Raw genomic sequence first — 55,206 nt, forward strand, 5'->3', positions numbered from 1 at the left:
TGTTTGGTGAAGGCGATCATGTCACCGCGCGGGCTCCAGGCCGGCGAGGTGTACAGGCCGCCCCCGCGCGAAATCGGGCGCTGTCCCGAGCCGTCGGACCGCATCACATACAGGCGCGGCGTGCCGGTCCGGTCCGAGTTGAACACGATCTGCGATCCGTCCGGGCTGAACGAGGGCGAGGTGTCGATGCCGGGGTCCGAGGTCAGGCGCGACAGCTGCCGCGTCCGCAGATTGATCACCCAGACGTCGGTATTGCCGCCCTTGATGATCGAGAAGGCGATGCGCGACCCGTCGTTGGAAAAGCGCGGGGCCAGCACCTGACCGTCGAATTCGCCCAGGCTTTCGCGGCGGCCGGTCGACAGGTTGTAGATATAGATGCGGCTGTAATCCCGGCCCAGCGCCACATAGGTGATCTCGTCCGGGTTCGAGGTCGAGAAGCGCGGCGACATGATCACCTCGTCGCCCTGGGTCAGGAACACCGGATTATAGCCGTCCTGGTCGGAGATGGTCAGGCGGCTCAGCTTGTTCAGCTGGGTCCCGCTCTCGGCCACAAAGATGACCCGGCTGTCGAAGAAGCCGGATTCCCCGGTCATCCGCTGATAGACGACGTCGGCGATCTTGTGGGCGATCCGCCGCCACTGCTCGGGCGTGGCCGTGAACTGGTAGCTGACCAGCTGGCATTGGCGGTACGGGTCATACAGGCGGAAGCCGACGTCGTTGCGGCCGTCGGGCCGCGGGGTGACACTGCCGTACAGCACGGCCTGGGCCCCGATCGCCGTCCACTGCGGAAAATTGGGCGCATTGGCCAGGGTCAGGCCGGTCTCGACGAAACCGGCCGGATCCAGCGGTTCGAAATAGCCGGACCGGCGCAGGTCACCGCGCACCACGCCCGCCAGTTCGGGCCCGTTGACGCCGCTGAACGGGGCGATGGCGATCTGCAGCGGTCGCAGGACCCCCTGGTCAATCTCGACCTCGACCGGCTGTCCCGGCTCGGCAGGGGTCTGGGCCTGCGCTGCCAGCGGCATGGCCATGGCCAGGGCGGCAACGGTGGCCAGAAGTCGATTGAGACGCATGAGGAGCTCCCGCAAATTCACGTGACGCCAGTCCTTATCGCCAGACTGCAACACGATGACCAGTCATCCGCCTGAATGGGGCGACTTTGCGGTCGGCAACCCCTGCCGCCCGCGGCATCGCCCGGTCCGGTCGACCTACCGGCCGCGACAGGCGCGTTCAGTGTTGAAGCTGGGCCGGAACGTGCCCCCCTCAAAGCCGGACGGCACATCGAACGGAGCCGTCTGACGCAAGGCGCGGATCGCGCCGTCAGCGGCCGCCCGATAGACGGCGTCCGACCGCGGCGACACCAGGGTCGGCCCCGCGGTGATCCGCCCGTCGGAGGACAGGGTCACATCGATCTGGATGCGCAATTCGTTAGCCCCGGGAATGTCACAGGGCAGGATCCAGTTGGGATATATCTGGTTGAAGAAGGCCGTCGACTGCGGCCCGGTGGCCTGGGAGGCGGTTCCGCGGCCCTGCTGGCCCGTCGCCGGGGTCCGGCCCCGGTTCGGCGTGGTGCGCGGCGCGCCGGCCAGGGCGTCGAGGTCGAGGGTCGGTTCCTCGCGACGCGGGGCCGGGCGCGGCGGGGTCGGCCGGGGCGGGGTCGGGGTCGCCCGCGGCGGCGTCCGCTCGGCCGGACGCGGTGTGGGGGTCGGCGTCGGGGTCGGCACCGGCGGCACCGGTTCAGGCGGCGTGGGCTGCGGCTCGGCCTCGGGCACCGGGGCGGTCGAGGCGTCTTCCTCGCTCGGCGTCTCGGCCGGATTGTCCGGGGCCGCCGCGGCGATGACCCTGTCCGAAACGATCGTCACCGGCACCGCCGTCACCAGCGGCTTCAGCGCATCGCGATGCTCGAAGGTGACGAAGGCGAGCGCAACCACCCCCGCGTGCAGGGCGATGGAACCGAGGATCGCGGGGCTGGGCCGACGCACGGAGTCAGCCCTCCGGATCGGTCGCGGCGCTGGCCTGGGGAGCCGTGTCGGTGATCAGGTTCAGCTTCGTAAAGCCAGAGGCGCTGAGCCGCGCCATCACCCGGGCCACCGCCTGATAGGGAGCCGCCCCGTCAGCGCGGATGAACACCGGGGTCTCGCGTCCGGTCTCGCCCGCCGCTTCCGCGACGCGCAGGATCAGCTGTTCCCAGCGCGTCTCGCTCTCGCCGACGAAGATATTGCCGTTGCGGTCGATCGAAAGACTGACCGGATCGCGGCTCTGTTCGACCGCCCCGGCCTCGGTCTTGGGCAGGTCGACCGGCACCCCGACCGTCAGCAGCGGGGCCGAGATCATGAAGATGATCAGCAGCACCAGCATCACATCGACCAGCGGGGTGACATTGATCTCGCTCAGCGGCCGCTTGCGCGCCCGCCGCCGTCCCCGCCCATGTCCGCCGCCTCCGGTTCCGCCCATCGCCATGAGTCAGAGGCCCCGGCGCGGGCTGGTGTCGACGGCGGGCGTCGCCGCCGGCGCGGTCGGGCCGCCCAGGCGACGCGCCACGGCGGCCTGCAGATCGTCGGCGAAACTCTCCAGCCGGCCGGTGAACTTGCCCGCGTCGATCGAGAATTTATTGTAGGCGATATAGGCCGGAATGGCCGCCGCCAGACCGATGGCCGTAGCGAACAGGGCCTCGGCGATCGCCGGGGCCACGGTGGTCAGATTGGTATTCCCGGCCGAGGCGATCGCGTCGAAGGCGTTCATGATGCCCCAGACCGTGCCGAACAGGCCGATGAAGGGCGAGGCGGTCGCCACCACCGACAGCACCCCCAGACCCTCCTCGATGCGCTGCCCCTCGCGGGCGATGGTCGCGTCCAGGGCCCGGTCGATCCGGGCCATCAGCATATTGCCCTGGCCCTCCGTCAGGGTCCCGCCCTTGCGGGCCTCGCGCCAGTCGGTCACGGCAATGACCAGCATGCGCGGCAGGGCGTGTTCCGGCTCGGGGCCGGCGCGATTGGCGATCTCCTCCAGCGGACGGCCCGAGGCGACCTCATGCTCAAAGGCCGTGGCCTGGCGGTTCAGGGTCGTGAACCGGACCGCCTTGTCGATGATCACCGTCCAAGACCACAGGGAGGCGATGCCGAGGCCGATCATCACGACCTTGACCACCCAGTCCGCGGTCATGAACAGCGCCACGGGATTGATCATCGAGGCGTCGGCGGGCACGGTCATGGTTCAATCCTCGGCGTGGTCTGCGGCCCTATCCTGCGGGCCGGCGTGACCTTTGTGTGGCATTGTTCCCGGGGTCTAGCCGGGACCGGCGATTCCGTCACCTGGTTACACCTGACAGGAACATGAACCGTCAAGCTTGCGCGGCCAGCCAGGGCGCGACCTTGTCGACCAGCGCCCGGGTCGGGCGGCACGGCCGTCCGTCCAGATGGATACAGACCGCCACCACCTCGGCCCGGCACAGGACATCGTCGCCCCGCTCCACCGATTGCGAGATCAGCAGCCGCGGCCCCTTGATCGCCCGATAGGTGGTCCGCACCACCAGGGCGTCGTCGATCCGGGCCGGCTTGAGGAATTTCAGCTCCAGGGTCGAGACCACAAAGGCCATCGGCCGGTCGCCGTCCAGCAGATCGGCATGACCGACCCCCATCAGCCGCAGACAGTCCGACCGCCCCCGCTCCAGATAGCGGACATAGTTGGCGTGATAGACCAGGCCGGTGAAGTCGGTGTCCTCGTAATAGACCCGCACGGGCAGCAGATGATCGCGTCCGTCGAAGCGTCCGGCGGTGGGAGTGTCGGTCATGGTCAGTCGATCACCGAGGCTGCGGACGGGGGTTCGGGAAAGCCGGGACAGTTCGTCGCCAGCAGGGCACGGAACTCGGTGCTCAGCGGATCATGGCTCAGCAGCATCCGGTTGGGGCGGGAGACGAAGCTCACGGCCGCGCCGCGCGGTTTCGACGCGACATAGCCGCAGACGACCCGCCCCGTGCCGGCCTCGATCAACTGCACCTCGGCCTCGGGGCCCAGCTGGTCCCGCGCCTGACGCAGCACCCGCTCCGATACGGGCTCACGGGCGTCGCGCGGGGCCTGGCCCTGCGTGGCCAGCCACAGCAACACCCCGCCCAGCACCAGGACGGCGATGCCCATCACCGCGATCAGCCTGTCGATCCGTATCGCCCGCCGTGCCATGCCGCCTCCGTCCGAAGCGTCAGCATGACCGGCTTTGCCGACGGGGTGAAGGCCCTGTCCGCTGTCACTTGCCGCCGAACAGCGCGGCCTGATCCGGCCCGGCCGGCGGGGCGGTCAGGCCCAGATGCTCATAGGCCCGGGCACAGGCCATCCGGCCGCGCGGCGTGCGCTGGATAAAGCCCTGCTGCAGCAGATAGGGTTCGATCACATCCTCGACCGCGTCCCGCGCCTCGGCGATGGCCGCGGCCAGGGTGTCCATCCCGACCGGCCCGCCGCCGTAGTTCTCGATCAGGGCCCGCAGGAAGCGCCGGTCGTTGGCGTCCAGCCCGGCCTCGTCGATCTCCAGCCGCGCCAGGGCCCGCGCTGCCACCCGCCCGTCGATCACCGTCGCCCCCTCGGCCCCGGCAAAGTCACGCACCCGCCGCAGCAGCCGCCCGGCCACCCGCGGCGTGCCGCGTGACCGGCCGGCGATCTCGCGCGCGCCGTCGTCGGTCATGCCCACGCCCAGCTTGCGCGCCGCCCCGCTGATGACCCGCATCAGCTCCTCGGCTGTGTAGAATTCCAGCCGCAGCGGAATGCCGAACCGGTCGCGCAGCGGCGTGGCCAGCAGCCCGGCCCGCGTCGTCGCCCCGACCAGGGTGAAGGGGGCCAGGTCGATCCGGACCGACCGCGCCGACGGCCCCTCGCCGATAATCAGGTCCAGCACATGGTCCTCCATCGCCGGATAGAGGATCTCCTCGACCGTCGGGGCCAGGCGGTGGATCTCGTCGATGAACAGCACGTCGCGCGGTTCCAGATTGGTCAGGATCGCCGCCAGATCGCCGGCCTTGGCCAGGATCGGCCCCGAGGTGGTGCGAAAGCCCACCCCCAGCTCCCGCGCCACGATCTGGGCCAGGGTGGTCTTGCCCAGCCCCGGCGGGCCGAACAGCAGCACATGGTCCATCGCCTCGCCGCGCCCGCGCGCCGCCTCGATGAACACCTTCAGATTGCCCTTGGCCTGTTCCTGACCGACGAAATCCGCCAGCACCTGCGGCCGCAGGGCCCGGTCATGGGGCTCGCCGGGGGCCGGTTCGGGCGAGATGATGCGCGCGTCAGTCATGCCAATAACCGTTCATCCCCGCGAAGGCGGGGACCCAGTTCTTTGGATGATCGGAGGTGACGATTTCAAATTCATGGCGGTCCACCGCACGGTGCCGCCGCTCAGATCTGGGTCCCCGCCTTCGCGGGGATGCACGGAACAGGAACGTCACCGCCCCAGCTCCTGCAGGGCCGCGCGGATCACCGCCGACAGGTCGGCCCCCTCACCCAGCCGCGTCAGGGCCTGGTCGACCGAACGGCGCGCATTGACCTCGGCCACGCCCAGACCCAGCAGGGCCGAGACCGCCTCGCCGGTAACACTGGGCACCGGGGCCGCGACCTCGGCGTGAACACCCGTTCCGCCGGGCGTGAAACTGACCTCGCCCAGCGACTTGCCCTTCAGCTCCAGCACGATACGCAGCGCCAGTTTCGGCCCGACGCCATTGGCCCGGGCCACCGCCGCCTTGTCATCACGGGCCACCGCCGCCGCCAGCTCGGCCGGCGGCAGGACGTCCAGCACCGACAGGGCCGCCTTGGGCCCCACGCCCTGGATGCCGGTCAAGGTGGTGAAGGCCCGGCGCTCGTCCCGCGTCAGGAAACCGTACAGCCGTGGTCCGTTCTCGGCCGACCAGCTGGATTCGATGTGCAGGATCGCCTCGTCGCCCGGGGCCGGCAGCCGCTGCAGCGTCCGCGCCCCGCAGGCCACGACATAGCCGACCCCGGCGCAATCGATCAGGCAGTGGCCTTCCTCGACCTCGGCCAGCATGCCTCTGAGACGACCGATCATGCCGCCCCCCGGATCGGCAGCAGCTTCATCCGCCTGAACTGGGCATGGGTGATGGCCACGGCCAGGGCGTCCGCCGCATCGGCCTTCACCTCCCCCGCCGCCGGCAGCAGGCGTTTGATCATGAAGGCGATCTGGCTCTTGTCGGCATGTCCGGCCCCGACCACCGTCTTCTTGATCAGGTTCGGCGCATATTCGGCCACACTCAGTCCGGCCCGCGCCGGGGCCAGCATCACCGCCGCCCGCGCATGGCCCAGCTTCAGGGTCGAGGCCGGGTTCATATTGACGAACACCTCCTCGATCGCCGCCTCGTCACACTGATGGGCGGCGCAGACCTCACCGACCGCCTCCAGCAGATACAGCAGCCGCTCGCTGAACGGCGCACCCTCGGGCGGACTGACCACACCGTGTGCGACCCAGCGCAGGCGCGAGCCCTCGGCCACGATCACGCCCCAGCCGGTGCGGCGCAGACCGGGGTCCAGACCCAGGATTCGGGTCGCAGCAGGAATCGGAACGTTCGTCATTCGTTCCATTCATGCCCCAATCGCGGTTACCGAACAATGACCAGCGGTTCCGCCGCCTCAATTGTCGCGCGGAATGACCGAGAACCCGGCCAGGCCGGTGGTGTCCGACAGCCGCCGGACCAGGGCGTCGATGTCCAGCGGCATCTGCCCCCGGGCCTTGATATGCTGCTCGTGCAGCTGGCCGTCCGGGCTCAGCACATGGCCGATCTGCACGCATTTCAGCCCGTTCTCGCGCAACAGGTCGCGCAGGGCGGCCTCGTCCGGGGCGCTGCCACGGGCCCAGCGCAGATGCAGGTCCAGCACCCCGATATGCGGCAGCTGCGCGTCCAGCAGCCGCAGGATGGCCAGCACCGCCAGGGTGGCGACCGAGCCGATCAGGGCCAGCTGCAGCATGCCGACCCCGAACAGAACCCCGATGGCCGAGGTCATCCACAGGGATGCCGCCGTGGTCAGCCCCTTGACCGAAAACCCCTCGCGAAAGATCACCCCGGCGCACAGAAAGCCGATGCCGGTCAGCAGGCCGTGCGCCATCCGCGTCGGATCGATGACCACCGTCTGTCCGGGCAGGGCGGTGAAGGCCCACTGGCTCTGGTGCATGGCGGCCAGCATCAGCAGGCACGAGGCCATACAGACCAGGATATGGGTGCGGAACCCGGCCGGATGGCCGTGATAGGTCCGTTCGACCCCGATCAGCCCGCCGGCCGTCATCGCCGCCAGCACCGGCCAGACCAACGCCCAGTCAATCATGTATTCGCTCCGACAGCTGACGAATGGGCAACCTGGAACGGTTCGACCGATCGGGCAAGACGATGCCCTCCGTGGCGATCGCGCGAAACCGGCGACAGCCGCCCGGGATCGCGCTAGCGTCACCGCGAAACGGAGAGACACCATGGCCCGTGCCAGACCCATCACCGCCGCTGTTGGTCAGGACCGCCACCGGGCCGTGGCCGTCATCCTGTTGGTCGGGCTCACCGCCCTCGCCGTCGCGATGACCGCCGGGCAGGCCCGGGCCCAGACTTCGGTGCGCCCTGACCAGACCGCCTTCCGTGACCTGTATCGCGAACTGGTCGAGACCAATACCACGGCCTCGGAAGGCAGCTGCACCCTGGCCGCCCAACGTATGGCCGCGCGCCTGACCGCCGCCGGCTATCCGGCTGGCGACGTCGAGGTCATCGTGCCCGGGGACCAGCCCCGCTACGGCTCACTCGTCGCCACCCTGCCCGGGACCGACCCCGCCGCGGCCCCCATGCTGCTGATGGCCCATATCGACGTGGTCGAGGCCAGGCGCGAGGACTGGACCCGCGACCCCTTCACCCTGATCGAGGAGGACGGCTATTTCTATGCGCGCGGCGCGTCGGACGACAAGGCCCAGGCCTCGGTCTGGGTCGACACCCTGGTCCGGCTGAAGCAGGAAGGGTTCCAGCCCCGCCGCGCCATCAAACTGGCCCTGGCCTGCGGCGAGGAGACCTCCGACGACTGGAACGGCATCAGCTGGATGCTGGAGCACCGGCCCGAAACCCTCCAGGCCGGTTTCGCCCTCAATGAGGGTGCCGGCGGCCAGCTGGACGAGGCCGGTCGCCGTCTGGCGCTGAACGTCCAGGCCGGCGAGAAGGTCTATCAGGACTTCACCCTGGTCCTGACCAACCCCGGTGGCCACAGCTCGCGCCCGAGGCAGGACAATGCCATCGCCGCCATGGGGGCGGCGCTCGGCCGGCTGGGTGACCACGACTTCGCGCTGGAGCTCAACCCCGTTACCCGGGCCTATTTCGCGGCCATCGCCGCGTCCGCGCCCGACCATGCCGCCGACCTGCGCGCCCTGACCGCGACCGACACCCCCGATACGGCCGCCGCGGCCCGGCTCTCGGCCGCCAATCCGATCTGGAACGCCTCGATGCGGACCACCTGCATCCCGACCCTGATCGACGGCGGCCATGCGCCCAATGCCCAGCCCCAGCGCGTCACCGCCAACGTCAACTGCCGCATCCTGCCCGGTCATACGATTGCCGAAACCCAGGCGGAGATCGCCCGCGTTCTGGACAATGCCGCCATCGGCATCACCACGGTCGGGGAGCCCAGCCCCACGGGCACCGCCCCGCCACTGACGGCCGACATCCTCGAACCGATCACCCAGGTCGCCGCGCGCATGTGGCCCGGCGTGCCGGTGATCCCCACCATGTCGACGGGGGCCACCGACGGCCGCTTCACCAATGCGGCGGGCATCCCGACCTATGGCGTGACGGGCATGTTCACCGACCCGGACGGCAATGGCGTCCACGGCCTGAACGAGCGCCTGCGCGTCCGCTCCCTCTACGAGGGCCGGGACTTCCTGTTCGCCATCGTCAAACTCTATGCGATGCAGGGCGACTGAGCGGCCTCAGCCATGCCGCTCGACATAGGCCTCCGGGTCCTTGTTGACCGGCCTGACCCCGGTGATGTGATCCGCGGTGAAGGCCGCGAATTTCACCGCCAGGGCATGGCGGGTCTCGACAGGGGCGGTGCGACGGAAATCGGTCAGGCCCTGCCGCTCCTCCTCGCCCATATGTTTTGAGTTGACCACATTGGCCCGGCCGACGGCCGCGACCCAGGCCGGGGTTCCGACCCCGTGCTTTTCGACGGCCTTGACCGCGTCACGCAGGCTGTTGTGATCTTCAATGGCGTCGACGGTCTCGGGGCCCGCGTCGTCGCCCTCGGCGTCATTGGCGGCTTCGCCGACCTTCAGCAATTCGGGATAGAAGAACCGCTCCTCGGCCTCGGCATGGGCGTCGAGAAAGGCCGACAACCGGCCCCAGACCGCCGTCAGCGCCGCCGTGTCGGCGGAGTCGATCTGTTCAAGGATCGCGAACAGCCGGCGCTGTTCGGCATGGTCGTCGAGAATCAGCTGGGTGATATCCATCAGGGGTCCGGCAAATGTTGAACTTGCCGACCTAACCCCCGACCGGACGCGCCCGTTCCATCATCCGACGGACCGGCCCTGTACTCAGCCGGCGATGGCCTGGATGGTCGCCGGGCCCTCGTGAGCTCCGGACCGCTCCCGGCCGCTGCGGTCGCGACGGGCCGTGTCCAGCGCCGCCGTGGTCATGGCCGAATCGGCGCGCACGCCTTCCAGCTCGGCGCGCAGGGCGGTGACCTGTTCGTTCAGGGCGGCGACCTGGTCCTCATGATCGGCCAGGGCCTTGTTCAGCTTGGCCTGGGCCTTGGCCAGACGGTCCTCGCTGCGGGCCAGGGCCTTCTCGTGGACGGCGGCGGCCTTGGTCAGGGATTCGGCACGATCGACGGCGGCATGACGGGCGCTGTCCATGGCGGCATGACGTTCGCGCGCCTCATAGACCACGACCTCTAGCCCGCGGATCCGCTCCAGGGCCCGGTCGAGACTGGTCTGAAGTTCCTCGCCGCGACGTTCGGCGGTCTGGGACGTGGCCTGGAGTTCGGCCAGGCGCGAGGCCTGGTCGGCGTTCAGCGTCTCCAGCCGCAGCGAGCGGGCGGTGGCCGTATCGAGTCGCGCCAGCAGGGCCGCGGATTCGGACCGGGCGCTCTCGGCCTGGTTTTCCATGGCCCGCAGCACGCGGGCGCTCTCGGCCTGTTCGGCGGCGGCGCGCGAACGTTCCGCCGTCAGCTGGGCCTCGACGGTGGCGGCGGCGCGCGCCAGGCTGGCCACCTCGCCGGCGACCTCTTCCATCCGGCGTTTCAGGGCTTCATTTTCGTCGGCCGCCAGCCGGTGATCGCGACTCGACAGGGCCCGGGCGGAGTCAGATTCGACCCGCGCCGCGTCCACCGTGGCCAGCTGCGAACGCAGGGCGTCCTGATCCTGTTCCAGCTCGGCGATCCGCTGCGAACTGTTGCGGTCCGAGGCCTGCAGGGCCTCCAGCTGCGCCGAGGACTGCGACAGGCTGGTCCGCAGGCGGTCCAGCTCCAGCCGCGCCTCCTGCAGGCCCGTGGCGTGTTCGTCGCCATAGGCTTTCAGCTCCTCGATCCGCGCCTCGGCCTCCGAGGTGGCGGCAACGAGGGCGCGGTTTTCGGTCGTGACGACCTCAACCCGCTCGGCCATTTCGACCTGGGCGTTACGCAGGTTGATCAATTCGATATGGGCGTCGCGCCGCGCGGTGAACTCCTCGGTCAGGGGCTCACGCACCTCGCCCAGCAGGGATTCAAAGGCGCGGAACTGCTCGGCCAGATCGCCGAGCTGGTCCAGGCTGCCGAGAATGGTCTCGAACCGTTCGCCGATCATGCCCGAGGCGGCCTCGGTCGCGGCGGACCCCGGCTGTTCGGTCACAAGCGCGGGGCGACCGCGGTCACCTTTACCGGCGGCACCGGCGAGGGCCCGATCAATTCTGGACAAAAGCATCATGGTCGCTCCTCGACATCCATCTGACCGGGTCGACCCGAGCGAGTGCAGGTGCCCGCATCAACGCGCCGGCAGCGCCTCCCCAATCATTGATCAAGGGTTAATGAGACTCGCGACTTCTGTCGAGGGTGGAGCCATTTCATCCACCGCTGGATGATCGTATCGCCCCCGGCAGCGGCCCGGCCGGCTATTCCAGCCGGAACCTCATCGTGAAACTGATCGTCGTCGGGACCGCCACGCCATCCACCGTCCGGGGCTGGAGGCGGGCCTGGACCGCCCCGGCCAGGGCCGCCTGACCAAAGCCGGCATCCGCCGGCGTCTCGCTCAGGATCCAGCACGACTTGATCTGCCCTTCGGCGGACACCGGGCATCGCAACTCGACCCGACCGCTCTCGACCCCCTGCCTCTGCGCGCGGTTCGGGTAGACGGACCGGGGCTGAACCCGCCAGGACGGGTTGACGATGACCCGTCCCGCGTCCTTCGCCGCGGCCTCCTCCGACGCCCCGGGCCGGTCGACGGGCGGCGGACCCGGCAGGGGCTCGACATAGGGCGGGGGTGCCTCGGTCCCGGCCACGGCCGTTGCCCACCAGTCGCTGATCACCTCACGCTGCGCGCCGATGGCCCGGACCCCGACGACCGCCAGTCCGGCCATGACAAGGGCCAGGACGACGGCGACAGTCCAGGCCAGGAGCGCGATCCGGTCCGGCCCGCGCCGCACTCCGGGAACGGGCTCCACGGCCCCGGACGGCGCCGCCGCCCCGCTATCGCCCCCCGGCGTCGTCATCCCCCGTAGGTCGCCATATCCTCGTCGGAGATGTCCTCGTTGGAGTAGACCGCCGAGACGTCGTCCTCGGCGTCCAGCGCGTCGAGCAGCTTCATCAGGGTGCCGACCGCCTCGCCGGTGACCGGCACCTCGGACTGCGGCTTCCAGACGATGGCCGTCGACTTGGCGTCGCCCAGGATCTTGGACATGGCCTCGGCCACCTCGTTCAGATCCTCGAAGGCGGTCCAGATCACGTGGCCCGGCGCGTCCTCATAGATGTCCGGCTTGACCAGATCGCTCTCGACGTCCTGGGCCCCGGCCTCGATCGCGGCCTCCATCACCGCATCCTCGGACCCGGCCTCGGCCGGATAATGGATCCGCCCGACCTTGTCCCACATGAAGGCGACCGAGTTCATCTCGCTCAGCGCCCCGCCGTTCTTCTTGAACGCCGTGCCGATGTTGGAGTTGGCGCGGTTGCGGTTATCGGTCAGGGCCTCGACGATGATGCCGACCCCGCCGGGGCCGCGGCCCTCGTAGCGGACCTCCTCCATCGTATCGATGTCACCGCCGGCGGCCTTCTTGATGGCCCGGTCGATCACATCCTTGGGCAGGCTCTCGGCCTTGGCGTTGTTGACCGCCAGGCGCAGGCGCGGGTTCAGGGCGATGTCGGGCATGCCCGACTTGGCCGCCACGGTGATGTCGCGCGACAATTTCGAGAACAGCTTGGATCGCACCGCATCGGCGCGCCCCTTGCGGTGCATGATGTTCTTGTATTTGGAATGGCCAGCCATGAGTCCGTCGTCTGAAATGGCGAAAACGTGAGGCGGGCATCTAGCCCGGACCGCGCCACTTGTCACCACGGCCCGTCATCGGGAACCGCCAAGCTTGCCACGGATTATCTGTCTACCCCTGCCGGAGTCGCTGAATGACCGTTCCCCCGATCGACGAACCCACCGAGGCCCGCACGGTCGAGGGCGTCCTCTATGACGCCGCCAATTTCCAGTATGACGATCTCGATGGCGACGACCGGATCGAACCCGCCGTGGCCCGCGCCCTCAGCATCCGCGCCGAGGTCGCCGGCGGCAGCCTGCTGGCCGCCTTCGCCCTCGGCGTCCTGACCACCGTCGTCGTCCTGACCCTGCGCGACCGGCTGGACGACTAGACCTTAAGCGACTCGAGAAACCCGCGCATCGAATCCGTCAGCGGCACCGGCTTCTTGGTCTCGCGGTCGACATAGACGTGGACGAAATAGCCGACCGCGGCGGCGTCATCCTCGGCGTTGCGGAACAGGCCGATCTCGTAGCGCACCGACGACGAACCGACGTGCGCGACCCGCACCCCGGCCTCGATCTGGTCCGGAAAGGCCGTCGGCGCGAAATAGCGGCAGCCGGTCTCGGCCACCAGGCCGATCACCGCCCCCTTGTGGATGTCGATCTGCCCGGCCACGACCAGCAGCCGGTTCACCGCCGTGTCGAACCACGAATAATAGACGACATTGTTGACGTGGCCGTAGACGTCATTGTCCATCCACCGCGTCGAGATGGCCTGGAAACGCCGGTAGTCGCTGCGCTTGGTCCGTTCGATCGTGCCTGTCATATATGTCTCCCCTGATGCGCTGTCGCTCGGTGCGCGGCACCTCGCTGCCTGAGCGCGTTCTGTGCGCGCTTCGTGATGACGCTCGGGCTTGGCGAACGCGACGTCAAGCGCCTAGCGTCAACGTATGAAAACCCGCGCCGCCGTCCTCCGCACCCCGGGTGCGGCCCGCCCCTATGCCGACAGCCGGCCGCTGGCGATCGAGACCGTGACCCTGGACCCGCCCGGCCGCGACGAGGTTCTGGTGGCCATCAAGGCGGCCGGCCTGTGCCATTCGGATCTCAGTGTCATCAACGGCGACCGCCCCCGCCCCCTGCCCATGGCCCTGGGCCACGAGGCCGCCGGGGTGGTCGAGGCCCTGGGCGAGGGCGTCACCGACCTGGCCGTCGGCGATCATGTCGTCATGGTCTTCATGCCCAGCTGCGGCCACTGCAACCCCTGCGCCGGCGGCCGTCCGGCCCTGTGCGAACCGGGGGCCGCGGCCAACGGGAAGGGCGAGCTGCTGGGCGGCGGCAAACGGCTGCACGGGGCCGACGGCGACCTGAACCACCACCTCGGCTGTTCCGCCTTTGCTGAACGGGCCGTGGTCTCGCGCCGCTCGCTGGTCAGGATCGACCCCGCCCTGCCCTTCGCCGAGGCGGCCCTGTTCGGCTGCGCCGTCCTGACCGGGGTCGGGGCCGTGGTGAACACGGCGGGCGTCCGGGCCGGCCAGTCGGTCGCCGTGGTCGGCCTCGGCGGCGTCGGCCTGGCCAGTGTGCTGGGCGCGCTGGCCAGCGGGGCCTCGCCGGTCATCGCCGTCGACCTCAGCGAGGACAAACTGGCCCTGGCCCGCAGCCTCGGCCCGGTCCTGACCGTCAATGCCGCCGACCCCGACGCCGTCGACCAGGTCCGCGCCCTGACGAATGGCGGGGCGGACTTTGTGTTCGAGATGGCCGGCTCGGTCCAGGCCCTTGAGAGCGCGTGGACAATGACCCGCCGCGGCGGCACCACCGTCACCGCCGGCCTGCCCCCGCCCGAGGCCGCCCTGGCCGTCAATGTCGTCACTCTGGTCGCCGAGGAGCGCACCCTGAAGGGCAGCTATATCGGCACCTGCGTCCCGTCCCGCGACCTGCCCCGCTACGTCGCCCTGTATCGCGCCGGCCGCCTGCCGGTCGACCGCCTGATGAGCGGCACCATCGCGCTCGACGACATCAACGCCGGCTTCGACCGCCTCGCCGACGGCGAGGTCGTGCGGCTGGTGGTGGAATTCCCGGGCTGACCCGATCGCCGTTGCGAAGCCCTTGTCATCCCGGACGCCGCAACGCGGCGATCCGGGACGGCGTGTGAGCGCCTTTCGGGCCTCCCGGAAATCGCAGCGCGATTGTCCGGGCACACTAAACGCAGTCAGTAATGGCGCTGTACATATTGTAGGGTGCCGAGTTCATCAAATACGTAGGTTACGCCTGGATCGCACCCAGGCGTATCAACGATAACTATAGAATCGTTGTCTGAGGTCTGCACTATTGAGCGAACTACAAATGCAACCCGGAGCTCACCATTGTCGTTAGTTACCCGTTCGACATAACAGCGACTGGGAGAGCTTCTCACTCGGTCAAATTGTTCACGAGCAAATGCCAACGCACCAGTGTTGACGCTTTCGCTGGAAACTCCTGACGCTGAGTCGCGCGGTTCGACCGCACACCCAGACAAAACTAGGAGCATCCCGATAGACGATATCCAACGTTCTGTATTGGTGCTGCACATCAAACGCATACCATCCTTATTCCGCAACCTGACCTAGGTTGCAAACTTGCGGAATCTGGTTGAATTTTACAATCATGGGCTGCCTCCTGGGGAATTCTCCCTATCCGCCCCGGCCCTTGGGGGCACGCTGGTTGCCTTTGGGAGGGTTCTGTACGCTGGCCTTTGAGACGGTACGCTAGCCGTCCTTTATAGGAGATGCCGAGAGACGTAGTTGGCATCTGAGCAAGGCTCGCCCATTGCGCGCTCCCAAAGAAGCCTCTCTGAACGTCTGATTTGTTCGTGCTCGGTTATCAGCGTAGCCACCGAATCCAGACATTCAGATCGCGACGGCGCGCACTTGTCGGTTCCGGCCCACCCACGCCCGAACATGACGGGCACAGGGCCCATCACCCCTCCAGGATCGCCTTGGCCTCATCGCCCAACGGCAGGGACGGCTGGACTCCGGCCGGCTCGCGCCCGCCGCTCAGCCGTCGACGTCCTTCAACATCAGCATCTGACCGATCAGCCGTTCCTTGTCGTCCCGGAAACCGCAGTCGACCTGACCGGAACGCGGATTGCGCCAGGTCCCGAAGACAAGGTCCCACAGGGGCAGGCCATAGTTGTTCGCATGGACGCCACGCTGGTGGTGAATGCGGTGCATCTCGGGCCGCTGCACGAAAAATCCCAGCCACCAGGGCGATCGCAGGTCGGCATGGGCCAGCAGGTTGAACAGGGTGACATAGATCAGCGCCAGCCCCGCCGACACACCGCTGACGCCCAGCAAGACATAGGCGACCGCGGCGTTCAGCAGGACCGCCAGCAGGCCGTCGAACGGATGGATGTAGAAGGCGGTCAGCGATTCAATTCGGGTCGGACTGTGGTGCAGCTGATGCACCCAGCGCCACAGCCTGTCAGACTGGTGAACCGCCCGATGATACCAGTAGGCCGCCAGACTGGAGACCAGAAAGGTCACCAGACTGGCTGAAACCGGGTCCATGGTCTCGGCGAGATGCAGGACGGAATGTCCCGAAATCCAGCGCTCGAACAGAAACCCGGCGGCGACCACCGCCACAAGATTCACGGCATTCAGCGCCCCCGCATAGAGCCGCCAGCGCTTGTCGCAGCTGGCCCGGGAGGCCGGGCCGATCACTTCGCGGGTGAAGATCACCGAAAAGGCGATCAGGGTGACGAAATAGACCACGAACAGCATCGCCCTCACCCCTCCAGGATCGCCTCGACCTCGTCGCGATAGGGCAACGACGGCTGGGCTCCCGGCCGCGTCGCTGCAATCGCCCCCGCGGCACAGGCGAACCGCAGCGCCGCCTCGGGGTCCATCCCCTCCAGCAGGGCCACGGTGATGGCCCCGACGAAGGTGTCGCCGGCCCCGGTGGCGTCGACGGCCGTGACCTGGGGCGGTGCCGCCTCGGCGACCAGGCCGCCGCGCTGGTACAGCTGGGCCCCGCGCGCGCCCAGGGTCACCACCACCCGGCCGCCGCCACTGTGCAACAGGTCACCGTAATAGGCCGCCTCGGTCTCGTTGACGACGATCAGGTCGGCCCGCCGCAACAGGGCCTCCGACACCGGCGCGGCCGGGGCCAGGTTGATACAGACAAAGCCGGTGGCCCGGCCGACCGCGGCCTCGACCGTCTCGACCGGCAGTTCCAGCTGCAGGATCAGCGGGGCGTCCAGCCGTTGCGGCAGCTGTTCCGGGCTGACCCGGTGATTGGCCCCCGCCGCCACCACGATCTGGTTCTCGCCGGACGGATCGACGGCGATCAGGGCCACGCCGGTCGCGGCCTCGGAATCGGTGATCACCCCGGCCACATCGACGTCCCCGTCCAGCAGCAGGGCCAGGGCCTCGCCGGCCATGCCGTCGCGCCCGACCCGGCCGATCATCGTCACCTCGGCCCCCAGCCGCGCCGCGGCCAAAGCCTGATTACCCCCCTTGCCGCCCGGATGCCGCGCCAGGGTCGCCCCGGTCACCGTCTCGCCCGGCCCCGGCAGGCGCGGGGCGCTGGCGACGAAGTCCAGATTGATCGAGCCGACGACGGTGATCCTCATGGCAGACGCTCCAGACTCTCGGTGATCCGGTCAAACACCCCCTGGCCGTCCGCCTTGACCGCCCAGCGATGCCGCGCCGTGGCCGCATCGACCCGGAACTCCACCGCCGTATGGCCGCGCGTCAGGTCGCTGACCGTCTCGACCGCGATCCGGCACGGCTTCAATTCGAACAGGTCCGGCTCCAGCAGCCAGGCCACGGTGCACGGGTCATGCAGCGGCCCGGCGTCCCAGCCGACGATCTCGCGCTCGACCCGCTGCGAGAAGCGCAACAGCCCCCCGGCCGCCCGCGCCGATTCGCCGTCCAGCGCCTCGATCGCCGCGATCCGCGCCTCGGTGGCCCGCACCTGATGGGTGGCGTCCAGCCCGAACACCACCATCTCGCAGCCCGAGGCGAACACCTCGGCCGCCGCATCGGGATCGGCATAGATGTTGAACTCGGCCGAGGCGGTGATATTGCCGCCCTCCGACCGCGCCCCGCCCATCACCGAGACCGGGCCCAGATGCGCCGCCAGTTTCGGCTCCAGCCGCATCGCCAGGGCCAGATTGGTCATCGGCCCCATCACCGCCAGCGCCACCGACCCGGCCGGTCGCGCCATCACCCGGTCGACGATGGCCCGGGCCGCACTGCCCGGGGCATTGCCCAGGCGCGGCTCGAACGGGACCATGTCCCCGATGCCACCCTCGCCGTGGAATTCGCCGGCGCCGACCGGTTCACGCACCAGCGGCCGGTCGGCCCCGGCAAAGACCGGCACATCTTCACGACCGGCCAGCTGGCGCATGATCCGGGCATTGCGCGCGGTGATGACCCCGGGAACATTGCCGCCGACGGTGGTCACCGCCAGCAGCTCAAGCGCGGGCGCGCCAAAGGCCAGGAACAGACCCAGGGCGTCGTCGACGCCGGGGTCACAATCGATGATCAGACTTTGCTTTTTCACGCCGCCAGCTTTGGCGAGCGTCGCGGCGAACGGCAACCGTTTCTAGCGGCAGGCCTTCACGCAGGCCTGGGCCAGAACCTCGGCCGAATCAAACAGGGGCACAGACACGTCCTTGGGGCCCAGCAGCAGGGGCACCTCGGTGCAGCCGGCGATGACCACCTCGGCCCCGCCCGCGACCAGGGCCGCGGCCAGCCGGCGCATCTCGGCCTTGGGGGCCTTGCCGGTGTCGCCGCGTTTGACCGCCATCACACAGGCCATGAAGGCCTGACGATTGGCCCCGCCCAGACGCACGATCTTGGCCCCCTGTCCGGCCAGGGCCGTGGTGTACAGGGCCTCGCCGCCCGGGGTGGCCAGCACGCCGACCTTCTTGGCCCCGCCGGCGGTGGCGGCCGCGGTGGTCTCGGCGATCATGTCGATGAAGGGCAGGCCGATGGCCCGCAAACTGGTCGACTGGGCGTGGGCGGTGTTGCACGGCATGGCCAGGACCTGGGCCCCGGCCTCGCGCAGACGCGCCGCCATCTCGCCCAGCATATGGTCGGCGGCCTCGGGCGCTCGGGTCCGGTCCGGTACCTGCGGATTGATGTCGACCAGCATGCGGATGTGATCCAGATCGCCCTCGGCCGGGGTCAGCGCCTGCACCCGCGCCAGGAAGGCGACGGTCGCCGCCGGTCCCATTCCGCCCAGAACACCCAGTACCCGCATCGTCAATTCTCCTCGTCGCGACTTGCTGAATTGCCGCGATATTGTCCTTATGCCCCAGAAGACCGGAGAAAAGTATGGCCATTGATCCCGCCGGGCCCACAGCCCTGATCACCAACGACGCCGTCGTGCTCGGCCTGCTGGCCGTCATACTGGGCGGCGTGTTCTGGGCCTCGAACCTGACCCACCCCTGGGTGAAGCGGTTCTTCACCGTGATTCCGGCCCTGCTGCTCTGCTATTTCCTGCCCTCGCTGCTGACCACCTTCGGCGTGGTCGATCCCGAGACCTCGCGCCTCTATTTCATCGCCTCGCGCTTCCTGCTGCCCGCCGCCCTCGTGCTGCTGACCGTCTCGGCCGACCTGCCGGCGGTGTTCGGTCTCGGCCCCAAGGCCCTGATCATGTTCGCCACCGGCACCGTCGGGGTGATGATCGGCGGCCCGGTCGCCCTGCTGCTGACCAGCTGGATCGCGCCGGAGCTGATGGGGGCCGGGCCCGAGGCCATCTGGCGCGGCATGGCCACGGTCGCCGGCAGCTGGATCGGCGGCTCGGCCAACCAGACCGCCCTGTACGAGATCTACGGGGCCGGTCCCGACACCTTCTCGATCTGGATCGCCGTCGACGTCGTCGTCGCCAACATCTGGATGGCCGTCGTGCTGTGGATCGCCGCCAACCAGCGCACCATGGACAGACTGTTCCGCGCCGACGCCTCCGCAGTCGACCGCGTCCGCGACAAGGCCGAGGCCTATGAGCTGGAACACGCCCGCATCCCGTCGCTGAAGGACCTGATCTTCATCCTCGCCGTCGGCTTCGGTGCGGTCGGCCTGTCACACGCCATCGCCGATCCCCTGTCCGCCTGGTTCGGATCGACCTTCGAATGGGCCCAGCGCCTGTCGTTCGACTCCAGCTTCTTCTGGCTGGTGCTGACCGCCACGATCATCGGCGTGGTCCTGTCCTTCACCGGTGCCCGCAAGCTGCAGGGTCCCGGCGCGTCCAAGGTCGGTTCGGTGTTCGTCTATGTGCTGGTCGCCACGGTCGGTCTGAACATGAACATCGGTGCCATTCTCGATTCGCCCGTCTATTTCCTGATCGGCGGCGTCTGGATGCTGGTCCACGTGGCCCTGATGTTCGGCATGGCCTTCCTGATCCGCTCGCCCAGCTTCTTCCTCGGCGTCGGCTCGATGGCCAATATCGGCGGGGCGGCGTCAGCCCCGGTCGCCGCCGCCGCCTTCCACCCTTCGCTCGCCCCGGTCGGCGTCCTGCTGGCCGTGGTCGGCTATATCGTCGGCACGGCGGCCGCCTGGTTCACCGGCCTGGTGATGATGCAGATCGCGGCGGGGGCGGGGTAGACCCGCCAATATCCGCACATCCCCGCGAAGGCGGGGGTGTGCGGATATTGAAGCGCGTTCGGCCTTGTCCGATGACGCTGCCCTAGAGCGCCCCCTCGATCTCCCCCTGGTAGCCGAACAGCCCCTGCGCCCCGCCGGTGTGCAGGAAGACCACCGTCTCGTTCTCGAACCGGCCGGCCTTCGCCAGGGCGATCAGCCCCTTCATCGCCTTGCCGGTATAGACCGGGTCCAGCACGATCCCGTCCGTCCGCGCCGCCAGTTTCAGCGCCGCGATCACCGCGTCGTCGATCAGGCCATAGCCGTCACCGACATAGTCACAGTCGGCCACCACCATGTCCGCCGTCACCGCATCGTGTCGGCCGCCTGGCCTGATCGCTGGAATGGGCAGCCCATGCCTCTCAGCGTTGGTCCGTTATCACCGCTGCAGCGCGCAATTGCCTCAGCGCCGCGTGCTGCGCCTCGATCATGATCGGATTGGGATCATGGCCGGTTCGGGCGAGCGGCACATAGGTCTTTTCCGGTGCCGAGAGGTCGTCGAAATAGGCCCGCGACAGCTCGGGCGGGGTTACCAGATCCACCTCGCCCTGCAGCAGGTAGACCGGCATGGCGAACGCGGTCCCCAGTGTCCGAAGATCGATCCCGGAGGCGATGCCGTTATTGGCCGGACCCACGAACTGGAAAAACGAATAGTCCTCGCCCGCCTCATAGTCGGCGGCGTAGGCCGGGGTGTCATAGCCCGGACCAAAGGTGAACCAGCCCTCGGGTGCCGGTTCGCTGACCAGGGCCTCATATTTGCGCGTGATGCGACGCAGGATGCCAAAGGCGCGGGGATTGGTCCAGGGCGGGGGGCCGAGGGCCTCAAGCTTGGCGAGGGCATCGCCGTCGCCGGATGCCGCGGCCAGGGTCGTCGTGCGGCCGTAGCTGATCCTCAGGCTGTCCTGATAGTTCACCATCTGCCCGGTGCCGACATAGGCGTGGAACAGGTCGGGGGCCGCCATCGCCATATGTGTCGCCAGGACCGAGCCCCAGGACCCGCCCATCAGGATGACCTTGCGCTTGCCGAACCGTTCAAGGGCGTAGCGCGCCACCTCGACGCCATCCGCCGACAGTGCTTCCAGGGTCAGGGCTTCGTCCTCGGCCGGCGGGCTGGCCGCATAGGTCTTGCCCGAACCGCGCTGGTCCCATTGAACAATGGTGAAATCCGTCTCCCAGCTGCCGAACACATTGCGAGCGAAAGGCGTGTTGGGGTTGCCGGGCCCGCCATGCACGATCAGCAGCACGGGGTTGCTGCAGTCCGCCCCGTCGACGACCACCCACTGCTCTATGCCGCCGATGGTGACCAGGCTCGACTCGTGGACCGGCTGGCCCGGTGCCGGACACACGCCTGCGGGCTCCACCGCCTGTGCTGCGCCGACGGTCGTGCCGAACAGCAGCAATGCCGCGGCCATCAAACCTGGAATTCTCATGGTGCCCCCGGGCGATCCTGCCGGCCGCTGGATACGGGCGACACGCCCTCCTACGAACGCCAGCCGACCGGGGCAATCAACAAAGTCGGTGCCGCAGCCTTTTCGACATCGGCCCGCTTTCCATGGTTCCGCCCGGCCAGCCCCCGCCCCCTAGAGCGCGCCCTCGATCTCCCCCTGGTAGCCGAACAGGCCCTGGGCCCCGCCGGTGTGCAGAAAGACCACCGTCTCGTTCTCGAACCGGCCGGCCTTCGCCAGGGCGATCAGCCCCTTCATCGCCTTGCCGGTATAGACCGGGTCCAGCACGATGCCATCGGTGCGCGCCGCCAGTTTCAGCGCCGCGATCACCGCGTCGTCGATCAGGCCGTAGCCCGCACCGACATAGTCGCAGTCGGCCACCACCATCGCGGGCGTCACCGCGTCGGGCCGCCCCAGCAGGGCCGCCGTCTCGCGCGCCAGCTTCAGCACATTCTCTTCCTGCCTCGCCTTCGGGGCCCGCACGCCGATGCCCAGCACCGGAATGTCCGCCCCCATCACCGCCAGGCCGGCGACCAGACCGGCCTGGGTCCCGGCGCTGCCGGTGGCGGTGATGATGCGGTCGATCGGCATGTCCAGCTCATCGGCCTGGACCACGATCTCGCGGGCGCAGTCGACATAGCCCAGGGCCCCGACCGGGTTCGAGCCGCCGCCGGGGATGATGTAAGGCTTGCCGCCGCGGGCCCGCACCTCGGCCGCGGTCTTTTCCAGTTCGGCGGTCATGTCCGACCCGCCCGGCACGGTGCGGATGCCGGCCCCGAACAGCCGGTCCATCAGCACATTGCCGTTGTGGACATAGTCGGTGGCCCTGGAGCCGGTCCGCTCTTCCAGAATGACCTCGCATTTCAGCCCGTGCGCCGCCGCCGCCGCCGCCGTCTGGCGCACGTGGTTCGACTGCACCGCCCCCTGGGTCACCAGGGTGTCGGCCTCCAGTTCGAAGGCCTCGCCCAGCAGGAATTCCAGCTTGCGCGTCTTGTTGCCGCCGCCGGCCAGGCCGGTGCAGTCATCGCGCTTGATCCACAGTTCGACGCCCAGTACCTCGCTCAGCCGCGGCAAAGGCTCCAGCGGCGTCGGCAGATGGGCCAGGCGGATACGGGGAAAGCGGGCGAGATGCATGGGCGGGCTCCGGAAAGGCCCCCCGTCCCTAGACCCGATCCCCACGGCAATGAAGCCCCCGGAACCAATCCCGGCGAACGCGGTTTAGTCAGTGGAACTCCCGGATGATCCCCATTCCCGGGAGATCCGGCGGCCCGGTCCTGTCAACGCCCCCCCGACGCAGGCCGGGCCGCCGCCCTTCCTCCCACCGCCCCGCTCGACAGCCGCCCCGCACCGGCCTATCGTCGACGCGTTCTCCGGGGGGTCGCATCCAAGCGGCTGAGATTGGCGTGATCGCCTGACCCGTCGAACCTGATCCGGGTCATGCCGGCGAAGGGATGGGAAACACGCGCGGACTCCACGGGTCCGCTCATCCCCGCGCAGGCGGGGACCCGGGCCTCGGCCCGGCCCGTCCGGCGCCGGCAGACCTCCAACGCAGAGGCCGCCATGAACATCGTCGTCACGCCCCCCAAAACGTCCGAGGCTCAAGAGGCTCAGGCAGCGAGCGACCGCGTCGCGAGCGATAGCCTCCCCCTTAAAGACGCCCGCGACGAGGTCATGCGCGAGACCGGCACCATCCCGACCGGCGAGCGCGCCGGGTCGAGGAAGGTCTATGCCTCGGGCGAACTCTACCCCGACCTCCGCGTCCCCTTCCGCGAGGTGGCCCTGCACCCCAGCGCCAATGAGCCGCCGCTGACCATCTATGACCCGTCCGGCCCCTATACCGACCCGACCGTGACCATCGACATCAAGAAGGGCCTGCCCCTGGTCAAGTCGTCGTGGCAGCTCGACCGCGGCGACATCGCCCCGGTGCTGAACCCGCGTGAGGTCAAGCCCGAGGACAACGGCCACGCCAGCGGCAAGAACCTGGCCCCACGCTTCGACACCTCCAACCACAAGGTGTTCAAGGGGGTCGAGGGCCGCCCGGTCACCCAGTACGAATACGCCAACGCCGGCATCATCACGCCCGAGATGGAATACGTCGCCATCCGCGAGAACCTGCGCCGGGAAGAAGGGCGTGGGGTGTCGGGTGTGGGGGATGGGGGAAGCGTCACCCTGGCCGACGGCTCAACCGTGCCTCTTCCCCACACCCCACACCCCACACCCCACACCCCCAGAGACGGCGAACCCTTCGGGGCCGAGATCCCCGACTACGTCACCCCCGAATTCGTCCGCTCCGAGATCGCCCGCGGCCGGGCGATCATCCCCCACAACATCAACCACCCCGAGGTCGAGCCGATGATCATCGGCCGCAACTTCCTGGTGAAGATCAACGCCAACATCGGCAACAGCGCCGTCCTGTCCTCGGTCGACGACGAGGTCGACAAACTGGTCTGGGCCACCCGCTGGGGCGCCGACAACGTCATGGACCTGTCGACCGGCCGCAACATCCACAACATCCGCGACTGGATCGTGCGCAACAGCTCGGTCCCGATCGGCACCGTGCCGATCTACCAGGCGCTGGAGAAGGTCAACGGCGTCGCCGAGGACCTGACCTGGGAGGTGTTCCGCGACACCCTGATCGAACAGGCCGAACAGGGCGTCGACTATTTCACCATCCACGCCGGCGTGCGCCTGCCCTTCGTGCCGATGACGGCGAAACGCGTCACCGGCATCGTCTCACGCGGCGGCTCGATCATGGCGAAGTGGTGCCTGTCGCATCACCGCGAGTCCTTCCTCTACGAGCATTTCGAGGACATCTGCGACATCATGCGGGCCTATGACGTCAGCTTCAGCCTCGGCGACGGCCTGCGCCCCGGCTCCATCGCCGACGCCAATGACGAGGCCCAGTTCGCCGAGCTGCGCACCCTCGGCGAGCTGACCAAGATCGCCTGGGCGAAAGGCTGCCAGGTCATGATCGAGGGCCCCGGCCATGTGCCGATGCACAAGATCAAGGCCAATATGGATGAGCAGCTGAAACACTGCCACGAGGCCCCCTTCTACACCCTGGGCCCCCTGACCACCGACATCGCCCCCGGCTATGACCACATCACCTCCGCGATCGGGGCGGCCATGATCGGCTGGTTCGGCACGGCCATGCTCTGCTACGTCACGCCCAAGGAACACCTCGGCCTGCCCGACCGCCAGGACGTCAAGGACGGCGTCATCACCTACAAGATCGCCGCCCACGCCGCCGACCTGGCCAAGGGCCACCCGGCCGCCCGCCTGCACGACGACGCCCTCAGCCGCGCCCGGTTCGAGTTCCGCTGGGAAGACCAGTTCAACCTCGGCCTCGACCCCGAGACCGCGCGCAAATACCACGACGCCACCCTGCCGAAAGAGGCCCACAAGACCGCCCATTTCTGCTCCATGTGCGGCCCGAAATTCTGCAGCATGAAGATCAGCCAGGACATCCGCCGGGACGCGGCGGCGCAGAATGATGCGGGGGGTTCGCTGGCGGATGAGGCGGAGAAGGGGATGGCGGAGATGTCGGCCAAATTCCGCGCGGGCGGGAGTGTGGTGGAGGTGAAGGTGTGAGGGGGGCTAGGTAGCGTTAGCTAGCGCACTGCCGGCTATCCGACCTCTTTGCTCCACCGAATGCGCTGATACGCCAAGATCCAACCAAAAGATCGTATTGTAGTATCTCATTCCGGCGGTGCCGATATACGCGTCCAATAGCTTTGAGAGCCTTTGCTTCGTCAGCGATTGGACAACCCTGACGGACGCGGTTCGACGAAGACTGTCTACTCCGTTCAGCAGTATAGGTATCAACGTATCATCGCTTACATTGCGAAGCTTGGTCATGGGCAACTCTGCAATGACGTACTCCAGCACCGATGGCGCTATGAGAAGGCCCAACATTTCCTCGATGCGATTGCCCGCGAGCCGAACAATTGTCTTCCCGGCCGCCTTAAGCGTACGAACTCGTACTCCGCTCATAGAGACTAGGAAGCTTGTTTGACGATCTGCGATAGCGGCGACCCTCGGAATATCGGACCAGTCTCCGAAGCGCTTCAAAAAGTCTATCTCGGCCTGTCCCGCGTCCGCGAATTTCCCATCGACCGCGCGTCTCACCAGCGCCAAGTCTTGAGGCTCGCCAAACTCGCAGAGAACATCCAGAGCGCTGCGAAAGAACCCCTTTCGGGTATATTCCGACAGCTGCCGAGTTCTGCCTACCAAGTCGGATGCCAGGCCACCGTATTTATTCTCAAAGGCTTCCAGCATGCTTTCCGTTCGCACGGCAAAGCTGTCTTCTAAGTCCTTCCGGATATCAAAAGGCACCCCACCTTTATACTTCTTGGCCAACGCAATGTAGGCTTGATGCTCCAGAGGGCCGTCTGCTTCGTACGCGTCCAGCAGTTCCGAGACAGAAAGCTTGGAGTAGGCATTGGACCTATAGGTCTTCCAATGATCTTCGGCCGCGCTGTCTGCTCCAGACCATCCCAGTGAGAAGGCATTTGACTTGGGTTTGATGATGATCGCCTTAGCTTCAGCAAGCGCAAATACCCTACCGGTCTGTTCAAGCGCCGTTAGAGCGGAGTACCGGACATCAGAACTGCTGTCGTCCAGCAGGTGCTCGTAGAGCTCAATTCTGGTCGATTTTCGATTGACCAATTCGTTTAGCGCAGCCATCCGGACATTTGACGTTCGATATGCAGCAGCTTGGACTAATTGATCCTCAGTGGCGATTGACAGAGCATCAGTGACTGATGCCAGAATGAATTCACTGGCAACATCAAATTGGAGATCGAGCAGCGCTTCAACCGCCGTAGACTTCCCTTGTCGCATACTTATACATAAAATTGCTTCCGCGGCGGATCGAACTGTCGAGTGATCGCCTTTGTCATACTCTCTGCGTAGCTGCGGGATGTCTTCCTCGCGCCCCATATGTGAGAGATATGACAGAGCAGCCTTCTTAACCGCCGCAGCCGTATCTTTGGACAACCAGCTATCGATTATCCGATCCCGGGCGTTCCAGGACAGGCAGTCAATAGTGAAATTTCCCAGCATCATCACTCTGAGAGCACCAGATTTAATGTTGTCCGTTCGTCCCGCGAGGGATTCTACAACTAGGCGTTCCTCGATGTCGCTCGCCGGAAGGCTAAAAAGCCAATGCCAAAGCGGTGCATTTTGCTGTTCGATGCGGGAAAGACCGGCATCCAGGAGGCTGCTTGCCTCCCTGCCGCTCAAGGTTAGTGCACGGCGCGCCGCGAATATGATGTTCGCATCGTGGGGACCAATAGGATCCATGTCGTTGTTCGAATGAGCAAGCCCATGCGAGATCAGCCGCAAACGCGCGACCTCTTCCGGTACCGTAAATGATTGATCATCACGCTCGATCAGATCAGCAAGAAAATCACTCTCCTGCTTCCACAGAAGGCGGCCCACAGCTTTTTGTTCGGACACCGAGTGACTGGCTGCTGATAAATTGCCTTTTATAGAGGCATCTGAATCGACCTTCTCATCGTCGTTATACAAGGCCTGCACATAAGCCGATATCTTTCGGCGAACGAGCTGCTCCAGCTCTCGTATATTAGAGAATGACTGAAACAGTATTGATTTGTCCGCAATGATTTCCGCTCTGAAATCGAGGACCTTTCTCAGTTCCGCGCCGGGATCTTGGAGCATATCGTCTGGGATAGCCTTAAAAAACAGGCTCATATCGGGCTTGCCTGTGCTTGCCCTGCGCTCAAACGTGAGTCGAAACTCCTCTTCGAAACCTGAGGTGTGGGGGCCCGACTTTGATGGCGGTGTTCCCCACTTTTTCCACATCATTCCGATGAAGAGTTCGCACTTCTCCAAGTCGCGATTGATCGATTCCTGGGGGCGCCCCCAAATCGAAACCGTATCCTCCCATCCCACGAGCTGAACTTGATACCCAAGCTTATCAGCCCAGGTCACATTGAACTCATCGACCACACCCTTGGCGGCCTTTCGTTCATCTGTAAGATCGCCCGGTGACGCCAAGAACACCTTGACGATATTTCGTGTGCTCGACACCTGATGCCCAACCTCAGCGCGATTCGAAGTGTTCACACGATAGGCTTGTTTGAGCCGCGGATACTAGGATCGTGACCATTCAGGGATTAGGTCAAACCGGCTCGAGCGCTCACCCCTCCCCCTGCTATCCCCCGCAACGCCTCCTCAAAAACCCCCGCCGGCTGCCCGCCCGAGATCAGTCCCTTCCCCTCCACCACCCCGGCGGGCACGCCGTTGATCCCGCGCGAGACCCCCATCACCGATCCTTCTCCCCTTGCGGGAGAAGGTGGCAGCCGAAGGCTGACGGATGAGGGGTCGCACCGGCGGATGGGGATTGGCGCTTCACTGGCGGTCGCTGACTTTCGATAGCGGCGAAACCCCTCATCCGTCTCGCTTCGCGAGCCACCATGGGGAGGGGGACCGCGCAGCGGTGGAGGGGCACTGGCCCCACACACCGCCCCGACCGTGCTGCCCCCCGCCCCTCCGTCAGGGCGCGAAGCCGCGCCCTGCCACCTCCCCATCGCTGCGCGACAGGGAGGAGACACCCCACACCCGACACCCCACACCCCATCCCCCAACCCCCGCCCCCACGCCCGATCCTGACGTCCCCGCGTGCTAGCCCTGCCCGTTCCACCTCCGGGAGGCCCCAGGATGTCCGACGCCCCGACCCCGCACCGCGCCAGTCCCCGCAGCGCCCCCGACGATGTCTGGGCGCGGGTGCGGGCCGACTATCTGTCCGGCCTGCCGGCGGCCGAGGCCTGTCGCCGCCACGGGGTCGGGCTGACGGCGATGCGCAACCGGGCCGCGCGCGAGGGCTGGCGCCGGGCCGACCTGCCGTGGACCCCGCCGCAAACCCTGGACCCCGATGACGAGGGGCTGATGCTCGAGGACATGGTCGCCGGCGACCTCGACCGGGTCGAGCTGTACCAGCTGACCCATGTCGCCCACCGCCGCATGCTGCGGGCGATCATGCGCGGCCGGGCCACCGAGGCCCTGCGCTGGCGCCGCGTCCGCCTGGCGCTCGAGGCCGAACAGGCGATCGAGGCCCAGCTGGCCGAACAGGAACAGCGGCTGTGGGCGCAGCGACACGGCCCCGGCCCGGCCGGTCATGTGGACTGAGTGGACCCAGTGGACCGAGTGGACCCTGTTTTTTCGTCCGCCCCCCCGGTCCGAATTCCCTTCTCCCCTCGTGGGTGGAGGAACGATCGCATTGCGATCGGACGACGGGTGGCTCGCGGAGCGAGACGGATGAGGGGGCTGGTGCCGCGTCTCCGGTCCGTGACGATCGGCGGATTGTCGGATGAAGCGGTGTCCCACCCCTCATCCGCCCCCTCACGGGGGCACCGTCGCCCACAAGGGGAGAGGGATCAGGTTTCGGCCGCCGCCATATCCCCCGCGATCTTGCGCAGCGCCTGTTCGAACACATCGACCGACTGGCCGCCGCTGATCATATATTTGCCGTCGATCACCACCGCCGGGACCGAGCTGATGCCGCGCGAGGTCCACAGGGTCTCGTCGGCGCGCACGGCCTCGGCATACCGCCCCTCGGCCAGCACCTCGAGCGCCTGGCCGCGATCCAGCCCCGCCGCCGCCGCCGCATCGGCCAGGACCGCGGAGTCGGTCAGGTTCAGACCGCGGGTGAAATGGGCGTCGAACAGCGCGCCCGTCAGCGCCCGCTGCAGGGCCGGACTGCCGCCGTCGGCGACCTCACCCGCCCAGTGCAGCAGCCGGTGGCTGTCGAAGGTGTTCCAGATCCGGCTGTCCGGCCCGGACTTCATGGTGAAACCGACCGCGGCCGCCTTGTCATGGATCAGCTGCCGCGCCCCGGCCGACTGTTCCGGGGTCGAGCCGTATTTGCGGCCGACGTGTTCGACGATGTTCTCGCCCTCGGGGGCCATCTGCGGGTTCAGCTCGAACGGCCGGAAGGTGATGTCGGCCGCGATCCCCTCGCCCTTCAGCCGCGCCAGCGCCCCCTCCAGCCCGCCCAGACCCACCACGCACCAGGGGCAGACAATGTCCGAAACGAAATCGATCTTCAGGGTGCGGGTCATGGTGGCGGCTCCGTTGGGGGAGACCGCATATGGGTGTCGGATGCGCCGGGGCCAGCCATCCCCTCACGTCCTTCTCCCGCAAGGGGAGACGGGATGCTCCCATACCACCGGTTCACAAACCGCCCCCGCCCCGTTAGGCTGCGCCCCCATGAAACCATCAGCCCTGACCCCCGCCCTCGCCCTCGCGGCCGCCCTCGGCCTCGTCGCCTGCAGCCCCGCCGCCGAGACGCCGGGCCAGACCCCGGCCGATCCGCCCGTCGTCGCCCGGCCCGTCCCGGCCGGCGATCCCGCCGCCCCGGCCGCCGGCGTCACCGCCATCCTGCTGGAAGGTGACGGCTTCATGCCCGCCAACCCCGGCGGTGGCGGCACCGGCCTCAAGCTCAGCTTCGGCGCGCCCCGGGCCACGGTGATCGCCTATATGACCGGCCTGCACGGCGGCACCGCCCCCCACACCGACAGCAATGACGAATGCGGGGCCGGTCCGGTCCAGTTCGCCCGCTGGGACGACGACCTCACCCTGGCCTTCCAGGACGGCAAATTCGCCGGCTGGTGGGCCGGCGAACAGGCCCCCGCCGGCTTCAGCACGGTCCAGGACATCCACGTCGGCTCGACCCTGGCCGAGGTCCGCGCCGCCTGGCCCGATGTCTCGGTCATGAACGACTCCATCGGCCCCGAATTCGCCTCGGCCGACATCTTCGGCACCCTGTCCGGCACCACCGCCTCGGCCAGGGTCACCGCCCTCTGGGCCGGGGTGTCCTGCGTGTTCCGGTAGGGGCTGACACGGATGTTGAAATCGCCCCTCTCCCGGCGGGAGGGGGGCCGGGGTGAGGGGGGATGCCCGATCCGGACCCGCCCGGGCGATGACGGGCGAAGCCCCGCCGGAACCCGGTGAAATCCTCCCGACTTGTCCCCCTTGCCGCAACGCTGCTACCCAAGGGGGATGGAAATCGGATCATTCATCACCCTCGGCCTGTATTTCGTGCTGATGCTGGCCATCGGCCTGTACGCCTACAGGGAATCGACCAGCGACGTGTCCGGCTACATCCTCGGCGGTCGCCGCCTCGGCCCGGCCGTCGCCTCGCTGTCCGCGGGGGCCTCGGACATGAGCGGCTGGATGCTGCTGGGTCTGCCCGGTGCCATGTATCTCAGCGGCCTGTCCTCGGCCTGGATCGCCATCGGCCTGTTCATCGGGGCCTTCGCCAACTACCTGATCGTCGCCCCGCGCCTGCGCCTCTATACCGAACTGGCCCGCGACGCCCTGACCATCCCCGACTATTTCGACAAGCGGTTCCTCGATAATTCGCGGATGCTGCGGGTCATTTCCTCGATCGTCATCGTCGTCTTCTTCACCCTCTACACCTCGTCCGGCCTGGTCGCCGGCGGCAAGCTGTTCGAGAGCGCCTTCGGCCTCGACTACAGCTGGGGCCTGCTGATCACCGCCGGCGTGGTCATGGCCTACACATTGCTGGGCGGCTTCATGGCCGTCAGCCTGACCGACTTCGTCCAGGGCTGCATCATGTTCATCGCCCTGGTCCTGGTGCCCGTGGTGGCCCTGACCCACGTCGGTGGCGTCGAGGGCATGACCGGAACCATCCGCGGCATCGATCCCGGCCTGCTCGACCTGTTCAAGGGGGCGACCGTGATCAGCGTGATATCGGCCATGGCCTGGGGCCTCGGCTATTTCGGCCAGCCGCACATCATCGTCCGCTTCATGGCCGTGCGTTCGGTGCGCGACGTGCCCATGATGCGCAACATCGGCATGGGCTGGATGCTGGTCACCCTGCTGGGGGCCCTCGGCACCGGCCTGGCCGGCCTCGCCTATGCCACCCGCACCGGACTTGAGGTCACCGACCCCGAGACCATCTTCATCATCCTGTCCGACGTGCTGTTCAACCCGCTGGTCACCGGCTTCCTGCTGGCCGCCATCCTCGCCGCCATCATGAGCACCATCTCCTCGCAGCTGCTGGTCTCCTCCAGCTCCCTGACCGAGGATTTCTACGCCATCTTCCTGCGCAAGGATGCGCCGCAGAAGGAACTGGTGCTGGTCGGCCGGATTTCGGTCCTGGCCGTGGCCGTGGCCGCCGGCGTCCTCGCCTGGAACCCCGCCAACAGCGTGCTCAACCTGGTATCCCAGGCCTGGGCCGGCTTCGGCGCCGCCTTCGGCCCGCTGGTGGTCCTGTCCCTGACCTGGAAGCGGATGACCCGCAACGGGGCCCTGGCCGGCATGATCGTCGGCGCCGCCACCGTCCTGGTGTGGGGCTATGCGCCCCTGCTGGCCGGCGGCGCGACCCTCAGCAGCCTGATCTACGAGATCGTGCCCGGCTTCGCCTTCAGCTTCATCGCCATCGTCGTGGTCAGCCTGATGGGCAAGGCCCCGACCGGCGAGGTCGCCGAGACCTTCGACGCCGTCGTCGCCGGCCTGGCCGAGGCCCGCGGCCCGCGCAAACCCGTCTGACCGGAGGCGCGGGACCGTCATGATCCGACCGCTGTCCCGCGCCGCCGCTCTCGCCCTGCTGGTCGCACTCGCCGCCTGCGAGTCGGCAGCGCCGCCTGATCCCGTCGTTGTCACCGCCGACGCGGCCCGGTGCGACATCCCCACGGGTCTGACGCCGGCCCGCCCCTATGACCCCCCGGCGGACGAAATCGTTCGCGACGTCGACACCGCCTACCACCTGCTGGCCCTCAGCTGGTCACCCCAGGCCTGCCGCAGTGGCAAGGACTATCCCGACCCCGAACTGCAGTGCCGCGACAACCGCTTCGGCCTGACCCTGCACGGCCTGTGGCCCAACGGCCCGGCAGACCGCCACCCGCGCTACTGCGGCCCGGCCCCCGCCCTGCAGCCGGCCACCGTGCGCGCCAATTTCTGCATGACCCCCTCCCCGACCCTGCAGCAGCATGAATGGGCCGCGCACGGCACCTGCGGCTGGGCCAGTGCCGAGGCCTATTTCGCGCGCGCCTCCAGCCTGTGGAACGCCCTGGTCAAGCCGGACCTCGAGGCCATTCCCGCCGATCGCCTGACCGCCGGGGCCATCCGCGACGCCTTCGTGGCCGCCAACCCCGGTCTGCCGCGCGCCGGTATCGCCGTGGTCCTGGCCGACGACATCTGGCTGCGCGAGGTCCGGCTCTGCTACGCGGCAGACTTCGCCCGCATCCCCTGTCCGCGCGGCACGGGCGCGCCGGACCGGCAAAGACTCCGACTCGCGCCCAGCGGCACCGCAACGGCCCGTTAACCCGACGGGCGCAGCCTCACTCCAGAGACCGGAGAAGGACCATGTCGACCGTTCAGACATCCAGCTACCGCCGCGCCCGCGACCATTTCGAGCCGCAGGACACCGATCCCCAAGAGCAGCGCCGCCTGCGCGGACTGCTGGAGCAGATCGACTACGCCGCCTTCATCTCGAACCGGGAGGTGATCGGCCAGATGCTCGGCCACGTCGACGCCGCCACCTTCCAGCGCCTGGCCATCATGACCGCCAACGCCCGGGGAAAATGGGCCGCCGAGGCGCTGCGTCTGTCGGAGTCCGGCTCACCGGTCACACCCGACCAGACCGCCCGCCTCACCGCCCATCGCAACGCCTTCGAGGAACTGGCCGAGGCCTATGAAGCGATGCGGCGCATGGTCGAGCGCGGCTATCTGATCATCAAATAACCACTCGCGTTCCGGCCGGCACCGTCAGCTCTTCAGACGGTAGCCGGTCTTGAACATCCAGCCCACGACGGCCAGGCAGGTGAAGAAGAAGCCCAGTGTCGCCGTCATACTGATCACCACCCCCACATCACTGGTGCCGAAGAAGGCCCAGCGGAAACCCGAGATCAGATAGACCACCGGATTGAACAGGGTCACCGTCCGCCAGACGGGCGGCAGCATGTCGATCGAATAGAATGATCCGCCCAGGAAGGTCAGGGGGGTCACCACCAGCATCGGGATCATCTGCAGCTGCTCGAACCCGTCAGCCCAGATGCCGATGATGAAGCCAAACAGGCTGAAGGTCACCGAGATCAACACCAGGAAGGCCAGCATCCAGACCGGGTGCAGGATGTGCAGCGGCACGAACAGGGTCGCGGTGGCCAGGATGATCAACCCCAGCAGGGCCGACTTGGTCGCCGCCGCCCCGACATAGGCCGCGACAATCTCCAGCGGCGAGACCGGTGCGGACAGGATCTCGTAGATCGTGCCGGTGAATTTGGGAAAATAGATGCCGAAACTGGCGTTGAAGATCGACTGGGTGAACAGGCTCAGCATGATCAGGCCCGGCACGATGAAGGCCCCGTAGGGCACGCCGTCGATCTCGGTCATGCGACCGCCGATGGCCGATCCGAACACCACGAAATAGAGGGCCGTGGTGATCACCGGCGTGACGATCGACTGCCACACGGTGCGCAGGGCCCGCGCCATTTCGAACCGGTAGATGGCCCAGATGCCGTAGCCGTTGAACGTCATGCCGCGGTCTCCGTCCGGTCCTGATGGACAAGGGTGACAAAGATATCTTCCAGCGAACTCTGGCTGGTGTTCAGATCCTTGAAGGCGATGCCCAGTTCGCTGAGCCGGCGCAGCAGGGACGGAACCCCGGTCCGTTCGGCATTGGAGTCGAACACATATTCCAGCTCGTGCCCGTCGGCCTTCAACGTCGGGGACCAGTCTGCCAGTTCGGGCGGGACCACCGTCATCACCTCCTGCAGATTCAGGGTCAGGGTCTTGCGGCCGAGCTTGGTCATCAGCACCGCCTTGTCCTCGACCAGGATCAGTTCCCCCCCGAGGATAACGCCCACCCGGTCCGCCATCTCCTCGGCCTCCTCGATGTAGTGGGTGGTCAGGATGATGGTCACGCCCCGATTGCGGAGTCCGCGGACGAGGGCCCACATGTCGCGCCTCAACTCGACATCGACCCCGGCTGTCGGTTCGTCGAGAAACAGAATGTCCGGCTCGTGACTCAGGGCCTTGGCGATCATCACCCGCCGCTTCATGCCGCCCGACAGGGTGCGCAGCTTGGCGTCCTTCTTGTCCCACAGGCTGAGGTCCCGCAGAACCTGCTCGATGAAGGCCGGGTTCGGGGCCTTGCCGAACAGACCGCGACTGAAGGTGACCGTAGCCAGCACCGTCTCGAAGGCATCGGTCGTCAGCTCCTGGGGCACCAGGCCGATCCGGGACCGGGCCTTGCGATAATCCTTCTGGATGTCGAACCCGTCGGCGAGGACCGTGCCGGTGCTCGGGGTAACAATGCCGCAAATCACGCTGATCAGGGTTGTCTTGCCGGCACCGTTCGGTCCCAGCAGGGCGAAAATCTCGCCCTTGCTGATCTCGAGATCGATCCGCTTCAACGCCTGGAGGCCCGAGGCATAGGTCTTGGTCAGACCCTCAATGGCAATGACAGGCGGCATGTGTCTGAGCGTCCCCTCGCGGCACCGGACCGCTCACGCGTCGAATATGGCGTCGATCGCCGCCGGCTCAACCCGTCAGGCAAAAGAACAAACCCGATCGACACGCATCCGCGGGAAACCAGCACCGTATCTCCATCATCGCCCTCCGGCCCAAGGACTGCCCCATGCGCCTTATCCGTTCGCTCGCCCTCGTCACCGCCGTCCTGGCGCTCGGCCCGGTCGCCTGTGTGACCGCTCCCGGACCGTCGGAAGTGCGGGCCCCGCAACCGGCCCGTACGGTCGACCTGAACCGCTTCTATTCCGGTCGCTGGCTGGAAATCGCCCGCCTGCCGATGCGACTGACCGACGGCTGTGTCGCCGGGGCCACCAACTATACGGTCGTCAGCCCGACCCGCGTCGACGTCCGGGACACCTGCCAGGTCGGAACCCCCACAGGGCGGGAAAAGGCGATCGGGGCCCGCGGCGAAATCCTTGACCCCGGTACCAATGCCAAGCTGAGAGCCCGCTATGTCGGGGGCCTGATCACCTGGGACTACTGGGTGCTGGATCACGCCGACGACTACAGCTGGTTCATCTCCGCCGACCCCACCTTCGACAAGCTGTGGATCTACACCCGCGAGGTGCCGACGCCCGGGCAACGCGCCCAATTGGTCGAACGCGCCCGAAACCTGGGCTATGATGTCAGCCGCCTCGAATTTCCCGCCTTCTGATCTGTGGGCGCTGTCCAGGATATCCCCATGGTTCGTGCCCCCCTTCTGATCCTCTCCGCCCTTGCACTGGCCATGGCAGGCTGCGCCGATCGCGCTCCGGTTCCCGAAGGGGAGCGGTTCGGTCCCAATCCGACCCTTCCCGCCCCGCGCAACACGCTGCTGCCGACGGTCAACATCGCTCCCGCGACCGGGTGGCCCGACGGTCAGACTCCGGTCGCAGCCGATGGGTTGGCGGTCGCGGCCTTTGCCGCGGGCCTGGATCACCCGCGCTGGCTCTACCGTCTGCCCAATGGCGACATTCTCGTCGCCGAAACCAACGCCCCGCCCCGGATGGCCAAGAAGAAACGCGGCCTGCGCGACTGGATTCAGGGTCTGGTTATGAAGCGGGCGGGGGCCCGCGCCGCCAGCGCCAACCGTATCACCCTGCTGCGCGACGCGGACGGTGACGGTGTGGCCGAGACCCGGACCGCCTTTCTTGAAGGGCTGAATTCCCCGTTCGGGATGGCCCTCGTCGGCGACCGACTGTATGTGGCCAACGCAGATTCCTTGGTGGTCTTCCCCTATCAGACCGGTGAGACCGCGATTACGGCCGTCCCGGTCAAGATCGCGGACCTGCCCGCAGGCCGGAACCATCACTGGACCAAGAGTCTGGTCGCCAGCCCGGACGGGTCTCGCCTGTATGTCGGGGTCGGATCCAACTCGAATGTCGGCGAAAATGGCCTCGACGTGGAAGTCGACCGGGCCGCCATCCTCGAAATCAACCCCGCCACCGGCGCACGCCGGGTCTATGCGTCCGGTCTGCGCAATCCCGTCGGCATGGCCTGGAATCCCGAAAGCGGCAAACTCTGGGTCGCCGTCAACGAACGGGACGAACTCGGCAATGACCTGGTGCCCGACTACATGACCTCGGTCACACCGGGCGGTTTCTATGGCTGGCCCTGGAGCTACTACGGCCAGACCGTCGACACCCGTGTCGAGCCGCGCAATCCGGACATGGTCGCCCGCGCCCTGAAGCCGGACTATTCGCTGGGGGCCCATACGGCCTCTCTCGGCCTGACCTTCTATGACGGCTCCCTGGTCCCGGCCTGGCAAAACGCGGCCATCATCGGCCAGCACGGATCATGGAACCGCGAACCGCGCAGCGGCTACAAGGTGGTTTCGGTCGCCTTCGTCGACGGTCGTCCGGTGGGTCTGCCTCGCGACATCCTCACCGGCTTCCTCAATGCCGACGGCGCGGCCATGGGCCGCCCGGTGGGTGTCCAGACCGATGGGACCGGAGCCCTGCTGGTGGCCGACGACGTCGGCAATGTGATCTGGCGCGTGGCCCCGGCCCGCCCCTGAAACCGGCCAAAGGCCCCGACGGTGCTAACCGGCGGGGCCTTCAATCCGTTCAGTCAACGATCCCTCAGTCGATCGGCGGGCCGGTCAACGTCTCGGACGGCAGAACCGGTGTCGGCGTCGGCGGCGACGGAGCCACCCCCACTGCAGGTTCGGCGACACTTAGATAGGGCTGCGGGCCCGCAGGCATCGGAGCGGGTTCAGCCGGAGCCACGACTGGCGTCACCGCGGCCCGGGGCGGAACCATCGATGTACGGCTTCGCGAGACGGCGACGGGCCTCACCACTGGCGTGGCCTCGGTCACAGTGGCCGACGGCGCAGCAGGCACGAGGGCCGCCGGCGCGGTATCTGTCAGCGGCTCGGCCACGATCGGCACAGCCACGACGGGCGCTTCGACCGCGACCAGCGCGCCCAGCGGCTCTGAGGCTTCGCCGCCAATCGCCATGGCCACGGCCCCGCCGATCAGAACCACGGCACCGATGGGTACCAGGATCATCCAGGTCTTGACCGCCTTACGGCCGTTCCGCGCCTTGCCGCTGCGGGCATAGACCGGAGTATAGGGCGCGCTTTCGGCGACGGGGGTTGGAGCGGTGGCCAGCGACCCGTTAACAGCGATGTGGTCGGGGTATGTAATTGACATGGGTATTCTCCATATGACGCCCTTAAGAACCAACCCCCTGACAGGAAGTTCCGACTTTAGAGCGTCGACACAAAGAAACACCGTTACGAACACAGTTTGGGCAAGCGCGATTACATCTCACCCGTCGCCATGACTTGGTTTGAACTAAAAGCTGCTGAGCTCCGATACGGAGACAACGGCCGGCCGTGTGCCCTCGGTCCCGAAGGTGCCAACCCAGATGTCATACTGGCCGGCGACCGAGGGCAGGACGAGCGACGGGTTGGAGCCGTCGCCGCTGTCGTCATCGCAATACCAGGTGCCGGTGGGGCCGTTGACAACCAGGGTCGTGTCGGCATTCGAGATCACAGACACCTTCAGATCCAGCGAGCCCTTGCCGTCCCAGTAGAGCCTCAGGTCCGGGGCGCTGGTGATATGGCCGGAACAGGCTGTCAGTGTCCGGCTGACATCGATCGACCCTCCGGCCTGGACGATGACCAGGCTCGGGTCGGGTGAAAAACCGGGGGACAGGCGAACTTCGCCATAGTTGGGGGCTGCAGCGATATCCTGGGCGGCCGCAGGAGTGACGGGAAAAGCAGCAAGGGCGACAGCGACAATCAGGCGCACGACAGCCTCCGGGTCTGCGAACGGTGCGCCGACACCACGTCGACAACCGCCGATATCCGACAGCATATCCCACCGTCTGCGGCGTTCAAGGTCCTGACTCGACACCCGGCTGGATTGACGCAACGTCACCGGCGCAACGGCGCCACGGCAGCAAACAATCCGTCACCGCGCCGGTGCGAATTGCCGGTGGAATTCCCCTCGCGGTTGACCCGGGCAGGCCGGTTGTCCATCACGGACAACTGACGACCAATTTGAAAGAGGCAGACGCGACCATGAAGCTGATGGCGAACATCCGGCGCGACCTGAAGTTCGCCGCGGGTTTGCGTCGACTGCTTCAACGCATCAAGCCGATCCAGCTGGACAGTCCCGATCTCGTCTGTGACGATTTCGAGGAAGCGGTCGATCGTTTCGGCGACAATATCGCGATCGAGGATGATCACCGCACCCTGACCTATCGGGAGCTGGACGCCCTCGCCAACCGGTTCGGTCACTGGGCCCAGAGCCGACGCCTGCACCGGGGCGATGTCGTCGCCCTGATGATGCTGAACCGCGCCGAATATCTGGCGGCCTGGCTCGGCTTCTCCAAGATCGGCGTGGCCACGGCCCTGATCAACACCAATCTGACCGGCCATGCCCTGGCCCATTGCCTTGAGATTTCCAGGGCGTCCCAGGTCGTCACCGACGATGAGTGCTGGCACCAGGTCGAGGAGGCTCGTCCTTTCGTCAATCGCAACCTGATGCTCTGGGTGATCGACCTGAAGGACGAGGCCGAGGCCGACAACCGGCGCGGCCTCGACAAGCCCCTGCGGGGCGGCTCGTCCGTCCGGCCGAACCGGTCGATCCGCGCCGGCCTGACCAACCGGGACACGGCGCTCTACATCTACACCTCGGGAACCACGGGCCTGCCAAAGGCCGCGCGCATGCCGCACTCCCGCGCCCGCACCTATATGCGCGCCTTTGCCGGGGCCACCGCGGCCACTGCGTCGGATCGTACCTTTAATGTGCTGCCGCTCTATCACTCGACCGGGGGCCTGGTCGGTGTCGGTCCGGCCCTGCTCAACGGCGGTCGACTGATCTTGCGCCGGAAATTCTCGGCCACGACCTTCTGGCCCGACGTGAAGGCGTCCGGTGCCACGATCTTCGTCTACATCGGTGAACTGTGCCGCTATCTGGTCAACTGCCCCGAACATCCGGACGAGCGCGACCACAATCTGCGGCTGGCGTTCGGCAACGGCCTGCGCCCCGACGTCTGGGAAGTCTTCCAGAAGCGGTTCGCCATTCCGGAAATCCTGGAATTCTACGGCTCGACCGAGGGCAACGTCTCCCTGTTCAATTTCGACGGTAAACCCGGTGCCATCGGCCGCGTGCCCGGTTTCGTGAAGAACCGGATCAATATCCGGCTGGTCCGCTTTGACATGGACAGCCAGGAGCCGATGCGAGGGTCCGACGGCTTCTGCCAGCTTACCGGCCCCGGTGAGGCCGGCGAGGCGATCGGCCTGATCGCCAACGACCTTCAACACGACTTCTCGGGCTATGCCGACAAGGCCGCCTCGGAGAAGAAGATCCTGACCGACGTCTTCCAGCGTGGTGACCGCTGGTTCCGGACCGGCGATCTGATGCGTCGCGATTCGGACGGGTACTATTATTTCGTCGACCGGATCGGAGACACCTACCGCTGGAAGGGCGAGAACGTTTCCACGGCCGAGATTGAACAACGCCTGTCCGAGGCCCCCGGTGTGCAGGAGGTCGTCTCCTACGGCGTGCCGGTACCGGGCCAGGACGGCAAGGCCGGCATGGCCGCCCTGATCGTCGAGGGTCGGTTCAGTGCGCGCCCCTTTGCCGACTGGGTCGACACGGAACTGCCCTCGTATGCCCGGCCTGTCTTCGTGCGCCTGCTCAAGAGCGCCGAAACGACCGGGACGTTCAAATATCGCAAGGGCGACCTGGTCGAGGACGGCTACGATCCGTCCAGGGTCGCGGGCCAGCTTTATGTGCGCGGCGGCAAGTCCGGCTACACCAAGCTGACCGCTGAGGGCTATGCCGCGATCCTGCGGGGCGAGACCCGACTCTGATCCACCCGGAATCGCAACCGCCCCTTAAGCATTAACGGTGATTGTGCAGGTCCCTTTCCGACTCAGGACGCCCGGACCGACCCATGTTTCAGATCATCGGCATCGTGATGCTGTTCGGTACCGTGTTCGGCAGCTATGTGCTGGCGGGCGGGAAGTTCGGGGTGATCCTTCATGCCCTGCCCCACGAGATGATGGCGATCGGCGGGGCCGGCATCGCCGCCTTCCTGATTTCCAACAGCGTCCCGACCATCAAGGCGTCCCTCGGCGGTCTCGGCAAGGCGTTCGCGGGACCGAAATGGAAGAAGCAGGACTACAAGGATCTGCTTAGCCTGCTGTTCCAGCTGACAAAGACGATGAAGTCCAAGGGCGTCATCGCCCTCGAAAGCCACATCGAGAAGCCGGCCGAGAGCAATATTTTCCAGAAATATCCGAAGGTGCTGAAGGACCATTTCGCCACGGACTTCATCTGCGACACCCTGCGCATGATGACCATGAACCTCGAGGATCCTCACCAGATCGAGGACGCCATGGAAAAGCAGCTTGAAAAGCATCACCACGAGGCGCTCAACGCGCCTCATGCCTTGCAGGGCTTGGCCGACGCTTTGCCAGCCCTGGGGATCGTCGCCGCCGTGCTGGGCGTCATCAAGACCATGGGCTCGATCACCGAACCGCCCGAGGTCCTGGGCGGGATGATCGGCGGGGCCCTGGTCGGGACCTTCCTCGGTGTATTCCTGGCCTACGGCCTGGTCGGGCCATTCGCAGCGCGTCTGCAATCGATCATCGAGGAAGACGCCAGCTACTACCGGATCATCCGCTCGGTCCTGGTCGCCCACCTGCACGGCAACGCCGCCCAGATCTCGGTCGAGATCGGCCGCGGTGATATTCCGTCCCCTTCCCAGCCCTCCTTCCTCGAGATGGAAGAGACCCTGTCGAACATGCCCGCCGACGGGGCCTGATCCGGGGCCCGTCGGCCCCACCGGTCACGCGCGCCCGTTTCTCGAAAGCCCCCGAAAAGAAGGGGGCTTGCGTGAAGCCTCACAAACGCGTTACCGAATGGCCTGCGGGGATTGCCCCCGTTTGATTCCAACTCAGGGGTAACCTCATGACCATCCGTCAACTGCTGGCCGTTTCGGCTGCCGCCACCTTCGCTCTGACCGTCGCCGCCTGCCAGCCCGCCGCCGAGCCCGCCGCTGAATCGGCCGACACCGCCGCTGCCGCTGCCGACACCGCCGCCGTTGCCGCCGACTCGGCCGCCATGGACGCCGCTGCCGCTTCGGATTCCGCCGCTGCCGCCGTTGAAGCCGCTCCGGCTGAAGCTGCCCCGGCCGAAGCTGCCCCGGCTGAAGCTGCTCACTAAGCATTCAGATCGACTCCGGAGGGCAACCTCCGGACCGGAAAAGGGGTCGCCCATCGGGCGGCCCCTTTTTTCTTGCCCGAAAAGAAGTGATCACGAACGCGTGAGATTTCGCTTGCGAAGCGGCTCACAAACCCGTTATCACCCTCTTGCGGGGATTCATGACCTCGCTTGACCCTTTCCTGAAGGAATTCCACATGACCATCCGTCAACTGCTGGCCGTTTCGGCCGCCGCCGCTTTCGCCCTGACCGTCGCTGCCTGCCAGCCGGCCGCCACCGACAAGGCTGAAGACGCCGCTGCCGACGCTACGGCCGCTGCTGAAACCGCTTCGGACGCCGCCGTCACCGCCGACGTCGCCGCCACCGACGCTGCTGCCGCCGCTGGCGAAGCCGAAGCCGCTGCTGCTCCGGCTGCCGACGCTGCCATGGCTCCGGCTGCCGACGCTGCTGCTCCGGCCGCCCACTAAGCTTTACGCTTAAAGGCAATCATTTCGGGTCTTCGGGCCCGGAACGGGAAAGGGGTCGCCTCGGCGGCCCCTTTTTTCGTGCGCGTAGCCTGCCCCGGGGTGTATGGCGCGGCCATGCCGCATGACGACCCGACCCCGGACCTGTCGCCCCGCCTGATCTGGGCCGAAGACGGCTCCCCCCGATCCGGACGGTTCGACGACGTCTATTTCTCGAAGCAGGATGGTCTCGCCGAAAGCCGGGCCGTCTTCCTGGCGGGCTGCGGCCTGCCGGAGGCCTGGGCCGGACGCAGCCATTTCACGGTCGGCGAGCTGGGCTTCGGCACCGGACTGAATATCGCGGCCCTGCTGGACCTGTGGCAGCGAACCGCCCCGCCAACAGCGCGTCTGCACATCTTCTCTGTCGAGGGTTTTCCCCTGCAGGTCGGGGAAGCCCGGCGCGCCCTGGCGGCCTGGCCGGACCTCGACCATGTCACCACCGCCCTGCTGGACGCCTGGCCGGAGGCCACCCCGGGGTTCCATCGCCTCGACCTGCCCGCGTTTCGCGCCACCCTGGACCTGGCCGTGGGCGAGGTCGGCTGGGCGCTGGACGCCTGGAGTGGCCAGGCCGACGCCTGGTTCCTCGACGGCTTTTCGCCCGCGACCAATCCCGACATGTGGTCGCCCGCCGTGCTCGACGCGATCGCGGCCCGATCGGCACCCGGAGCCCGACTGGCCACCTTCACTGTCGCGGGATCGGTCCGTCGCGGCCTGTCCGAACGCGGGTTTGCGGTCAACAAACGCCCCGGGCACGGTCGCAAGCGCGAACGACTGGAAGCCATCCTGCCTGCCGCCGCATGCCCCACCGCTTCCCTGCCGTCGGTTGGGGTGATCGGGGCGGGGATCGCCGGCGCAGCCCTGGTCCGGGCCCTTGCCGCCCTCGGAGTCGCGGCCACGGTGGTCGAGAGAACAGGTGTCGGAGCCGGCGGATCCGGATTTCCGGCGGCACTGGCGACCCCCCGTCTCGATGCCGGTGATCCCGTCATCGCTGCACTGGGGGCCCAGGCCCTCAGCCGGGCGGATTGCCTCTATTCCGCCATCCCCGGGGCCGTTCTGGCGCGCGGCGTCCTGCAGCTCGAACAGGCCGCGCGTGACAGCCGCCGGTTCGCCCGGGTCGCCGACCAGTCACTATGGCCGATCGGAACCATGACCCCCGTGTCGGCCGAGGCCGCCACAGCCCGACTGGGCGAGGCTGTGGCCACCGGAGGACTGGACATGGCAACCGCCATGGCTGTCGCCCCGGCGCAGATTCTGGCCGCCTGGCTGCCCGAGACCCTCCGGACCGGCACCGCCGTTCAGCGCCTCGAACGGGTGGACGGTGGCTGGGACCTGATCGCAGCGAATGGCCGGACCCTCATGACGGTCGAGCGGGTGATTATCGCGGCGGGCTGGGGGTCAGCAGCCCTTGCGGGGCCCGACGCTCCGGCCCTGGCCCCGGTTCGGGGGCAGGCCAGCTGGGTCGACGGACCCGCCATTCCGCCCGTGGCCTGGGGGGGCTATGCAATCCCGACCGGCAAGGGCGTTCTGTTCGGGGCCACCCATGATCGGGGCGACACGGACACCGGGATTCGCGACGGCGACAACGACCGGAATCTTGCGACCCTCGGCGCGCGTCTTCCCGCACTCGCCGGACAGATTGTCGCCGCCGGCCCGGTCCGGGCGCGCGCTGCGGTGCGGGCCACGACTCCGGACCGACTGCCCCTGGCCGGAGCCCTGCCCGGTGTCGACGGCGTCTATCTGCTGACCGGGCTGGGGTCGCGGGCCTTCAGCCTTGCCCCCTTGCTGGCGGACCATGTCGCATCCCAGGTCCTTGGCCGGCCCTCACCCCTGCCCGCGGCGGCGGCGGCAAGGGTCGACCCCGCACGTCCATTCCGCACGCGCCCCCTTGCGGAACCCGGCGCGAATGCTGTTGTTTGAGTTCCGACCCTCATTGCAAGGAGCGTACATGCGTACCGTCTCGATCCCGATGGCCATGGCCCTCACCCTGACGTCGCTGACCGCCTGCGCGCCGGGCTCACAAGCCTCCGGCCCGACCGAAGCCAGAGCCGCCACCGAACGCCAGTGCTTCTGGGCCTCGTCGCTCAGAAATTTCCGCCAGGGCGATTACGGCCAGCTCTACATCCGCGACCGATCCAATCAGGTGTTCGAGGTCACGACGCTCGACCGCTGTCAGGAGCTTGATCGCGCCAACGCCATAGCCTTCCAGTCCGACTTCAGCAGCGCCGGTCGCCTGTGCGTCGGTGACACTGCCCGCATCACCGTGCGCAGCCTCGGAGGGGATCCGGACGCCTGCCGCGCCCGGATCGAGCGCAGGCTGACGGCGGAAGAGGTCACGGCCCTGCCGGACCGCTATCGCCCCTAGATCCAAGTCGGTTGAGTTGGACGTGGTCCAGACCGGCTCAGGTTTCGCTCCCGTTTGAATCCAGATCTTTTCTGGATTCAGGTCGATTCGATCTGAACCAACAAGGATCTAGGTCTTCTGGGCGTAGCCCAGGCGCTGGTTCAGCCGGTCGATCAGATCGATGGCCGTGTCGGCAATGACCGAACCGGGCGGGTAGACCGCCGCCGCCCCCATGTCGATCAGGGCCTGGACGTCGGACGGGGGGATCACCCCGCCGACCACGATCATGATGTCCGGGCGGCCCAGCCGTTCCAGCTCGACCTTCAGCTCCGGCACGAGCGTCAGATGTCCTGCCGCGAGCGAGGAAGCGCCGACCGCGTGGACGTTGTTGGCGACCGCGTCGCGGGCCGCCTCGGCCGGGGTCTGGAACAGGGACCCGGCCGTCGCGTCCAGTCCCAGATCCCCGTAGCCTGTAGCGATGACCTTCTGACCCCGGTCGTGACCGTCCTGGCCCAGCTTGGCGATCAGGATGCGCGGCGGACCGCCGTCGTTCTCGATAAAGGTGGCGACCATCTCACGAGCCCGGCTGATCTTCGGATCCTTGCCTGCGGCTTTCGCATAGACGCCGGTGACGGTCTGGACCGTGGCGACGTGCCGCCCGAAGGCCGCTTCCAGCGCATCGGAAATCTCGCCGACCGTGGCATGGGCCCGCGCCGCGCGCACGGACAGGTCCAGCAGGTTGGCATCGCCGCGCGCGCCCTCGGTCAGGGTCGTCAGCGCGGCCCGAACCGCCGGTTCGTCGCGTTCGGCGCGCAGCTTCTGCAGCTTCTCGATCTGACGCGCCCGAACCTCGGCATTGTCGACCTTCAGCACCGGGATGTCGTCGGCAACTTCATTCAGATAGCGGTTCACCCCCACCAGCGTCTGCTGGCCGGTGTCGATCCGCGCCTGGGTCCGGGCCGAGGCCTCCTCGATCCGCAGCTTGGGCACCCCGGCCTCGATTGCCCGGGCCATCCCGCCCAGGGCGGCGATCTCCGCGATATGGCTCCGAGCCCGGTCAACCAGGTCCCCGGTCAGCCGCTCGACGTAGAAGCTGCCGCCCCACGGGTCGATGGTCCCGGTCAGACCGGTCTCCATCTGCAGGAACAGTTGGGTGTTGCGGGCGATCCGGGCCGAGAAATCGGTCGGCAGGGCCAGGGCCTCGTCCAGCGAATTGGTGTGCAGGCTCTGGGTCTGCCCCCCGGCCGCAGCCATGGCCTCGACCACGGTTCGCGGCACATTGTTGAACACATCCTGCGCCGCCAGCGACCAGCCCGAGGTCTGACAGTGGGCCCGCAGCGACAGGGATTTGGGGTCTTGCGGCGCGAACTCGGCCTGGACCAGCTCGGCCCACAGCAGGCGGGCGGCCCGCATCTTGGCCACCTCCATAAAATAGTTCATGCCGATGGCCCAGAAGAAGCTGAGGCGCGGCGCGAAAGTGTCGACGTCCATGCCCGAAGCGACCCCGGCGCGAATGTATTCAATGCCGTCGGCCAGGGTGTAGGCCAGCTCCAGATCGGCCGAGGCTCCGGCCTCCTGCATGTGATAGCCGCTGATCGAGATCGAGTTGAACCGGGGTGTCTCGGCGGCGGTCCAGGCGAAGATGTCCGACACGATCCGCATCGAAGGTTCCGGCGGATAGATGTAGGTGTTGCGGACCATGAACTCCTTGAGGATGTCGTTCTGGATCGTCCCGGTCAGGGCACTGTGCGGTACACCCTGTTCCTCGGCGGCCACGACATAGAGAGCCAGGATCGGCAGCACCGCCCCGTTCATCGTCATCGACACGCTCATCGTGTCCAGCGGAATGCCGTCGAACAGGGTGCGCATGTCGAGGATGGAGTCGATCGCCACCCCGGCCATGCCGACATCGCCGGCGACCCGGGGGTGGTCAGAGTCATAGCCCCGGTGCGTGGCCAGATCGAAGGCGATCGACAGACCCTTCTGCCCCCCGGCCAGGTTACGCCGGTAGAAGGCGTTCGAGGCCTCGGCGGTCGAGAAGCCGGCATACTGGCGGATAGTCCAGGGATTGGACGCATACATGGTCGGATAGGGCCCGCGCACGAACGGCGCGAACCCGGGCATCCCCCCGGTGAAGTCCAGTGCCGCGACCGCCTCCGGACCATAGGCCGGGGCCACCACGATGCCTTCGGGGGTTTCCCAGTCCGGCCGGGTCGGCGCATTGCCGGCGGTGCCGGGATCCAGCGCGATACGGGTGAAGTCGGGAAAGCCGCTCATCGGGCCGCCTCCTGGGTCGCGATCTCAAAAGGCGCGGCGAACCGCACCGGGGTCAGTGGCTGACAGACGTCACCGCCGCCGGACACAGCCGCCGCCGTCTCGGCCTCGACCGGGGCCGCCCGCGTGTCGGCATTGACGAATTTGGTCACACCGATCAGCTGGGTCCGCCCCTCGGCCAGATCGGCCTCGCGCAGGGCACGGGCCGCCGCGACCCGGGCCTGAATGGTTCCGGCCTTCAGCGCCGCGATCACCCCGCCCTCACCCTCGATGCGCTGGAACTCGGCCCAGCCGGCCTCAGCGAGGTCACGCGTACGCGCGTCAAGGAACCATGAGCCGGACGCCGGATCGTCGACCCGGCCCAGATTGGCCTCCTCCATCAGCACCAGCTGGGTATTGCGGGCCAGGCGCCGGGCGAAGGCGTCCGGGCGTCCGGCGGCACGGCTGAACCCGTCCAGCACCACGGCGTCGGCCCCGCCGACCGCCCCGGCGAACCCGGCTGCGGTCAGCCGCAGCAGATTGGGCCAGGGATCGCGCGCCGACAGCATCCGCCGCGACGAGCGCGCCTCAATAGTCGCCGGAACGTCCAGTCCCAGGGCCTTGACCAGCGAACGCCAGATCAACCGGAGGGCCCGCACCCGGGACAGGGCATCAAAACATTCGGCATCGACCGACACGCACAGAACCGTCCCGCGCGCCGCCTGCTCGAGGCCGAGCCCGGCCGCGACTCCCGCCTTGAGGCAGACCAGGGCCGAGGCCGCGGCAAAGCCCAACTCCTGTCCGGCCGACCCGCCGGCCTCGTGCACGACCCGACCGCTGGCCAGGAAGAAGCTGGCCTCGGGATAGGCCCCCGCATGCCGCGCCGCCGTATTGGCGGCCAGGGTCAGATGATCCTTGATCGGCCGCGGTGCCAGGCCCGTCGCGGCAAAGGCTGACAGCGGATCCATGTGAAAGCGCAGCATCGCTCGCGGCGAGCCCTTGGCCACCACGGCCAGGGCATCGGCGGCGGCCGGTCCGTCCAGACCCGCGTCCAGCCCGACCGCCGCCAGCTCCAGCGCCACACCGTCAAGGGCCCGGGCCAGGGGCTCACTGTCGGACAGGATGGTACCGCTCAGGATCAGGGATGCCGCCCCGCCCTCGAGGTCGGCCAGGGCCGCCACATTCACAGCCTCGGCATCGTCGCCCTCGATCAGGGTGCGCAGGTCCCAGGCGCGTCCGTCGGCGTCCGAGGCGCGCGGCGCGAACACCGGCGCGACCGCATCATCAGCCGTATACAGAGGGGCCACACCCAGGCCGTCGGCGTCAGTTCGCGTCAGCCCTGCGACGTCAGCCCCCTTCAGGGCCTTGGTCGCCTGCGCCACCCATTGGTCGCGGGTCGGCCGTGCGAACAGTTCGGACATGGAAACTCCAGCGAAAAACCTGCGCCTCTATGGCGCGACCACCCGCCGCCCGTCCAGCCCGGGGCCCGTCCCTGCCCGCACGCCAACAGGCCCCGCCGCTCGCGCGACAGGGCCTGTTGACCGGTTACCGGCTCGGCTAGGGTCGGTCCCGGTGGTTATTGCGGGCCCGTCGATCCCGAGGCATTGGCGTCACCACTGGCGGACACCGAAACGCCCTGACGGCCGGCCGAGGTCGACCCCGATGTCGAGGCTCCGCCCCGGGCCGAGCCGTTGCCCGTATCCGATCCGCCCCGCGAAATCAGGCCACCGTCGGCGGCGGCACCGGATTCCGTACCCGTCTTGCCCGAGCCCGCCCCCGAACCCTCGGCTGCGCCCGACAGATCGGTCGACCGGGCACGATTGAGCGCACCGCCCACGGTGTCACGGCCGCGATCGGCACCGGCCACAGCCGCAGCCTCCCCACGGGCGGCGGTCGCCGTCGCGGTGTCACGAGCTTCACCCCGGGCCCCGGCAGCAGCCGTTTGGGCTCGCGTGGCCGCTGAAGCGGCGCGCGCCCGGGTCCGTTCGGCACGGGACGCAGCGCGGGCTTCGGCGCGGGTACGGGCCTGTTCCGCCAGGCTGGTAGTGTCGGACAGGCGGTCACCGGCAATGCCACGATCGAACGTACCGCCGAGGCCGGCACCGCCAGCACCACCGGCCTGTCCGGTCAGGCTGCCCAGGCCGCCGCCGCCACTTCCGGTGATTCCGCCCGTCACGCCGCCGACAATCTGGGCCTGGGCCCCACCGGCCATAACCAGGGCAAACGTCGCACTCGCCGTCAGCAAAAGGATCTTACGCATGGTGTATTCTCCTGAAATCCATTGAGGCCCGAAACTGCCCTCACTGAACCGAACGACCGGCCATGCGGATTTCATCCGTCGTGCGAAAACCTTTCAGCGGGTCAATCGACCGCGCGCCCCGACGGCCCGGGGAGCAACCCTGAGGCCGGCCCCGACCAGGCCCCGGCCATAGACAGGATCGTCACCGGCAGCGCCCATGTCCTGCGCATCCTGCGCCAGCGCCGACAACGCTTGCGCCCCGGCATCGCCCGTCATCCGCTCGGCCAGCAGTCCGGCGACGATCGGGGCGGCGAAAGAGGCCCCTCGGACCGTGGCATAACCCCCGTCCATCGACGCCGCCGCCATATCCGCCCCGGGGGCGGCGAAATCCACCTGCGCGCCTCGACCGGCTTCCGGCAGCACGCGATTGCGCCCGCTCACCGCGGTTACGCCGATCACACCGGGATAGGCCGCCGGAAAAAGCGGCGGCGCGGCCGGGCCGTCGTTACCGACCGCGGCGACTAGCAGATAGCCACGCCCAACCAGCCTCCGGACTGCTACCTCGACCAGAGGATTGCGCGGTCCGACCAGGCTGATGTTGATCACCCTGACGTCGTGGCTCGCCATCCAGCCCAGGGCGCGGGCCAGCGCCTCGGCCGACCCGCCGGTGACTGACCCGCCATAGACATCCGCCGCATAAAGGTCCGCCCCGGGTGCCGCCCCCGCGAAATCCGGAGCGCGCCCGGCCAGCAGTGAGGCAACTGCTGTGCCGTGGGCCGCCGGCAGGACGGGGCCGGCGAATCCCTGCTGGGTCAGGGCGACCGACACCAGACTGGGATGACGTCCCTCCACACCGGTATCGATCAATCCGAGCCGTCGTCCAGACGACGGCATCGGAGCTGGCCCGGCTGTCGACCCGGCGAGCGGGACCATCGATCCGGCCGGACCGTGGATGTGATTGAAGGTGTAGGAGCCCTGGGGGTTTATCGCCGAAAGGCGGCTGACCCCCTCACCCAGGGCCATTCCCTGCGGCGGGGCCAGGACCACCACCGTCAGATCGAGCCCCTCCATCCGCGTCTCGCGCAGGACGGAAAATCCGGCCGCCCCGGCCCGGTCCAGTGCGATCGGGTCAGGGTCGACAGCGAGGATTTCGCCACGCACGATCGGCCAGCCGTCGGGATCGGCTTCCAGCCGGCCGCGCGACTGACCGACCAGGCGGCGCAGGCTTGACGGAACCGGCTCAACCATCGCCCTCAACTGCCGTTCCAACGGGTCCGTGCGCCCGGTCACCTGACCGGGTAGGTCGCCGAGACGCCCCGTCGGCATCACCCCGCCGGGCAGTGATGGCAGGCCAATCTGGGCCAGGGCCGGCGCGCCGCCACCGATCAGCACCAGACCGATCGCCAGCATGAGAGTCCGGATCATTCTCGCCTCCAGTCCACCGGCGTCCTCAGAAAATTCTTGGTCGCACGGTCGATATGGATGAAACGTCCGACCGACGTCGTTCTATCCATCATGACACGGGTTCGCCATTGGATGAGTTTCACGAGAGCCTCGTTGCGCTGCTTCCGCGCCTGCGACGGCTCGCCCGTGCCCTGGCCCGATCCGAAGTCGACGCTCATGACCTGGTGCAGGACACGGTGGAACGGGCCCTGTCGAAACGATCCGGCTTCCGCCCCGGCACGCGGCTGGACAGCTGGACCTTCACCATCATGAGACGCCTGTTCATCGATCAGGGACGGGCACGCACCCGTTGGGGCCGCGTGGTTTCGCCCGCCACCGAGGCGACCGAGGCGGTAGCCGACGCCAGCATGGCCGGCGAGGGGCTGCGTGCCGATGCCCTGGCCGTACGGACGGCCATCCACGCCCTGCCGCGCGACCAGCAGCTGGCCGTGGCCCTGGTCCTGATCGACGGCCTGTCCTACGCCGAGGCAGCCGTCGTCGCCGGGGTGCCGGCAGGCACGCTGACCAGTCGCCTGGTCCGGGCCCGCCAGACCCTGATCCAGACCCTCGTCGCCCAGGGAGTGAGCACATGAGCATCGATGACCTGACCCTGATGGCCTATGTCGACGGCGAACTGGACCCGGCGGCCCGGGACCGGGTCAAGGCCGCGATCGCGGCCGATGCTGACCTGCGGGCCCGGGCCGAAGCCCTGGGCGGGGTTCGTACGGCGGCCCGCGACGCCTTTCCGATCGCCGTCGACCCGCTCGACCTGGCCCTGGCCGCGCGCATCCGGGCGGCCCCCCCCAGGGCCCGATGGTTCGCGCCGGGGCCACTATTTTCCGACCGGCTGCGCCGTCCGGCCCTTTGGGCCGGTCTGGCCGTGGCCGGCTTCGCCGCTGGCATCGGGGTCGGCTGGCTCGCGCCCGGCGCGACGCCGGACGGGCTCGTCCTTCAGCCCGGTGGCAGAATTGCCGACGGAGCCCTGACCCGGGTGCTCGACAGCCGTCAGGCAGCCGAGGGTGCCGACGCGTCGGGACGACGGGTGACCCTGACCTTCCGCACCGTCAACGGCGACTGGTGCCGGACCTTTGCCGCTGAGGCGGACGGCGTGGCGGGCCTGGCCTGTCGCGAGGATGGCCACTGGCAGGCCCGGGTCATCACGCCCTGGGCTGCCCCCGGTACGGAAATTCGCACCGCAACCGTCGACACCCCGGCAGCCATTCTGGCGGAGGTCGACGCCCTGATCAGCGGACAGACGCTCGACGCCGCCGCCGAAGCCGAACTGCTGGCGAGGGGTTGGCCTCAGCCCTGAACACCGGATCGGGATGAATCCGCCCGCCTCCATCGTTGGACCCGAAAAGGCAGTTTTGCCGCCATCGATGGAAAGCCGGGTGAACGCAGACCAATTCAGACAAAGAGCCGCCGTCTGGCGGCAACGCGCCGTCTGTCAGCCTGAGGGCCCGGCCCGGGACGCGGATTTGCGACTGGCCGGGGAATATGAGCGTCTGGCCGACAGTGTGTCCGCGGCGGACGCCGCAGCCGTGACAGACGACCGGCCGCCAGACCCGCCCGGGGACAGCAGTATCAAGACCTGAGCGGTGCGGGACCGGCTTTGCCGTCGTGACCTGGCCGGGTCCCGACAGCACAGGACGCGGACGTCGATCAGCCGCCGGCGACCCGTTCAGGGATCGCTGCTGGATCGGCTATCAGGAAAAGGAATGGTGGACGCGACAGGGATTGAACCTGTGACCCCCTCGATGTCAACGAGGTGCTCTCCCGCTGAGCTACGCATCCGCCGAAACGGTTCCGGACAGGTCCGGAACGGGAAGGAGCGGTCTATAACCCGGTCGCCGCGGGAACTGCAAGCGCCAAGACGCCGCAAGCGCTCACAAAAGAATTTGAACGTCCGAAGCGCCCGGGCTGACGGCCGGTCTAGGCGGCGACCATCCGCTCGACTTCAGTCACCAGGTCCCTGAGGTGAACGGGTTTGGACAGCACCTTGGCCTGGGGTGAGGCCTGGGCCGCGGTCAGGGCCACGGCGGCGAAACCCGTGATGAACATGATGCGGATACCCGGCTGGCGGGCGGCAGCGACACGCGCGACCTCGATGCCATCGGCTCCGGGCATGACGATATCGGTCAGCAGCAGGTCCCAGGGACCCTGATCCAGCGCATCGATGGCGTCGTCACCATTCTCGCAATCGACCACCGAATGGCCAGCCCGCTCCAGGGCCCGCGTCAGGAAACCCCGCAGCGAACCATCATCTTCAGCCAGCAGAATTCGCGCCATGCCCAGGTCATCCCTTGATCTTGAACCGGGAGGCTAGGCCCGGAACGGTAAACCGGCCATGAAAAACAGCACTATCCCCGGGCCCGACCTGTGTACCTTTCCGGGGAATGATGCGGACACGTCGGCCATGGACCCACAGATGACAGACGCGGCACTGGACGCGGAGGGATCAACGGCCTGCGGCGGATTCACCATCAGCCCGGCCCTGATCCCGCCCGGACCGTTCGTGTTTGCCTCGCCCCACTCGGGTCAGGCCTGTCCCGCCGATCTCGGCGCGCGGACGGATCTCCCGCCGCAGAGCCTGCACAGCACGGAAGACGCCCTCGTCGACCGGCTGATCGCCTGCGGGCCCGGTCACGGAGCCGTCGTCATCGCCGGGCAGATCACCCGCGCCTATCTTGACCTGAACCGCGACCCGGTCGAACTGGACCCCCGACTGGTCAGCGATGTCGCCAGGGGGCCGCTCTCGGCCAAGGTCGCTGCGGGCTTCGGTATCCTGCCGCGCCTGGGTGGGGACGGCCGCCCGCTGTATGACCGCCTGCTGCCGTTGCAGGAGGCCCGGGACCGGATCGCGCGGGTCCACACCCCCTATCACGCGGCCCTCGCCGGCCTGATGCAGACCACCCACGCCCGCCACGGCCGGGCCGTCCTGATCGACTGGCACTCGATGCCGGCACGGATCAATGGCGGGGTAACCGGCCCCGATGTCGTGCTCGGTGATCGCTACGGGACCAGTTGCGCGACGGGTCTGACCCGCCGCCTGCGCACCGCTTTCGAACAACTGGGCTGGCGGGTGGCACTGAACCAGCCCTATCCGGGCGGCTATTCCACCCGAATCTGGGGTCGACCGACTGACGGTTTCGAGGCCATCCAGATCGAGTTGAACCGCGGCCTGTATTTCGACGAGGTGACCCGCCAGCCCGGCCCGGGCTGGTCGCGATGTGCCAGCGGACTGCAGAGGGTGATCGCCGGCCTGTGTGCCGCCACGCCATAAAAAAATGCCGCACCCGGGGGGCGCGGCATTGAAGTCTATAGGGAGGAAACGCCCAGGAAGGGCATGACGCCCGGAGGCGTCGTCAAGAAAGTTAGGTTGCAGCGCACAATCCGTCAAGTGGCCATCTCGCACCTGCGATCACGGCCTGTTACGGCATATCTCACCGCATTTCAGCATCCATTGTCGCCACAAGCGCATGATCCATGCCGGGATTCGATTCATTGCGGCAGGATCGCGATCTATTTGATCTCCAGCAGCCGTCGCGCGGTGCGGACGGCCCGGGCCGCGGGCGAACCGGCCTGCCGCCAGATCAGCAGGGCAAAGGCCGAGGTCACGCCAGCCGCCAGCCACCAGGGCCCGAACAGCCAGGCCGCTGAGGCGAGGGCAAAATAATAGCCGCGCACCCCCTGGCTGAAGGCGCTCAGGGCCGGGTTCAGCAAGGCCGCCGCCGCCTCGCCCAGGGCGGCACGATCAGCCTCCTCGGCGATTTCCGGGGCCGCCCCGATCAGGGCCAGGGTGTAGTTGAGCTGACGGATCGACCAGATGAAGTCCAGCAGCCCCCGGGCCAGGCAGACCAGAATCAGCGCCAGCTTGCCCTCCAGCAGATGCAGGGGCACAGCCTCGGCCCCCACGGCGGCCACGCCGCGCAGCGCACCCTCGCCGCCGAACAGTATGCCGCCGACGGCCGCGATCAGCAGCAGGTTGGTCGAGGCGAAGAACGACGCCGAATTGATCGTATGACCCATCAACTGGCTGTCGACGATCCGGACCTCACGATGGACCATCACCCGCATCCAGGCCCGCCGGACCAGGATCATGTCGTCATTCAGCGTGCCGCTGCGCCGCGCCAGGACGTCCAGCAGTGGGCCGTAGCCGAGCCAGCACACCATGAAGAGGCCCAGGGCCGCGATATCAGGGATCGTCATTGTCCGCTCCTTGCGTCCGGCTTCGCCATTGTCCTGCCGCCGGACGGGTGCAGGAGCAAGTCAGCCTTGCTCCCCGGTCCGACCCGGACTATCACGCCCGCCTCCCCTTCGCAGTTGCACAATACGGTTCAACCATGAACATCGACGCCATTCCCGTCGGCCCCAATCCGCCCTGGGACCTGAATGTGATCATCGAGATCCCGCAAGGCGGTCTCCCGGTCAAATACGAGATGGACAAGGAGTCGGGCGCCCTGTTCGTCGACCGCTTCCTGCACACCGCGATGTATTATCCCGGCAACTACGGGTTTGTTCCGCACACCCTGTCGGACGATGGCGACCCCTGCGACGTCATCGTGCTGAACCCGACCCCGGTCGTGCCGGGTTGCGTGATCCGTTCGCGCCCGATCGGCGTGCTGATCATGGAAGACGAAAAGGGCATGGACGAGAAGATCCTCGCCGTGCCGGTCGACGCCCTGCACCCCTATTACACGGACATCGCCAGCTATCGGCAGCTGCCCAACATCATGGTCGAGCA

The 55,206-nt window shown here is 67.6% G+C and carries 55 protein-coding genes, 1 tRNA gene, 1 pseudogene and 1 riboswitch (2 of these 58 only partly in view); of the genes and pseudogenes, 22 read left to right on the forward strand and 35 right to left on the reverse strand.

Features of this window, described 5'->3' with window-relative positions:
- From tolB to PSV00_RS14645, 10 genes are all read right to left on the reverse strand, one after another.
- Positions 1 to 1,073, reverse strand: partial view of a Tol-Pal system beta propeller repeat protein TolB gene (gene tolB, locus PSV00_RS14600; protein ID WP_300448640.1) — the 5' portion only. It extends 295 nt beyond the left edge of the window; the window shows 1,073 of its 1,368 coding nt (coding positions 1-1,073); its start codon is at positions 1,071 to 1,073; its stop codon lies beyond the left edge, outside the window.
- A 135-nt stretch (positions 1,074 to 1,208) separates the two neighbouring features.
- Complete coding sequence (locus PSV00_RS14605) at positions 1,209 to 1,982, reverse strand: hypothetical protein (RefSeq protein ID WP_300448643.1); 774 nt, start codon at positions 1,980 to 1,982, stop codon at positions 1,209 to 1,211.
- A gap of 4 nt (positions 1,983 to 1,986) precedes the next feature.
- Entirely contained in the window at positions 1,987 to 2,460 is a 474-nt protein-coding gene (locus PSV00_RS14610; RefSeq protein WP_300448646.1) for an ExbD/TolR family protein, read from the reverse strand.
- A 3-nt stretch (positions 2,461 to 2,463) separates the two neighbouring features.
- Positions 2,464 to 3,210, reverse strand: coding sequence for a protein TolQ (tolQ, locus tag PSV00_RS14615; RefSeq protein WP_300448649.1), 747 nt, complete (start codon positions 3,208 to 3,210; stop codon positions 2,464 to 2,466).
- A gap of 130 nt (positions 3,211 to 3,340) precedes the next feature.
- Positions 3,341 to 3,790 carry a YbgC/FadM family acyl-CoA thioesterase gene (locus PSV00_RS14620; protein WP_300448652.1) on the reverse strand — a complete coding sequence of 150 codons (450 nt, stop codon included), beginning with the start codon at positions 3,788 to 3,790 and terminating at the stop codon, positions 3,341 to 3,343.
- A 2-nt stretch (positions 3,791 to 3,792) separates the two neighbouring features.
- The gene (locus tag PSV00_RS14625; RefSeq protein ID WP_300448655.1) at positions 3,793 to 4,176 is read right to left on the reverse strand and encodes a hypothetical protein; all 384 of its coding nucleotides are present in this window, start codon (positions 4,174 to 4,176) and stop codon (positions 3,793 to 3,795) included.
- A gap of 64 nt (positions 4,177 to 4,240) precedes the next feature.
- Positions 4,241 to 5,275, reverse strand: a complete 1,035-nt coding sequence (gene ruvB / locus PSV00_RS14630) for a Holliday junction branch migration DNA helicase RuvB (protein ID WP_300448658.1) — start codon at positions 5,273 to 5,275, stop codon at positions 4,241 to 4,243.
- Positions 5,276 to 5,422: 147 nt separating this feature from the next.
- Positions 5,423 to 6,040: a Holliday junction branch migration protein RuvA gene (ruvA, locus tag PSV00_RS14635; protein WP_300448660.1), complete on the reverse strand. Its 618-nt coding sequence runs from the start codon at positions 6,038 to 6,040 to the stop codon at positions 5,423 to 5,425.
- Positions 6,037 to 6,561, reverse strand: a complete 525-nt coding sequence (gene ruvC / locus PSV00_RS14640) for a crossover junction endodeoxyribonuclease RuvC (RefSeq protein ID WP_300448663.1) — start codon at positions 6,559 to 6,561, stop codon at positions 6,037 to 6,039. The genes ruvA and ruvC overlap by 4 nt, the downstream gene beginning before the upstream one ends.
- Positions 6,562 to 6,618: 57 nt before the next feature.
- Positions 6,619 to 7,308 carry an MgtC/SapB family protein gene (locus PSV00_RS14645; RefSeq protein ID WP_300448665.1) on the reverse strand — a complete coding sequence of 230 codons (690 nt, stop codon included), beginning with the start codon at positions 7,306 to 7,308 and terminating at the stop codon, positions 6,619 to 6,621.
- A gap of 142 nt (positions 7,309 to 7,450) precedes the next feature.
- On the opposite strand from PSV00_RS14645, the gene PSV00_RS14650 reads away from it, so the two are divergent.
- Entirely contained in the window at positions 7,451 to 8,929 is a 1,479-nt protein-coding gene (locus PSV00_RS14650) for a M20/M25/M40 family metallo-hydrolase (RefSeq protein WP_300448668.1), read from the forward strand.
- 6 nt (positions 8,930 to 8,935) lie between these two features.
- Here PSV00_RS14650 and PSV00_RS14655 read toward each other — a convergent pair whose 3' ends face one another.
- From PSV00_RS14655 to PSV00_RS14670, 4 genes are all read right to left on the reverse strand, one after another.
- On the reverse strand, positions 8,936 to 9,454 hold the full coding sequence (locus tag PSV00_RS14655; RefSeq protein WP_300448671.1) for a hemerythrin domain-containing protein: 519 nt from the start codon (positions 9,452 to 9,454) through the stop codon (positions 8,936 to 8,938).
- An 84-nt stretch (positions 9,455 to 9,538) separates the two neighbouring features.
- On the reverse strand, positions 9,539 to 10,906 hold the full coding sequence (locus PSV00_RS14660) for a hypothetical protein (RefSeq protein WP_300448674.1): 1,368 nt from the start codon (positions 10,904 to 10,906) through the stop codon (positions 9,539 to 9,541).
- 184 nt (positions 10,907 to 11,090) lie between these two features.
- Positions 11,091 to 11,687 (reverse strand): energy transducer TonB, encoded by a 597-nt coding sequence (locus PSV00_RS14665; protein WP_300448677.1) that lies wholly within the window; start codon positions 11,685 to 11,687, stop codon positions 11,091 to 11,093.
- A complete protein-coding gene (locus PSV00_RS14670; protein WP_300448680.1) occupies positions 11,684 to 12,457 on the reverse strand; it encodes a YebC/PmpR family DNA-binding transcriptional regulator in 774 nt (257 codons plus the stop codon). Before PSV00_RS14670 ends, PSV00_RS14665 begins: the two co-directional genes overlap by 4 nt.
- A gap of 134 nt (positions 12,458 to 12,591) precedes the next feature.
- On the opposite strand from PSV00_RS14670, the gene PSV00_RS14675 reads away from it, so the two are divergent.
- Positions 12,592 to 12,828, forward strand: coding sequence for a hypothetical protein (locus PSV00_RS14675; RefSeq protein WP_300448682.1), 237 nt, complete (start codon positions 12,592 to 12,594; stop codon positions 12,826 to 12,828).
- Here the strand turns inward: PSV00_RS14675 and PSV00_RS14680 are convergent.
- Positions 12,825 to 13,262, reverse strand: coding sequence for a thioesterase family protein (locus PSV00_RS14680; protein WP_300448685.1), 438 nt, complete (start codon positions 13,260 to 13,262; stop codon positions 12,825 to 12,827). The genes PSV00_RS14675 and PSV00_RS14680 overlap by 4 nt on opposite strands.
- Positions 13,263 to 13,386: 124 nt before the next feature.
- On the opposite strand from PSV00_RS14680, the gene PSV00_RS14685 reads away from it, so the two are divergent.
- On the forward strand, positions 13,387 to 14,517 hold the full coding sequence (locus PSV00_RS14685; RefSeq protein WP_300448688.1) for a zinc-dependent alcohol dehydrogenase family protein: 1,131 nt from the start codon (positions 13,387 to 13,389) through the stop codon (positions 14,515 to 14,517).
- 948 nt (positions 14,518 to 15,465) lie between these two features.
- Here the strand turns inward: PSV00_RS14685 and PSV00_RS14690 are convergent.
- From PSV00_RS14690 to PSV00_RS14705, 4 genes are read right to left on the reverse strand one after another with little or no spacing between them, the layout of a single operon-like run.
- Entirely contained in the window at positions 15,466 to 16,191 is a 726-nt protein-coding gene (locus PSV00_RS14690) for a sterol desaturase family protein (RefSeq protein WP_300448691.1), read from the reverse strand.
- Between the two features lie 5 nt (positions 16,192 to 16,196).
- The gene (locus tag PSV00_RS14695; RefSeq protein ID WP_300448694.1) at positions 16,197 to 17,042 is read right to left on the reverse strand and encodes a ribokinase; all 846 of its coding nucleotides are present in this window, start codon (positions 17,040 to 17,042) and stop codon (positions 16,197 to 16,199) included.
- Entirely contained in the window at positions 17,039 to 17,977 is a 939-nt protein-coding gene (locus PSV00_RS14700; protein ID WP_300448697.1) for a nucleoside hydrolase, read from the reverse strand. Before PSV00_RS14700 ends, PSV00_RS14695 begins: the two co-directional genes overlap by 4 nt.
- A 42-nt stretch (positions 17,978 to 18,019) precedes the next feature.
- Entirely contained in the window at positions 18,020 to 18,679 is a 660-nt protein-coding gene (locus PSV00_RS14705) for an amino acid racemase (protein WP_300448699.1), read from the reverse strand.
- Positions 18,680 to 18,753: 74 nt separating this feature from the next.
- On the opposite strand from PSV00_RS14705, the gene PSV00_RS14710 reads away from it, so the two are divergent.
- On the forward strand, positions 18,754 to 20,022 hold the full coding sequence (locus PSV00_RS14710) for a DUF819 family protein (RefSeq protein WP_300448701.1): 1,269 nt from the start codon (positions 18,754 to 18,756) through the stop codon (positions 20,020 to 20,022).
- Positions 20,023 to 20,104: 82 nt separating this feature from the next.
- Here the strand turns inward: PSV00_RS14710 and PSV00_RS14715 are convergent.
- The 3 genes and pseudogenes from PSV00_RS14715 to PSV00_RS14725 all read right to left on the reverse strand — a co-directional run.
- A pseudogene (locus PSV00_RS14715) lies at positions 20,105 to 20,368 on the reverse strand (pyridoxal-phosphate dependent enzyme); the annotation flags it as partial.
- Between the two features lie 52 nt (positions 20,369 to 20,420).
- The gene (locus PSV00_RS14720; RefSeq protein WP_300448703.1) at positions 20,421 to 21,488 is read right to left on the reverse strand and encodes an alpha/beta hydrolase; all 1,068 of its coding nucleotides are present in this window, start codon (positions 21,486 to 21,488) and stop codon (positions 20,421 to 20,423) included.
- Between the two features lie 150 nt (positions 21,489 to 21,638).
- Entirely contained in the window at positions 21,639 to 22,637 is a 999-nt protein-coding gene (locus tag PSV00_RS14725; protein ID WP_300448705.1) for a D-cysteine desulfhydrase, read from the reverse strand.
- A 227-nt stretch (positions 22,638 to 22,864) separates the two neighbouring features.
- Positions 22,865 to 22,973, forward strand: a riboswitch (TPP riboswitch).
- 201 nt (positions 22,974 to 23,174) lie between these two features.
- Between PSV00_RS14725 and thiC the strand changes: the two genes are divergently transcribed.
- Entirely contained in the window at positions 23,175 to 25,094 is a 1,920-nt protein-coding gene (thiC, locus tag PSV00_RS14730; protein WP_300448708.1) for a phosphomethylpyrimidine synthase ThiC, read from the forward strand.
- A gap of 6 nt (positions 25,095 to 25,100) precedes the next feature.
- On the opposite strand, the gene PSV00_RS14735 is transcribed toward thiC, so the two are convergent.
- Entirely contained in the window at positions 25,101 to 27,593 is a 2,493-nt protein-coding gene (locus PSV00_RS14735; protein ID WP_300448711.1) for a DUF4062 domain-containing protein, read from the reverse strand.
- A 594-nt stretch (positions 27,594 to 28,187) separates the two neighbouring features.
- Here PSV00_RS14735 and PSV00_RS14740 point away from each other — a divergent pair.
- A complete protein-coding gene (locus tag PSV00_RS14740; RefSeq protein WP_300448713.1) occupies positions 28,188 to 28,655 on the forward strand; it encodes a hypothetical protein in 468 nt (155 codons plus the stop codon).
- 248 nt (positions 28,656 to 28,903) lie between these two features.
- On the opposite strand, the gene PSV00_RS14745 is transcribed toward PSV00_RS14740, so the two are convergent.
- A complete protein-coding gene (locus tag PSV00_RS14745; protein ID WP_300448716.1) occupies positions 28,904 to 29,587 on the reverse strand; it encodes a DsbA family oxidoreductase in 684 nt (227 codons plus the stop codon).
- A gap of 148 nt (positions 29,588 to 29,735) precedes the next feature.
- On the opposite strand from PSV00_RS14745, the gene PSV00_RS14750 reads away from it, so the two are divergent.
- The 4 genes from PSV00_RS14750 to PSV00_RS14765 all read left to right on the forward strand — a co-directional run bounded on the left by PSV00_RS14750 (position 29,736) and on the right by PSV00_RS14765 (position 33,236).
- Positions 29,736 to 30,359, forward strand: a complete 624-nt coding sequence (locus tag PSV00_RS14750; RefSeq protein ID WP_300448719.1) for a hypothetical protein — start codon at positions 29,736 to 29,738, stop codon at positions 30,357 to 30,359.
- A gap of 168 nt (positions 30,360 to 30,527) precedes the next feature.
- On the forward strand, positions 30,528 to 32,042 hold the full coding sequence (putP, locus tag PSV00_RS14755; protein ID WP_300448722.1) for a sodium/proline symporter PutP: 1,515 nt from the start codon (positions 30,528 to 30,530) through the stop codon (positions 32,040 to 32,042).
- Positions 32,043 to 32,061: 19 nt separating this feature from the next.
- Positions 32,062 to 32,817: a ribonuclease T2 gene (locus PSV00_RS14760; RefSeq protein ID WP_300448724.1), complete on the forward strand. Its 756-nt coding sequence runs from the start codon at positions 32,062 to 32,064 to the stop codon at positions 32,815 to 32,817.
- A 41-nt stretch (positions 32,818 to 32,858) separates the two neighbouring features.
- On the forward strand, positions 32,859 to 33,236 hold the full coding sequence (locus PSV00_RS14765; protein ID WP_300448727.1) for a hypothetical protein: 378 nt from the start codon (positions 32,859 to 32,861) through the stop codon (positions 33,234 to 33,236).
- Positions 33,237 to 33,260: 24 nt separating this feature from the next.
- On the opposite strand, the gene PSV00_RS14770 is transcribed toward PSV00_RS14765, so the two are convergent.
- Both PSV00_RS14770 and PSV00_RS14775 read right to left on the reverse strand, forming a co-directional pair.
- Positions 33,261 to 34,028 carry an ABC transporter permease gene (locus PSV00_RS14770; protein WP_300448730.1) on the reverse strand — a complete coding sequence of 256 codons (768 nt, stop codon included), beginning with the start codon at positions 34,026 to 34,028 and terminating at the stop codon, positions 33,261 to 33,263.
- Positions 34,025 to 34,966, reverse strand: coding sequence for an ABC transporter ATP-binding protein (locus PSV00_RS14775; protein ID WP_300448733.1), 942 nt, complete (start codon positions 34,964 to 34,966; stop codon positions 34,025 to 34,027). Before PSV00_RS14775 ends, PSV00_RS14770 begins: the two co-directional genes overlap by 4 nt.
- Before the next feature lie 164 nt (positions 34,967 to 35,130).
- Between PSV00_RS14775 and PSV00_RS14780 the strand changes: the two genes are divergently transcribed.
- Positions 35,131 to 35,676 (forward strand): lipocalin family protein, encoded by a 546-nt coding sequence (locus tag PSV00_RS14780; protein WP_300448737.1) that lies wholly within the window; start codon positions 35,131 to 35,133, stop codon positions 35,674 to 35,676.
- A gap of 27 nt (positions 35,677 to 35,703) precedes the next feature.
- Positions 35,704 to 37,017 (forward strand): sorbosone dehydrogenase family protein, encoded by a 1,314-nt coding sequence (locus tag PSV00_RS14785; RefSeq protein WP_300448739.1) that lies wholly within the window; start codon positions 35,704 to 35,706, stop codon positions 37,015 to 37,017.
- A 64-nt stretch (positions 37,018 to 37,081) separates the two neighbouring features.
- Here PSV00_RS14785 and PSV00_RS14790 read toward each other — a convergent pair whose 3' ends face one another.
- Together PSV00_RS14790 and PSV00_RS14795 are read right to left on the reverse strand one after the other, a co-directional pair.
- Positions 37,082 to 37,654, reverse strand: coding sequence for a hypothetical protein (locus PSV00_RS14790; protein ID WP_300448742.1), 573 nt, complete (start codon positions 37,652 to 37,654; stop codon positions 37,082 to 37,084).
- Positions 37,655 to 37,798: 144 nt separating this feature from the next.
- Positions 37,799 to 38,257, reverse strand: a complete 459-nt coding sequence (locus tag PSV00_RS14795) for a peptidase S1 (protein ID WP_300448745.1) — start codon at positions 38,255 to 38,257, stop codon at positions 37,799 to 37,801.
- Between the two features lie 272 nt (positions 38,258 to 38,529).
- Here PSV00_RS14795 and PSV00_RS14800 point away from each other — a divergent pair, with 272 nt between their 5' ends.
- The 6 genes from PSV00_RS14800 (at position 38,530) to PSV00_RS14825 (ending at position 44,548) form a co-directional block, all read left to right on the forward strand.
- On the forward strand, positions 38,530 to 40,329 hold the full coding sequence (locus tag PSV00_RS14800) for a long-chain-acyl-CoA synthetase (protein ID WP_300448748.1): 1,800 nt from the start codon (positions 38,530 to 38,532) through the stop codon (positions 40,327 to 40,329).
- An 83-nt stretch (positions 40,330 to 40,412) separates the two neighbouring features.
- Complete coding sequence (gene motA, locus PSV00_RS14805) at positions 40,413 to 41,285, forward strand: flagellar motor stator protein MotA (protein WP_300448750.1); 873 nt, start codon at positions 40,413 to 40,415, stop codon at positions 41,283 to 41,285.
- Positions 41,286 to 41,431: 146 nt separating this feature from the next.
- Entirely contained in the window at positions 41,432 to 41,686 is a 255-nt protein-coding gene (locus PSV00_RS14810; protein WP_300448753.1) for a hypothetical protein, read from the forward strand.
- Between the two features lie 194 nt (positions 41,687 to 41,880).
- Positions 41,881 to 42,150 (forward strand): hypothetical protein, encoded by a 270-nt coding sequence (locus tag PSV00_RS14815; RefSeq protein WP_300448756.1) that lies wholly within the window; start codon positions 41,881 to 41,883, stop codon positions 42,148 to 42,150.
- Positions 42,151 to 42,264: 114 nt separating this feature from the next.
- Positions 42,265 to 44,103, forward strand: coding sequence for a tRNA (5-methylaminomethyl-2-thiouridine)(34)-methyltransferase MnmD (gene mnmD / locus PSV00_RS14820; protein WP_300448758.1), 1,839 nt, complete (start codon positions 42,265 to 42,267; stop codon positions 44,101 to 44,103).
- A 28-nt stretch (positions 44,104 to 44,131) separates the two neighbouring features.
- The gene (locus PSV00_RS14825; protein ID WP_300448760.1) at positions 44,132 to 44,548 is read left to right on the forward strand and encodes a DUF6491 family protein; all 417 of its coding nucleotides are present in this window, start codon (positions 44,132 to 44,134) and stop codon (positions 44,546 to 44,548) included.
- Positions 44,549 to 44,656: 108 nt separating this feature from the next.
- On the opposite strand, the gene scpA is transcribed toward PSV00_RS14825, so the two are convergent.
- The 4 genes from scpA to PSV00_RS14845 all read right to left on the reverse strand — a co-directional run bounded on the left by scpA (position 44,657) and on the right by PSV00_RS14845 (position 50,444).
- The gene (scpA, locus tag PSV00_RS14830) at positions 44,657 to 46,804 is read right to left on the reverse strand and encodes a methylmalonyl-CoA mutase (protein WP_300448762.1); all 2,148 of its coding nucleotides are present in this window, start codon (positions 46,802 to 46,804) and stop codon (positions 44,657 to 44,659) included.
- Positions 46,801 to 48,201: a methylmalonyl-CoA mutase family protein gene (locus PSV00_RS14835; protein ID WP_300448764.1), complete on the reverse strand. Its 1,401-nt coding sequence runs from the start codon at positions 48,199 to 48,201 to the stop codon at positions 46,801 to 46,803. Before PSV00_RS14835 ends, scpA begins: the two co-directional genes overlap by 4 nt.
- A 155-nt stretch (positions 48,202 to 48,356) precedes the next feature.
- Positions 48,357 to 49,040, reverse strand: a complete 684-nt coding sequence (locus PSV00_RS14840; protein WP_300448767.1) for a hypothetical protein — start codon at positions 49,038 to 49,040, stop codon at positions 48,357 to 48,359.
- 93 nt (positions 49,041 to 49,133) lie between these two features.
- The gene (locus PSV00_RS14845; RefSeq protein ID WP_300448769.1) at positions 49,134 to 50,444 is read right to left on the reverse strand and encodes a S8 family serine peptidase; all 1,311 of its coding nucleotides are present in this window, start codon (positions 50,442 to 50,444) and stop codon (positions 49,134 to 49,136) included.
- 107 nt (positions 50,445 to 50,551) lie between these two features.
- Here PSV00_RS14845 and PSV00_RS14850 point away from each other — a divergent pair, with 107 nt between their 5' ends.
- Both PSV00_RS14850 and PSV00_RS14855 read left to right on the forward strand, forming a co-directional pair.
- Positions 50,552 to 51,055: an RNA polymerase sigma factor gene (locus PSV00_RS14850; protein ID WP_300448770.1), complete on the forward strand. Its 504-nt coding sequence runs from the start codon at positions 50,552 to 50,554 to the stop codon at positions 51,053 to 51,055.
- Entirely contained in the window at positions 51,052 to 51,774 is a 723-nt protein-coding gene (locus tag PSV00_RS14855; protein WP_300448771.1) for a hypothetical protein, read from the forward strand. Before PSV00_RS14850 ends, PSV00_RS14855 begins: the two co-directional genes overlap by 4 nt.
- A gap of 407 nt (positions 51,775 to 52,181) precedes the next feature.
- Here the strand turns inward: PSV00_RS14855 and PSV00_RS14860 are convergent.
- Positions 52,182 to 52,256, reverse strand: a tRNA-Val gene (locus PSV00_RS14860).
- A 138-nt stretch (positions 52,257 to 52,394) separates the two neighbouring features.
- Positions 52,395 to 52,751: a cell cycle two-component system response regulator CpdR gene (gene cpdR, locus PSV00_RS14865; protein WP_300448772.1), complete on the reverse strand. Its 357-nt coding sequence runs from the start codon at positions 52,749 to 52,751 to the stop codon at positions 52,395 to 52,397.
- A gap of 139 nt (positions 52,752 to 52,890) precedes the next feature.
- Here cpdR and PSV00_RS14870 point away from each other — a divergent pair, with 139 nt between their 5' ends.
- Positions 52,891 to 53,745 carry an N-formylglutamate amidohydrolase gene (locus PSV00_RS14870; protein WP_300448774.1) on the forward strand — a complete coding sequence of 285 codons (855 nt, stop codon included), beginning with the start codon at positions 52,891 to 52,893 and terminating at the stop codon, positions 53,743 to 53,745.
- A 239-nt stretch (positions 53,746 to 53,984) separates the two neighbouring features.
- Here PSV00_RS14870 and PSV00_RS14875 read toward each other — a convergent pair whose 3' ends face one another.
- Positions 53,985 to 54,671: a DUF599 family protein gene (locus PSV00_RS14875; protein WP_300448777.1), complete on the reverse strand. Its 687-nt coding sequence runs from the start codon at positions 54,669 to 54,671 to the stop codon at positions 53,985 to 53,987.
- A gap of 134 nt (positions 54,672 to 54,805) precedes the next feature.
- On the opposite strand from PSV00_RS14875, the gene ppa reads away from it, so the two are divergent.
- On the forward strand, positions 54,806 to 55,206 hold the 5' portion of the coding sequence (gene ppa / locus PSV00_RS14880; RefSeq protein WP_300448779.1) for an inorganic diphosphatase. 160 nt of this gene lie beyond the right edge of the window; the window shows 401 of its 561 coding nt (coding positions 1-401); its start codon is at positions 54,806 to 54,808; its stop codon lies beyond the right edge, outside the window.

Origin of the sequence: Brevundimonas sp. (genome assembly GCF_029945885.1) — a bacterium.
Lineage (GTDB): Bacteria > Pseudomonadota > Alphaproteobacteria > Caulobacterales > Caulobacteraceae > Brevundimonas.

Coding starts and splice junctions, on each gene's coding strand:
- PSV00_RS14610 (WP_300448646.1), bottom strand. CDS start 2,460: ATGGCGATGGGCGGAACCGGAGGCGGCGGACATGGGCGGGGACGGCGG.
- tolQ (WP_300448649.1), bottom strand. CDS start 3,210: ATGACCGTGCCCGCCGACGCCTCGATGATCAATCCCGTGGCGCTGTTC.
- PSV00_RS14620 (WP_300448652.1), bottom strand. CDS start 3,790: ATGACCGACACTCCCACCGCCGGACGCTTCGACGGACGCGATCATCTG.
- PSV00_RS14625 (WP_300448655.1), bottom strand. CDS start 4,176: ATGGCACGGCGGGCGATACGGATCGACAGGCTGATCGCGGTGATGGGC.
- ruvB (WP_300448658.1), bottom strand. CDS start 5,275: ATGACTGACGCGCGCATCATCTCGCCCGAACCGGCCCCCGGCGAGCCC.
- ruvA (WP_300448660.1), bottom strand. CDS start 6,040: ATGATCGGTCGTCTCAGAGGCATGCTGGCCGAGGTCGAGGAAGGCCAC.
- ruvC (WP_300448663.1), bottom strand. CDS start 6,561: ATGACGAACGTTCCGATTCCTGCTGCGACCCGAATCCTGGGTCTGGAC.
- PSV00_RS14645 (WP_300448665.1), bottom strand. CDS start 7,308: ATGATTGACTGGGCGTTGGTCTGGCCGGTGCTGGCGGCGATGACGGCC.
- PSV00_RS14650 (WP_300448668.1), top strand. CDS start 7,451: ATGGCCCGTGCCAGACCCATCACCGCCGCTGTTGGTCAGGACCGCCAC.
- PSV00_RS14655 (WP_300448671.1), bottom strand. CDS start 9,454: ATGGATATCACCCAGCTGATTCTCGACGACCATGCCGAACAGCGCCGG.
- PSV00_RS14660 (WP_300448674.1), bottom strand. CDS start 10,906: ATGATGCTTTTGTCCAGAATTGATCGGGCCCTCGCCGGTGCCGCCGGT.
- PSV00_RS14665 (WP_300448677.1), bottom strand. CDS start 11,687: ATGACGACGCCGGGGGGCGATAGCGGGGCGGCGGCGCCGTCCGGGGCC.
- PSV00_RS14670 (WP_300448680.1), bottom strand. CDS start 12,457: ATGGCTGGCCATTCCAAATACAAGAACATCATGCACCGCAAGGGGCGC.
- PSV00_RS14675 (WP_300448682.1), top strand. CDS start 12,592: ATGACCGTTCCCCCGATCGACGAACCCACCGAGGCCCGCACGGTCGAG.
- PSV00_RS14680 (WP_300448685.1), bottom strand. CDS start 13,262: ATGACAGGCACGATCGAACGGACCAAGCGCAGCGACTACCGGCGTTTC.
- PSV00_RS14685 (WP_300448688.1), top strand. CDS start 13,387: ATGAAAACCCGCGCCGCCGTCCTCCGCACCCCGGGTGCGGCCCGCCCC.
- PSV00_RS14690 (WP_300448691.1), bottom strand. CDS start 16,191: ATGCTGTTCGTGGTCTATTTCGTCACCCTGATCGCCTTTTCGGTGATC.
- PSV00_RS14695 (WP_300448694.1), bottom strand. CDS start 17,042: ATGAGGATCACCGTCGTCGGCTCGATCAATCTGGACTTCGTCGCCAGC.
- PSV00_RS14705 (WP_300448699.1), bottom strand. CDS start 18,679: ATGCGGGTACTGGGTGTTCTGGGCGGAATGGGACCGGCGGCGACCGTC.
- PSV00_RS14710 (WP_300448701.1), top strand. CDS start 18,754: ATGGCCATTGATCCCGCCGGGCCCACAGCCCTGATCACCAACGACGCC.
- PSV00_RS14720 (WP_300448703.1), bottom strand. CDS start 21,488: ATGAGAATTCCAGGTTTGATGGCCGCGGCATTGCTGCTGTTCGGCACG.
- PSV00_RS14725 (WP_300448705.1), bottom strand. CDS start 22,637: ATGCATCTCGCCCGCTTTCCCCGTATCCGCCTGGCCCATCTGCCGACG.
- thiC (WP_300448708.1), top strand. CDS start 23,175: ATGCGCGAGACCGGCACCATCCCGACCGGCGAGCGCGCCGGGTCGAGG.
- PSV00_RS14740 (WP_300448713.1), top strand. CDS start 28,188: ATGTCCGACGCCCCGACCCCGCACCGCGCCAGTCCCCGCAGCGCCCCC.
- PSV00_RS14745 (WP_300448716.1), bottom strand. CDS start 29,587: ATGACCCGCACCCTGAAGATCGATTTCGTTTCGGACATTGTCTGCCCC.
- PSV00_RS14750 (WP_300448719.1), top strand. CDS start 29,736: ATGAAACCATCAGCCCTGACCCCCGCCCTCGCCCTCGCGGCCGCCCTC.
- putP (WP_300448722.1), top strand. CDS start 30,528: ATGGAAATCGGATCATTCATCACCCTCGGCCTGTATTTCGTGCTGATG.
- PSV00_RS14760 (WP_300448724.1), top strand. CDS start 32,062: ATGATCCGACCGCTGTCCCGCGCCGCCGCTCTCGCCCTGCTGGTCGCA.
- PSV00_RS14765 (WP_300448727.1), top strand. CDS start 32,859: ATGTCGACCGTTCAGACATCCAGCTACCGCCGCGCCCGCGACCATTTC.
- PSV00_RS14770 (WP_300448730.1), bottom strand. CDS start 34,028: ATGACGTTCAACGGCTACGGCATCTGGGCCATCTACCGGTTCGAAATG.
- PSV00_RS14775 (WP_300448733.1), bottom strand. CDS start 34,966: ATGCCGCCTGTCATTGCCATTGAGGGTCTGACCAAGACCTATGCCTCG.
- PSV00_RS14780 (WP_300448737.1), top strand. CDS start 35,131: ATGCGCCTTATCCGTTCGCTCGCCCTCGTCACCGCCGTCCTGGCGCTC.
- PSV00_RS14785 (WP_300448739.1), top strand. CDS start 35,704: ATGGTTCGTGCCCCCCTTCTGATCCTCTCCGCCCTTGCACTGGCCATG.
- PSV00_RS14790 (WP_300448742.1), bottom strand. CDS start 37,654: ATGTCAATTACATACCCCGACCACATCGCTGTTAACGGGTCGCTGGCC.
- PSV00_RS14800 (WP_300448748.1), top strand. CDS start 38,530: ATGAAGCTGATGGCGAACATCCGGCGCGACCTGAAGTTCGCCGCGGGT.
- motA (WP_300448750.1), top strand. CDS start 40,413: ATGTTTCAGATCATCGGCATCGTGATGCTGTTCGGTACCGTGTTCGGC.
- PSV00_RS14810 (WP_300448753.1), top strand. CDS start 41,432: ATGACCATCCGTCAACTGCTGGCCGTTTCGGCTGCCGCCACCTTCGCT.
- PSV00_RS14815 (WP_300448756.1), top strand. CDS start 41,881: ATGACCATCCGTCAACTGCTGGCCGTTTCGGCCGCCGCCGCTTTCGCC.
- mnmD (WP_300448758.1), top strand. CDS start 42,265: ATGCCGCATGACGACCCGACCCCGGACCTGTCGCCCCGCCTGATCTGG.
- PSV00_RS14825 (WP_300448760.1), top strand. CDS start 44,132: ATGCGTACCGTCTCGATCCCGATGGCCATGGCCCTCACCCTGACGTCG.
- scpA (WP_300448762.1), bottom strand. CDS start 46,804: ATGAGCGGCTTTCCCGACTTCACCCGTATCGCGCTGGATCCCGGCACC.
- PSV00_RS14835 (WP_300448764.1), bottom strand. CDS start 48,201: ATGTCCGAACTGTTCGCACGGCCGACCCGCGACCAATGGGTGGCGCAG.
- PSV00_RS14840 (WP_300448767.1), bottom strand. CDS start 49,040: ATGCGTAAGATCCTTTTGCTGACGGCGAGTGCGACGTTTGCCCTGGTT.
- PSV00_RS14845 (WP_300448769.1), bottom strand. CDS start 50,444: ATGATCCGGACTCTCATGCTGGCGATCGGTCTGGTGCTGATCGGTGGC.
- PSV00_RS14855 (WP_300448771.1), top strand. CDS start 51,052: ATGAGCATCGATGACCTGACCCTGATGGCCTATGTCGACGGCGAACTG.
- cpdR (WP_300448772.1), bottom strand. CDS start 52,751: ATGGCGCGAATTCTGCTGGCTGAAGATGATGGTTCGCTGCGGGGTTTC.
- PSV00_RS14870 (WP_300448774.1), top strand. CDS start 52,891: ATGACAGACGCGGCACTGGACGCGGAGGGATCAACGGCCTGCGGCGGA.
- PSV00_RS14875 (WP_300448777.1), bottom strand. CDS start 54,671: ATGACGATCCCTGATATCGCGGCCCTGGGCCTCTTCATGGTGTGCTGG.